The organism is Daejeonella sp. (assembly GCF_044348475.1).
Taxonomy (GTDB): Bacteria; Bacteroidota; Bacteroidia; order Sphingobacteriales; family Sphingobacteriaceae; genus Daejeonella.
Genome location: NZ_JBIKSU010000006.1, coordinates 1 through 57,671, shown reverse-complemented (window position 1 = coordinate 57,671; position 57,671 = coordinate 1). Strand labels below are relative to the sequence as shown.

Genomic DNA, 57,671 nt, shown 5'->3' with positions numbered 1-57,671 from the left:
CTTGAATTCGCTTATAAATTGGCTGAATTTTGATTCGTTTTCCATTTCCACAAAAATGGATCTAAAAATTGAGAATAGGAAATGGATAGTTATCAGTTGTCAGTTGTCAGATATCCGTTATCTGTTGTCTGTTGTCTGTTGTCAGACATCTGTTATCAGTTGTCTGTTATCAGTTATCTGTTGTCTGTTGTCTGAGATATGAAGTCTGAGGTATGAAAAAAGCAGAAAATTTCAATTAGCACTAAACAGTCTTTGTTCCTGGTTCCATTTTCAGTTGTCAGTTATCTGTTGTCTGTTATCTGTTATCTGAGGTCAGAAGTAATGCCACTAATAAGCCAAATCGGCTTAGGGATAGTAGCGAAAATCCTTTTGCAAAGCAAAAGATTGTAGCGCATAGCCCAGCCAGGCTGCCGCCTGGCAAGCCCCAAAACAAAAAAATCAACAGATATTCACACTAATGATTAAAAAATACCCAATACTAAATGAATTAAAAAATATCCAATACTAAATTCACCCTTTGAAATTTCCTAATAAACTTCTATCTTTGCAAACAATTGTTTAATTATTAACCGCTTTAATATTATTCACGTAATGTATTTAAGTACAGAGTACAAGGCAGAAATTTTTGCCAAGCACGGAAAAGGTGCAACAGACACCGGTTCTGCAGAAGGACAGGTAGCATTATTTACCGCACGAATTGCTCATTTAACAGGGCATTTGAAAAAAAACAAGAAGGATTTTTCTACACAATTATCTCTTCAGAAACTTGTAGGTAAACGCCGCGCCTTATTAGCTTATCTTTTCAAAAAAGATATTAACAGGTATCGTGCTATTATCAAAGCATTAGAGTTAAGAGATATTATAAAATAATCTTAGCAAAACTTTGCGAAGCCATCCTCACTATGCGGGATGGCTTTTTTAATTAAAAAAATAAAAATCAACATAAAAGAAGATGTGCTCTAAAGAGGAAAAGTACATCGCAAACAAAACAAATGAGTTATAACGCAATTAAAAAAACATTTGATCTGGGCGATGGCCGTATGATCGAGATCGAAACTGGAAAATTAGCCAAGCAGGCTGATGGTTCAGTTGTAGTTAAAATGGGAGACACCATGCTTCTTGCCACTGTGGTATCAAGTATTGGTGCAAAACCAGGAACTGATTTTTTACCATTATCAGTTGATTATCAGGAAAAATATGCAGCTACCGGGCGTATCCCTGGTGGATTTCTACGCCGCGAAGCAAGGCTTTCTGATTATGAAGTATTAATCTCTCGTTTAGTTGACCGTGCTTTACGCCCAATGTTTCCAGAAGATTATCACGCAGATGTACAGGTTATGATTTCTTTGATATCAGCCGATAAAAACATTATGCCTGATTGTTTGGCAGGTTTAGCTGCATCAGCTGCGATTGCAGTTTCAGACATACCTTTTAATGGTCCAATTTCTGAAGTTCGCGTTGCTAAAATTGATGGTAAATTAATCATAAACCCTTACTTGAGTGATCTGGCAAGAGCTACTATGGATTTACTGGTTGCCGGAACAGAGAACGATATCGTAATGGTTGAGGGTGAGGGTGATGAAATTTCTGAAGAAGAAATGGTTGAAGCAATTGAGTTTGCACACAAAGCAATCATTATTCAGGTTCAGGCTCAAAAAGAATTGGCTCTGTTAGTTGGTAAAACTGAAAAGCGTGTTTATAGCCATGAAACACATGATACTGATCTTAAAGCTAAAGTTTTTACGGCTACTTACGATAAAGTTTATGCAATTGCTAAGTCAAAATCTGCAAAACATGATCGCTCAGACAAGTTTGCTGAAGTACTTTCAGAATTCATTGCTGAACTAGGTGAAGGTGTTGATGATACAACTACCTACTTATCTAAGAAATATTTCCATGATGTTCAGTATGATGCAATCCGTAACTTAATTCTAGATGAAGGAATTCGTCTTGATGGTCGTGATTCACGTACAGTTCGTCCTATCTGGTCTGAAATAGGCTATCTTCCAACAGCACACGGTTCGGCTATTTTCACACGTGGTGAAACCCAATCATTAACAACTGTTACCTTAGGTGCTAAATCTGATGAACAGTTAATTGACGGTGCTTTCTTCAATGGATACCAGAAATTCTTACTTCATTACAATTTTCCACCATTTTCAACAGGTGAGGCTCGCCCAAATCGTGGTACTGGTCGTCGTGAAATTGGTCATGGTAATTTAGCTATGCGTTCATTAAGAAAGGTTTTACCTGGTGATGAAAATCCATATACAATTCGTGTTGTTTCTGATATTCTTGAATCAAATGGTTCTTCTTCAATGGCAACCGTTTGTGCTGGAACACTTGCATTAATGGATGCTGGTATCAAATTAAAAGCTCCTGTTTCAGGGATTGCCATGGGATTGATATCTGATGAAAAAACCGGTAAATATGCTATTTTAAGTGATATTCTTGGTGATGAAGATCATTTAGGCGATATGGACTTTAAAGTTACTGGAACAGAAAAAGGTATTGTTGCCTGCCAGATGGACTTAAAAATTAATGGTTTAAAGTGGGAAGTGTTAACTGCAGCTTTAAAGCAGGCTAACGAAGCCCGCCTTCATATATTAAATGAAATGAAGAAAACCATTGCCGAACCTCGCGAAGACTACAAACCACATGCACCTAGAATTGTTACACTTAAAATCGATAAAGAATTTATTGGTGCAGTTATAGGCCCTGGTGGAAAGATCATCCAGGAAATGCAACGTGAAACAGGTGCAACAATAGCCATCGAAGAAAAAGATAATTTAGGTATTATTCAAATCTTTGCAGACAATAAAGAAGCTATTGATAAAGCTGTAAGTCGTATTAAAGCAATTGCTTCAAAACCAGAAGTTGGTGAAGTTTACGAAGGAAAAGTTAAAACAATTATGCCTTTTGGTGCTTTTGTTGAGATTATGCCTGGTAAAGACGGATTACTTCATATTTCAGAAATTGACTGGCAGCGTTATGAGTCTATGGATGGAGTGTTAAATGTAGGAGATATCGTAAAAGTGAAACTACTAGAAGTGGATAAGCAAGGTAAATTAAAACTATCTCGTAAAGCTTTATTACCACGTCCTCCAAGGCCTGAAGACACAAAAACAGCAGAAGAATAGTACAAAACACTTCATATTTTAACCTGTCTGTTACTAACAGACAGGTTTTCTTTTTTTATAGCCAATGCTACAATCCATCCTTTGACTGATTCTAAGAATCATTTGATTAAAAACAGGATAATACAATCAAAATTGTAATTTTACAAAATGAAACATCTTATTGCACCATCCGTTTTGTCTGCTGATTTTGCTAATCTGCAGAAAGATATAGAAATGATCAATCGCAGTGATGCAGACTGGTTTCATATCGATATAATGGATGGCGTATTTGTACCCAATATTTCTTTTGGATTTCCTGTGTTGAAAGCAATTCAAAAATATGCTAAAAAACCACTAGATGTACACCTGATGATTGTTGATCCTGATCGTTATCTACAGGATTTTAAGCTTGCTGGAGCAGAAAATATTACTGTGCATATCGAAGCTTGTACTCATCTTAACAGAACAATGCATGCAATAAAAGATCTTGGCTGTAAAGCTGGGGTTGCAGTTAATCCTCATACCCCAATAAGTTTAATGGAAGATAGTATCGAAGATATTGATATAGTTTGTTTGATGTCTGTAAATCCAGGTTTTGGTGGTCAGAAATTCATTGATAACACCTACAAAAAGATAAAAGAACTTAGGCTGATGGCCTCAGGAAGGAATAACGATCTATTAATTGAAATAGATGGAGGTGTATCCCATCAGAATGCATTAAAATTATTACAGGCAGGTGCAAATGTGCTTGTTGCAGGTAATTCAGTGTTTTCGGCTATTGATCCTGTTATGGAAATAGCTGCATTAAAAAATATAAACCCAGATTTAATAGGGGGCTAACACTATTTTAATGTGAATCAAAAACAAAGATTAATCGCAGGTTTTCACTCCATGAAGGCGAATATTGGGCGATTAGTCAATGTACCTCACTTTTTCATTATTCTGTTTTTAGTTTTATGTTCAACTAATCTTTACTCACAAGAACTTACTGTATTAAAAGGAGTAATTACTTCTGACAAAGGCGAGCTATTGAGTGGCGTTACTGTACAGGTCAAAAACACTCAATTAATTACTCAAACTAACAAAGAAGGTGAGTATTTATTAAGCAAAGTTCCAGTCAATATTAGTTTACTTTTTAGCAGATTAGGATATAGGGATCTAATCCTAGATTTAAAGCTTATTTCGGATAAAGAAAACACTCAAAATATTATATTAATTACTGATATACAGTCACTTGATGAAGTTAATATAACTGAAAAGTTTAATTCTAGCCATTTAATTAACTTGGAGTCTGCTAAGTTCTCAGCCTTCCCACAAACCTCAGGAAGCTTCGAAAGTTACATAAAGAATATGCCTGGAGTTTCTGGAAATAACGAGCTTAGTTCACAGTATTCAGTCAGGGGTGGTAATTTTGATGAAAATCTAGTTTATTTAAATGATGTAGAAATATACAGACCAATGCTGATTAGATCTGGTCAGCAGGAGGGACTTGGTTTTATCAATCCTGATCTAGCAAGCAGTGCCTTATTTTCTGCAGGTGGTTTTGAAGCAAGATATGGCGATAAATTATCATCTATTCTAGATATTCGCTATGGTAAACCAGATAGTTTATCACTTGAATTGCAAGCAGGTTTTATTTATACTTCTGCAGCTTTGAAATTGCCGTTAAAAAATGGTTTTTTTTTAGCAGGTATAAGAAACAAAAAAAATCAAAGCTATTTAGGGCGTCAAAATTTAATTGGTAATTATCAATCTGGATTTTCAGACTATCAATTCCTTTATAGGCAAAATCTAAGCTCAAAACTCAATTTATCTTTTTTTGGATTATATAATGCTGGAGGAATTAAAATAAATCCAGATAAGAGAATAACTGAATTTGGCACCTCTGATGATGTATTAAGGTTATTTGTTAATTATGATGGCGAAGAGAGTAGCCATTATAAAGCCTTAAATAGTGCATTGACACTTTCCTATAATGTTAATAATACCTTGAACTTTAAATGGATAAATTCAGTGGCTTCTATCAATGAGGACGAACAGGCAAACTTACTGGGTTGGTATTCTTTTAATGAAAAGCAGGGTGGAGGTTTGAGTATCAAAAACGGTGGAAGTTTGCTAGGAATGGGCTCCAATCAAACTTTTTTTAATAATTATTTAAAATCGTTGATTTACAACACTGAATTACGAATGCATAAGCAAGTAAAAAGCTCTTTTATAGAAATGGGTATGCGCTTTCAATCAGATCAAATTAATGATCGTTTAGATGAATATACAGCATTAGATACCAGTGGGTACTCATTTCCTGCTCAGGGAAATTGGACATATTCAGGTCTTATTAATCAACAAAATTTGGTTAATATTCAGCGATTTAGCGGTTTTATTCAAAATACATTCAATTTATTGCCCAACTTAATGATGGCCGCAGGGGCACGATTTAATTATAACACGTATTCTCAAGAAAACATGATCAGTCCGAGGGTATCTTGGATGTTTAAACCAGGATACAGCGAACAATTACTCTTGCGATTTTCTGCAGGTACTTACAATCAAGCTCCATTTTATAGAGAAATCAAAAATTACAATGGAATCCTAAATGCTGCTGCAAGAGCGCAAAAATCAGTTCATTTTATTACTGGCACTGATTATAAATTTAAGGGTCTAGGTACCAGTTTAAAATTCAGTTCTGAAATTTATTATAAAGTATTAAGTAGAATTACACCTTATAAAATTGAAGACCTAAAAATCAGATATCTTTCAGACAAAATTGCTAAGGGTTATGCTGCTGGTGCAGATTTAAGTATTAGCGGTAATTTTGCAAGGGATCTAGAATCTACTTTCCGTATTTCGATTATGAAAACTGAAGAAGATATTCAGGATGACTTTTATTTTGCAAAGAATTTATCAGGAAATCAAATTATAGTTAAACCGGGATATTTAAAAAGACCAACAGATCAATTATTCAATGTGGGAATGATGTTCCAGGATCGATTAATACAAAATCCAACCTATAAAGTACACTTAAACTTAATTTACTCTTCCGCATTACCTATTGGTCCACCTGGACCTGCCCGCCATACCGATGTGTTTAAAATTCCAGCTTATAAACGCGCTGACATAGGTTTCTCAAAAGATTTGGCTGATCCTGAAGCAAAAAAATCATCGATTTTTATTAAAAAATATTTTCAGACCTTAAGCATCCATGCAGAACTTTTTAATTTGCTAAATTTCAAAAATACCGTCTCATATTTATGGTTAAATGATAAAATGTCGCACCAATATGCGGTACCAAACTATCTCACTTCAAGGATGTTTAACTTTCGGGTAATCGCAAAGTTAAAAAGCAGGTAATTTATTTGTCATCTAATCTCAATAAGCACTAAAAACCTATCAGGTGTGAAATTATTCTGTTATTTTTGCTTCATAAATTTAAGAATATGACACACAATTTTGGTGCAGGCCCCTGCATTTTGCCTCAAGAAGTTTTCAAGCAAGCCTCACAGGCTGTTCTTGAATTTAATGGTACAGGTTTATCTATTCTTGAGATATCACACCGTACTCCTGAATTTGAAGCTGTAGTAGATGAAACAATTCTTTTGGTAAAGGAATTATTAAATGTTCCTGAAGGATATTCAGTAGTTTTATTACAGGGAGGAGCAAGTTTGCAATTTTCTATGGCTCCAATGAATTTATTAGCTGATGAACAAACAGCCGCTTATCTTAATACAGGAGTTTGGGCAACTAAAGCTTTAAAAGAAGCCAAAATATTTGGAAATGTAAATGTTGTTGCCTCGTCAAAAGATGATAATTTTTCATTCATTCCTAAAAATTTTGATATACCAGCTGATTCTGCATATTTTCATTACACCTCAAATAATACTATTTATGGAACTGAATTAATGACTGTTCCTTCAACTTCAGTTCCTGTTGTTTGTGATATGTCTTCAGATATATTCAGTAGGGTTATTGATATTTCCCAATTTGGTTTAATATATGCTGGTGCTCAAAAAAATATGGGTCCAGCTGGCTTAACTCTTGTTATTGTAAAAGATGAAATATTAGGTAAGATTGATCGAAAAATTCCGTCAATGCTAGATTATCGAGTTCAGATTGAAGGTGGATCAATGTATAATACACCTCCAGTATTTTCCATTTATGTTTCAATGTTAAATCTTCGTTGGTTAAAATCCAAAGGAGGTGTATCCGAAATTGAAAAAGAAAATATAGCTAAATCTGAAGCACTTTATAAAGAAATTGATCGTAACCCTTTGTTTAAAGGTACTTGTAGCATCGAAGACCGTTCCAGAATGAATATTTGTTTCATTATGGAGAATCCTGAATTGGAAAAGCCATTTTTAAAGTTTGCTGAGGATAGGGATATAATTGGAATCAAAGGGCATAGAAGTGTAGGTGGTTTCAGAGCATCTATGTATAATGCTTTACCAATAACTAGCGTACATGCCCTAATCGATGCAATGCAAGAATTTGCAGAAAAGTATCGTTAAAAATTGATTGATCTTATGCTGATGGGCAGTATAATTCATTTCTGTTGATTTAAAAATATTAATAATTATAGCATCAATAAATTCAATAATTTATGTTTCGTATACTCGCCAACGATGGTATTGATCCAATCGGCAAAGATTTACTAGAGAAAGCAGGTTTTCAGGTTGATACTAATCATATCCCTCAAGCAGAACTTACAGAAGGTTTAAAAAACTATGATGCCATTACAGTGCGTAGTGCAACTAAAGTTAGAAAAGAACTGATAGATGCATGTCCGAATATAAAATTGATCGGTCGTGGTGGTGTAGGTATGGACAATATTGATGTGGATTATGCCCGAGAAAATGGCTTGGCGGTTGTAAATACTCCAGCTGCATCCTCTCTTTCAGTTGCCGAATTAGTTTTTGCACATCTCTTTACCGGTATCCGCTTTTTGCAAGACTCTAACCGCAAAATGCCTGTTGAAGGCAATACCAAATTTAATGACCTAAAGAAAGCATATGCTAAAGGTATAGAGCTTCGTGGTAAGAAAATGGGTATAATAGGTTTCGGTCGTATTGGACGCGAAACAGCAAAAGTTGCCCTTGGCCTCGGAATGGATGTTCTTGCTTATGATCTTTTTCAAATTCCTTCTGAACTTGAACTGGTTCTAAGCGGTAATACTCGTGTTAATTGCCCTATAAACGCAGTTAGTTTAGATCAATTAATCAAAGAGTCTGACTTTATCAGTCTTCATGTTCCATTTTCAGAAAAACCTGTTCTTGGAAAAGATGAGTTTTCAATAATGAAAGATGGGGTTGGAGTAGTTAACTGTTCAAGAGGTGGAACAATTGATGAAGATGCTCTTTTAGAAGCCTTAAAGTCTGGCAAAGTAGGTTTTGCAGGTCTTGATGTTTTTGATAATGAGCCAACTCCACGTCAAGATCTGTTAGCTCATCCCAATGTTTCATTAACTCCGCATATTGGAGCCTCCACAAATGAAGCTCAAGAAAGAATAGGTACCGAGTTAGCCAATTTGATTATCGACTTTTTTAAAAACAGCAAGGCCTAACTCTGAATAATTAGGCAGCTTTGGTACTTGTATAATTAAAATAAATTAAATGCCAAAGATCAAACCTTTTAGAGGAATTCATCCTAGTCAGTTTAAGGCTGTTGAGGTTGTAACTAATCTAGAGAATTTAAGTATAGCTGATGCAAAGGTTATCCGACAAGGAAATCCATATTCATTTGTGAATATGCTGGTTCCTAAATTGGATAACCTTTTTTTAATGGGCTCAAAAAATGAACTTGCCTTTAAAAAAATTAACGAAAATTTCGAAGATTTCTTAGAAAAGGGCATATTTATCAGAGATTCCGAACCATCCATATATGTATATCAGGTAAAGCGCTCTGGGCTTACTCAAACTGGGATATGGACCATCACATCAATTGATGATTACCTAAATAATGTAGTTAAAAAACATGAACTAACCAGTACTGATCGCGAACAATCTTTGATTGATTACCTACAACAAACAGGTATCGATGCAAATCCAGTATTAATCACGTATACAGCTGTAGATCGTATTGATGAGATTATTCATCAAACTACCCTTAAACCGACTGAAATTAATTTTAAAAAAGAAGGTACCGAACATAGCTTATGGAAAATTGATGATGAGCCCACAATAAATAGTTTGATGAATGAGTTTTCAAAACTTTCATCTACCTACATAGCAGATGGGCATCATCGAGCTGCGGCAGCTTCTTTATTAGGAATACAGCGCCGTAAGATTAATTTAAAACATAAAGGTAACGAAGAATACAATTTCTTTACTTCTGTTTACATGAGCACTAATCAGCTCAGAATCTATGGATTTAACAGGTTAATAAAAGATTTGAACGGTTTAACTTCAGTTGAAGTTTTAAAATCTCTTAGAAAAAACTTTCAGATAATTGAATCAGCGCAAGCTGTAAATCCAGAAAAAATACATGATTTTGGCATGTATCTTAATGGCAAATGGTATCTTATAAAGGCTAAAGCTAAAATTTTTGAGCTCAACAATCCACTTGCTAAATTAGATGTTACTATTCTGCAAGATTATATATTATCTGCTATATTTAATATTTCTGATCCCCGTAATGATTCGAAAATCAGTTATAGAGGAGGAAAATTACCTCTTACTGAATTAGTGAGCGAAGTTAATTCTGGTAAATTTGCTGTTGCTTTTATTCTATATCCAACTGCAATTGAACAACTCTTTGAAGTTGCCGATGAGGGTGAAGTAATGCCACCCAAATCTACCTGGTTTGAACCTAAATTTGATGTAGGATTATTAATTCATCAAATAAACTAATATTAATCAAGTTGATAGCTGAGCCCTTTCTTGGCAATTTCAACTTGATAATTTTCTTCAATTAAAGAATTACCGAGGCTTTCCATTGAATTTAGTTCTCCATGAACTAGAAATACCTTTTTTAATTTTGTTGGATGCTGCTGCTTAACAAAATTCACCAGATCATTATGATCGCCATGTCCACTAAACAGATCCGTTTGCTTAATTGTTGCAAAAACCGACAACTCCCTATGTCTTAAATTAATAACAGGATCTCCACGAAGTAAGCGATGTCCTAAAGTTCCTTTTGCACAATATCCAATAAATAGAATGGTACAATAGTAATTTGAAATATTGTAATACAGATGATCTTGTATCCGCCCTCCTTCAAGCATTCCAGCAGACGAAATAATGATGCAAGGTTCATAATAGTTAGAAATAGCCTTACTTGCATTCATATCCTGAATATAATCAAGATTATCAAACTCAAACTCATCACCTGAACTCCTGTAAAAATCCTGAGCTTCCTGATTGACTAAATGATGGTGTTTTCTAAAGATATCAGTAGCATAGCTAGCCATAGGACTATCTACAAATACTTTAATTTTAGGCAGTAATCCTTGACTAAATATCTTATTAAGTGAATAAACTAATGCTTGGGTACGACCTACGCTGAATGCTGGAATGATCAATCTACCTGGAGATTTCACACAGGTCTCATTCACAGTTTCAGTTAATAATTCCTCAACGCTTTGTATTGATTTATGCATTCTGCCGCCATAAGTAGACTCACAAACAAGATAATCAACTTCAGGAAGTGGTTCAGGATCTTGTAAGACAGGATAATTTTTTCTGCCAATATCCCCACTAAATGCTATTTTTTTCTTTACACCATGCTCTTCAATAGTCAAAACCACAGCTGCAGCACCTAAAAGATGACCTACTGGAATAAATGTCAGGCTGATCTGTCCATTAATTCGAAATTCCTTATTAAAAGAAATTGCAACAAAACGATCAACGGTTTCCATTACATGCTTTTGAAGATATAAAGGTTTAGGCCCCGTTGAAAATCCTTTTTTCCCTTTACGAGTTTTTCTTTGTCTATTAAGAAAAATATTCACAGAATCAAGAAGAAGTAACTCTGTTAGGTCAGCAGTAGGAGCGGTACACAAAATCTGCCCTTCAAAACCTAAACGAACTAGGGTTGGTAAATTTCCGGAATGATCAATATGGGCATGTGTAAGAATTACCAGATCGATCTCAGCCGGTGAAAATGGAAATTGCTCATTCTCTTCAACCCATGTATCTTTCTCATAATCCAGGCCACAATCAATTAATATACTATAGTTCTCAGTTTCTAGTAAATGCATACTGCCAGTAACTTGTCTGGCAGCGCCCCAAATGGTTAACTTCATAGATTATTCTTTTAGGACAACTAATTATTTAAAAATAGATGTTCCTTATTCAGACTTAATTTCTTGGCTTTCAAGTTGTAACTGACTAAGATAACGGTATAAGCCTTCTTTGTTTTTCATTAAGTCTGAATGATTGCCACTTTCAACTACTTTACCTTGTTCCAAAACAATGATTTTATCAGCTTCACGAATGGTTGAAAGCCGGTGCGCAATAATAATTGATGTTCTGTTTTTCATGAGTTCTTCTAGTGCCTCTTGTACTAAACGCTCTGATTCTGAATCAAGCGACGAGGTTGCTTCATCTAAAATCAACAAAACAGGATCCTTTAAAAGAGCCCTTGCTATAGCAATTCGTTGTCGTTGTCCACCAGAAAGTTTAACCCCTCTTTCACCAACTAAAGTATCATAAGCTTCAGGAAAACCAGCAATAAAATCATGCGCATTGGCTCGTTTAGCAGCAATAACTATATCTTCTTCACTAGCATTTAATCGACCATAGGCTATATTTTCACGAATTGTACCTCCAAATAATAAAACATCCTGTGGAACAATAGCTACCTGATTCCTTATATCAGTTAATGAAAAATCAGTAGATGGCTTTCCGTCAAATAATAATTGTCCACCTTGTGTTTCATAAAACCGAAGTATTAAACTGGCAATAGTTGATTTTCCGGCACCACTGGGTCCAATTATGGCAACCTTTTCACCTTTTTTGGCTTCAAAGGAAACACCATTCAGAACAGTTATTTCCTTTCTAGAAGGATAAGCGAAAACTACATCTTTGAATTCTAGATTACCATGAATATGATTAACAATACTGTTCTTTTCAATATCCATAGAAATGGGTTCATTCTCTTCAGCAAGAATTTCTAAAACCCTTTCACTAGCTCCAACTGCTTTTTGCATAGTTGCATAAAGTTCAGGAAAGCTACCCATTGCTGCACCTACAAACGTAGAAAGTAGGATAAAAGTAAACATACTGGCTATGCTTATCTCGCCAGCCTGAACCAAATGAGAACCATACCAAACAACAGAAACAATGGTACCAAATAAACAAAAAACAATAAATGATGCAAACACACCACGAAACTTTGCACCTCGCATAGCGATCTTTACAACTTCCCGAATACTTTTATTATAACGACCAACTTCAAAAGCTTCATTCACAAATGCTTTTACATTAGAGATACCTTGTAGTGTTTCTTCAACAATCGTATTTGATACCGCAAGTTGATCCTGAGCCTGTCTACTTATTTTCCTGATGAAACGTCCAAAAACCACCGCTACAGCTACTAAAATAGGTAGAACTGCGAGCAACATTAATGTTAATTTTCCAGAAACTAATACTAGAAAAATAATTCCTCCTGTAAATATGATAACCTGCCTGATCATTTCGGCTAGGGTAGTGGTAATAGCATCTTGAATCTGAGAAAGATCTGCAGATAGCCTGCTATTTAATTCTCCAACTCTTCGTTGAGAGAAAAAATTCATCGGAAGAGTGATTAATTTATGATAAGTATCTCTTCTGATATCTGCAAGACCTTTTTCTGCAACTTCTACAAACCAATTAATTCTATAAAAAGAAAAAATTGCCTGAATAAATAAAACCCCAAGCAAAGTAAGAGCAACCGTATTTAGGTCAGTTGGAAAAATATCAAGGATTTCATTAGGTACCATTTTTCCACCTTGCGAAGCCTGAGCTCCAGTTCCAATCAAGCGGCCCATAAGCAATGGAAACAAAAAGGAACTAGCACTTGAAAAAATAAGACATGCAAGACCAAGAAAAAACTTGGTACGATAAGGTTTTAAGTACAGCAACAATCTCATTACTTGCTTTAAACTTTCCTTATTTATTTTTGCTTTAGGAAGTTCTTCCGCTTGAGCATTACCACTATTTAATCTTGAACGTGCCATTTATATTTTGAGAAATTTATTGCTAAACTATTATTCTGAGCAAAGAGTTAAGCTACTGTTACAAGGAAAATTTAATTAATTGATACTAATAATTTATGCTCATGCTAATTTAAATGATCTGTGCGTAAGCTCCATGCAAGTGCTCTTTCAGAGAACAATGGTTTTACCTTTGACCAAGTAACTTTAAAAAGATTGGAATCTCTGTAAGAATTGAGTTGATCTTCACTTTGCCAATAACTAATAGTGAAAAAAGTACACTCGTTATTTACATCTTTCATAAGTTCTAAGCGAATACAACCATCAAATGCACTGATTAGTTTTTGATTGTCATAAAATATCTCTTTGAAACAATCAATATTCTGATGCATAAATGTCATTTTAACGATTCTAGTAATCATGATTTAAACTCAATTCTTACAATATCACCTAAATGAAGTCCAAGTAATCCACTGGCATTACCTTTATTAATAGCTATTTCAAGATGATTACTTATTCCAAATAGACAAAGTTTTTCGCCCTCAGGTACTTCATTATAGTGCCAGCTTAAAAGAGAAATAGACTCATTTCTCTTAAAAAAGAGAGTGAAATCACGGTTCTTTTGAACAGTTGTAAATATTTCTTTGGTGATGTTGGTGATAATGTTCTGAAATGAATCAATATAAATAACACTTCCTCTAATGATATCACGTTCAATTACTGGCTGAATGGTCATTTTTTCTTCAATTCCAGAAACTGATAATCCAATATCAGTCAGTTTTCCGCCTTTTGCTAGGTGAGTTACTGCTTTTGGAAATATATCTGATAATGGAAAGTGTAGATATTTCAAATCCTGCATAATATTTAGCTCCACGATCTCAGTAGGTTTCTCGTCAAAAAGAAGTGAAAAAATACCATTATCTGAGCCCACAAAATAATGACCTCTGTAACTTAAACCTAAGTACCGTGTCTTTTCATTGAATACAGAATCAATTCCAATTAAATGTACTGTGCCCTTAGGGAAATAATAAAACGCGTTCTTTAAGATAAATGCTGCCTGAGGAATATTAAATGCAGAAACATCATGACTAATATCCACAATATTGGCATTAGGTAGCTGGCTCAAGATACTTCCTTTCAGAGCAGCCTGATAAAAATCTTTATGTCCAAGATCAGTCGTTAAAGTTATTATTGACATTTAAAATGTGAATATTTATTGTTATTCTTGTTATAAATATTGTTGTTGCAAATATTCAATTTTAATCTCAAATAAATAGCTCTCCACTAAAAATAAGCACAACTTGAACGAACTTATTATAACGATCGAAAATGTAAACCCGGTAGTACTATGGGGTTCAAATAATGAATATTTTGAGATAATAAAACGAAATTTTCCTAAAATTAAAGTTGTAGCCCGAGGCAATAATGTAAAAATACTGGGGGATGAGGCAGAAATCAATTTTTTTAAACTCAAATTCGATGAATTAATCAAACATATTGAAAAATTCCAATCACTCAATAACAATGATTTAGAACAAATTTTAGGTACAACTATTCCTGAAAATACTAACCTAGAAAGTCAATCTTCAAATACTGGCGGTACTGAACCTATAGTTTTCGGACCTAATGGCCTTGTAATAAAGGCAAGAACTTCCAATCAACGAAAAATGGTGGATAGTATCATTAAAAATGATATAATTTTTGCCATTGGTCCTGCTGGTACAGGTAAAACGTATACCGCTGTGGCTTTAGCAGTTAGAGCGTTGAAAAACAAGGAGATAAAACGAATTATATTAACTAGACCTGCAGTTGAAGCTGGCGAAAATTTGGGTTTTTTACCTGGTGATTTAAAAGAAAAAATAGATCCATATCTCAGGCCTTTATACGATGCCTTGGATGATATGATACCTGCAGATAAACTAAAAATTTTTCTTGAAAATAGAACAATTGAGATTGCTCCCTTAGCATTTATGAGAGGCAGAACTCTTGATAATTGTTTTGTAATTCTTGATGAAGCCCAAAATGCAACTGATCTTCAATTAAAAATGTTTTTAACCAGAATGGGGCCTACTGCAAAATTCATTGTTACTGGTGATGTTACACAGATTGATTTACCAAGAAAACAACAATCAGGCTTAAATACCGCTCTAAAGATACTTGGAGAAATTAAGGGTATTGATATCATTTATTTAAATGGAGATGATGTAGTTAGGCATAAACTGGTTAAGAACATCCTAAGAGCATATGGTGATATTCAGTAATTAATTTCACTTGTAACTATTTTTTACTGAATTTTATAGTCAAACTCCAAAAAGCAATTTAAATGACTGCAATTAAAGAAACACACTTCAATTTACCAGGGCAAAGTAACTTTTATAAAGGCAAAGTTCGTGATGTATACACGATAGGAAATACGTTCCTTGTTATGGTAGTAACGGATAGAATATCTGCATTTGATGTAGTTTTACCTGAACCCATCCCATATAAAGGGCAAGTTTTAAATCAAATAGCCGCCAAATTTCTTCAGGCAACACTTGATATTGTTCCTAATTGGGTAATTGATATTCCTGATCCCAATGTTACTATTGGGAAGATATGTGAGCCGTTTAAGGTTGAAATGGTTATTAGAGGATACCTTGCAGGGCATGCATGGCGTGAATATCAAGCCGGAAAGCGTTCAGTATGCGGAGTAGCTTTACCTGAAGGTTTAAAAGAAAATGATAAATTACCTGAACCCATCATAACACCAACTACAAAAGCATCTGTTGGCCACGATGAAGATATCTCTCGAGAAGAAATCATCAGTAGGAATATTGTTGCTGAAAAAGATTATCTCTTACTAGAAAAGTACACCAAAGCCTTATATCAACGCGGTACTGAAATGGTTGCTGATCTGGGATTAATACTGGTAGACACCAAATATGAGTTTGGAATGGCTGATGGACGTATTCATCTTATTGATGAAATTCATACACCTGATTCTTCACGTTATTTCTATAAAGATGGATATGAAGAACGTCAAAATAATAATGAACAACAAAGACAGCTATCAAAAGAATTTGTGCGTAAATGGCTAATTGATAATGGATTTCAAGGTAAAGAAGATCAAATAATTCCAGAGATGACTCCAGAATTTGTAAATTCCATTTCCGAAAGATATATTGAATTATATGAACATATAACAGGTGATAAGTTCATGAAAAATAATCATTCAGATGCAGTAAAGAGGGTAGAACACCATATTAATGAAGCTTTGGTTAGGCTTGTCTAATTTGTTTATTTAATTAAGATTTGTTTAATTATATTAGATATCATGAAATTTACAGTAGATAAACACGAGAAATATGTCTTGATTAAACTAAATGAAAGTAAGTTAAATAGCTTAATTTCACCACAGTTAAAATCTGAACTCATCCTTTTTAATTCAGAGGGACAAAGAAATATTATACTTGATCTTTCTAATGTAAACTATTCCGATTCATCAGGATTAAGTAGCTTACTTGTTGGGCATCGGATTTGTAAAAAAGCCGAAGGAACATTTATTGTGACAAGAATCAATGAAAATATTGCAAGATTAATCGCTATTTCTCAGTTGGATAACATTCTCAACATGGTAGGAACCGTAGATGAAGCTATTGATCTTATTTTCATGGAAGAAATAGAAAAAGAATTAAGAAGAGAATTGGAATAAATTTATACTTATAAACTGCACATGAAATTTGAGGTTACTATTTTAGGTAGCAGTTCTTCAACCCCTATATTCAACAGAAATCCATCCGCTCAGCTTCTAAACGTGAATGAGAAGTATATGCTCATTGATTGTGGTGAAGCTACTCAAAATCAATTGTTACATTTTGGCCTTAAGGCGAATAGGATAGACCAGATATTTATCAGTCATTTGCATGGCGATCATTATCTAGGGCTCGTAGGTCTTCTTTCATCCTTACATTTAACAGGTCGTACAAAACCGATAGATATTTTCGGTCCTGCCGATTTATTAGAAATTATAGATCTTCAATTCAAACTTTCTCAAACAGTTCTTAAGTATCCAATAAATTTTCAGGCCACCAATTCTGAGAAACATGAAATGATTTTTGAAAGTTGGGATGTACATGTTGAAACATTTCCTCTTGATCACAGAATTCCATGCACAGGCTTTAAGTTTACTGAAAAACAACGATTAAGAAAAATTAACAAGGATAAGATCGTTGAATTATCTATACCTACTGAGATGTTGCCTCTTATTAAAAAGGGACAGAGTTATACTGATAAAAATGGGATAGTTTACTCTGCCGAAGAATTAACAACAGAAGCGGATAAGCCAAAAATATATGTTTATTGCTCAGATACTGTATGCAGCTGGAAATATATTGACCATATTTCTAATGCTGATTTACTTTACCATGAGGCAACCTTCATGAATGATATGATTAATAGGGCAGAAGAAACTTTTCATACCACGGCATTACAAGCAGGTCAGATCGCATTAAAAGCTAAAGCAAAGAAATTGTTAATCGGACACTTTTCTGCTCGATACAGAGACCTGGAACCTCTTCTAGAAGAATCAAGAAGCATATTTCCTGAAACATCTTTGGCTATTGAAGGGAAAACTTTTTTTATCTAATGATTTCAACTATTTCTAGCATAATTCAAGTTCAAATTTCTTGAAAAACTTTAAGATCAATTAAATCCAAGCTCATTATTTATTTTTTCCTCCAAAAACAGAGAAATTAACATATCGTTTAGGATTAACTTTAAGATCGATCATTAATTTATCAAGGTTTTCAGCAGCATTATTCAAATTGTTGTACATTTTTTCATCATTTATTAGTTGACTTAAAGTACCGTTTCCAGAATTAACCTTGTTTAAAATGGCCTGAAGATCAGCCACTGCTTTATTTGCTTCTGTAATAGTTTGAGCAAAATTAGCTTTTGCCACATCATCCGAAACCTTTTCAAAATTATTAATGATGTTATTGATCTTACTATTATTATTCTTAAAATTAGATGAAATTGACTCAAGATTGGTCATTATATCAGCTATTTTAGAACTTTGAATAGTTACAACTCCATCAACTGTTTTAGTCGTTTTTTCAAGAGTTTCAAGGGTCCTGGCTATGCTTGCAAAACTTCGATCAAAGTTTCTTTGAAACTCGGGGCTGAGTGTATTATTTACTGAAGTAAGTACAGAATCCAATCGAGCAATTATTTGTTCTGCTTTTTTCTGTACGGGCTCAACTTGATCCAATAAATCTAATTGTCTATTTGCGTTCAACGTATCCCCATCTTCAGCAAAATCGCTACCGCTTCCTAATTCAAAAACTATAGCTTTTCCACCTAACAAATCTGTACTTTCTAAACGTGCAATTGTATTCTTTGGAATTGCGTACTCTGGATCTATTTTAAATTGAGCTAAAATTTGTCCACTAGGTAATAAGGTAAGTTTAGATACTCGACCTATTTGATAACCATTTACCATTACAGGTTTTGAAATAGCTAAACCATCAACCCGGTCATATTTAGCATAAAATTCATTCTCATTTGAAAATACATCATTACCCTTTAAAAAACTATACCCAATTATCAGGATTGCAATGGCTACAGCGGCTAATACACCAACTTTGGTTTCATTTGTAATTTTCATCACTATTATTAAATTTTATTGTTTTGATCTAAGATTATATTGTTTAATTCAGTATTTAAAAATAGAAATACTGAATTTTATTCCATCTCAGCCTGTTTTTTATAAGTCTGTATTGCTTTTAACAAATTTGCAACAATCTCGTTTTGACCTAGTTCAGAGTTCATGTATTCTTCTTCCTCCGGATTAGATACAAATCCAATTTCAGTTAATACAGCAGGCATACCTGCTTTAGCCAAAACTGCTAAACTTTGCTCCTTCACACCGCGGTCAATTCTGCCACTCTGAATATATTCTTCTTGTATAAAGGATGCCAGTTTAATACTCTGCTCTCTAAATGCATTTTTCATTAAAGAAAGAAGTATGATACTTTCAGGATCTTTTGGATCATACCCTTCATAATTGTCCTTGTAATCTTTTTCTAAAAGAATGGATTCATTTTCACGCATCACTACATCCTGTTCATCCAATCTGCCAAAACCTGACACAAAGGTCTCTGTTCCACGAGTAGATGTGCTTTGAACAGTTTTATAAATTGGAATTTTTCGACCTCTACTATCCTTACGGTATCCGTTTACAATTTTCTTAAAAGGCATCGAATTGCAGTGAATAGAAATAAAAATATCTGCTTTTGCTCGATTAGCGATTCCAATTCGCTCATACAATGGAATAAAAACATCAGTTGTTCTGGTATAAACAACTTTTACATCTTTCAAATTTTCTTCAATTGCTTTTCCTAAACGTAAAGCAACCTGAAGAGCTATGTCCTTTTCTCGTGAAAATACCCCCTTTGTTGCGCCGTCTGTTCCTCCATGACCGGCATCTACCACAATTGTTTTTATCTTATACGGTGTATTATCAAGATTATTTGCATGGGTAAATACAGATATAAAAAGTAAGAAAGTTAGTAATACGTATTTGTATCTGTTCAATGGTATATTTTTCATTAATTTTGAGGACATATTATTATCTATTATTACAAAAATAGTATTCATCAGCGAATTTGAAATTTATTAGATCCATTTTTATTGTTATTTCTTTAGTTACTTTGATAACTATCGCCATAGATGGTTCTGTGCATGCTCAACAACCTGTTTTAAGACCTAATAACGCAGTAAGAACATCATCATTGTTAGCAGATACTATAAAACTAGATACTGTAACAAAAAAAACAACTGCATCAGGTACTTTTACATCAAAAGTAACGTACTCGGCCGAGGATTCAATAAAAGCAGATATTACTAACAATATAGTGTTTTTGTATGGAAAGGCTCGTGTTAAGTATGAAGATTTTGAATTAGAAGCAGATTATATCAGGCTTGACCAAAAGAATAATAGCTTATTTGCCAGTGGAATTATAAATCCAAAAACAAAACTTTATACAGGTAAACCTTTGGTTACACAAGGAGCTGAACCTCCACTCTCTACAGATTCTCTTTTCTTTAATTATAAAACTAAAAAGGGTAAATCATATGGTGTCTTTACCGATGTAGAAGGTGGTTTCCTGCAAGCAGCACAATTTAAGAAGAATCAATATGATGAAGGTTTCTTTAAAAGAGGTATTTATAGTACCTGTAATTTACCACATCCGCATTTTGGAATTCATATAACTAGGGGTATTGCCACTGATAAACAGATTATCACCGGACCTGCCTTTCTGGTAATTGAAGATATACCCTTACCCTTAGGTTTGCCTTTTGGGTTTTTCCCTAAGCCCAACCGCCGATCTGGCGGATTACTCTTTCCAACTTTTGGCGAAGATACACGAGGTTTCTTTATGCGGGATCTTGGATATTACCTCGGTTTGAATGATTATTGGGATCTTTCAACCCGTGGAACTTTATATTCAAAAGGATCTTATGAAATAGGTACAGCAGCACGATACCGAAAGAATTATAAATATGATGGAGGCTTGAATTTCAGGTTTGCATCAACAAAGAATGGGGTAGAAGGTACTCCAACTTATAAAACACCAAATAAGGATTTCAACCTTACCTGGACTCATTCACAAAGTCCTTTGGCTAATCCTGGAACTACCTTTAGCGCTTCAGTGAATGCCGGAACCGGTTCATATTTTTCTAATACAGGAGCTGCAGGATCTTATAATCCAACAGAAATGGCTAGAAATACGCTTTCATCTAGTATCAGTTATGGAAAGGTATTTGCTAATGGTCTGTTTAATTTTTCATCGAGTCTTTCACATAGTCAGGATATTGAACAACAAACCGTGTTCCTCGATTTGCCTCGTTTTAGTTTAAACATGACCACAATTAACCCTTTTGATTCAAAAGATCGTGCTGGGGAACAAAAATGGTATCAGAGACTTAGTTTAGGTTATAGTATGCAAGGAAGTAATTCTATAAATACCAAAGAATATGACCTTTTTAAAAAAGAATCGCTAAAAGATTTCAGAAATGGAATTCAGCATGATATTCCAATTAGTCTTTCACTTAACCTTTTAAAATATTTTCAATTCAATTCTGGAATGCAATACAGTGAAAAATGGTATCTACAAACTATTCGCAAACGATTAGATCCTGTAGCTTCAGGTTTTAAACAAGTTACAGACACAGTACAGGGTTTTAGTAGGGTATACGATTATAGTTTAAATACCGGTCTTTCCACCAAATTGTATGGTAAATTCAGTTTTAAGAAAGGAAATTTAATGGCATTGAGACACATTATGACCCCTTCTGTCAATTTTAATTATCGTCCTGATTTTGGAACAAGCAGTTTTGGCTATTTTCAAAATATTCAGGGCGATACTTCTAAAATTAATGCCCGTTATTCCATTTATGAAAATGCAGTTTTTGGTTCACCATCTGCAGGCAGAGTAGCTGGAATTGGTTTTAGTATGGATAATAATATCGAGGCTAAAGTTCGATCAGATGCTGATTCTACAAAAAATTCAATAAATATTCCTATTCTTCAAAGTCTTTCCTTTTCAGGTAATTACAATTTCGCAGCAGAGAATTTTAAACTTTCAACTATTGGGTTTTCAGGACGCACGGCATTTTTCAAGGAAAAAATTGGAATAAACTTCTTTGGAACATTAGATCCTTATAAATTAGATGACCTTGGTAACCGTATCGATAAATATACCATTGAATCAGGAAAACTTGCCAGGTTAACTAATATTGGCTTTTCTACTGATTTTAGTTTTAATTCAAAGGCAGCTAAGAGTAGGAATGAGAATCTAACTGAGATTGATAAGGCTAAACAAAATTTAACACAGCAGCAGCAAGAAGAATTAAATGCAATTAGTCGTGACCCAAACGCTTTTGTTGACTTTAATGTGCCATGGAACGTAAGTGCAGCCTATAGTTTTAACTATTCAAAGAGCGGTCTTCAATCTAATATTTCAAATACATTGAATATTTTTGGAGATTTTAATGTAACACCTAAATGGAAGGTTCAATATACTTCAGGATATGATTTTCAGGCTAATAGACTTAGCTTGACCCAATTTTCCATTTACCGCGACCTTCATTGCTGGGACCTTTCATTCAGATGGTCGCCAGTAGGAACCTATAAATTTTACAGTGTTGATTTAAGAGTTAAGGCCTCGATACTACAAGACCTTAAACTTAGCAAACGCCGTGATGCATACAATAACTTCTAATATGATAGCTGAAATTATAACTATTGGTGATGAAATACTAATCGGTCAAATCGTAGATACGAACTCTGCCTGGATGGCTCAAAAACTAAATCTTGCTGGTATCAGAGTTAAACAAATAACGTCAGTATCTGATGATCGTCAGCATATTCTGGATACTTTATACCAAGCTTCTGAACGGGCCGACTTGATATTAATTACCGGTGGTTTAGGTCCTACAAAAGATGACATCACCAAAAAGACCTTAGCAGATTACTTTCAAACAGGATTTAGAATTGATCGTGATGCTTTGAAAAATGTAGAACGAATTTTTGCCCGGTATCATGTTCCGGTATCTGATATTAACAAAAAACAGGCTGAAGTTCTTGAAAATTGTACTACGCTACTGAATTTAAACGGAACAGCTCCAGGAATGTGGATTGAAAATAATAATAAGATTTATATTTCAATGCCCGGAGTTCCTTTTGAGATGATGTATATGATGGAAGAGTTGGTGATTCCAAAAATAAAGGAAACATTTAAGCTTCCTAATATTTTCCATTATACTATTCTAACAGCAGGTATTGGTGAATCTATTCTTGCAGAAAAGATATCAGCTGTAGAAGATTCATTACCTGAGCATATTAAATTAGCCTATCTACCTAAATTAGGTATGGTTAGATTACGTTTAAGTGGAAGCGGTTCGGATGCTGAAAAATTAAAGTTAGAAATACGTTCATTTTCAACAAAAATTAGTGACTTGATCGGTGAATATATTGTCGTAGAAAGTGATATAGCTCTTGAAAAAGTAATTCTTGATTTGATGGAACATAAAGGATTAAAGTTAGCTACAGCAGAAAGTTGTACAGGTGGCTATATTTCTCATCTTATCACACAACAATCTGGAAGTAGTAAGGTATTTGTTGGAGGAGCTGTTTGTTATTCTAATGAATTGAAAATGGATATGCTTGGTGTTTCTGAACAAACACTTAGTGATTTTGGAGCTGTAAGTGAACAAACTGTAATAGAAATGGCTAATGGTGCCAAACGTGAATATAGATCTGATTATGCAATATCAGTGAGTGGAATAGCCGGACCTGATGGAGGTAGTGTAGAAAAACCAGTAGGGACAGTCTGGATTGCAGTATCCGGAAAAACAAAAACAATTAGCAAAAAATTCAGTTTTGGAAATAAAAGGATCCAAAATATTGAAAGATCTGCTATCAGTGCCCTGACTCTACTTTTTAAATTACTAAAAGAGGAGCAGGCTTAAGTTTAATTTTTAATTTTGCGCTGAGTTTACCAATTCTTAAAATAATCGACAATGGCTTTATATGAATTAGTACTTCCAAAAATGGGTGAAAGTGTTGCTGAGGCTACCATTATAAAATGGGTAAAGCAAGCTGGCGATCTGATCGAGATTGATGAATCTGTTTTGGAAATAGCTACAGATAAGGTTGATTCAGAAGTACCCTCGCCAGTAGCAGGAAAGCTTATCAAACTTCTTTATAAAGAAGAAGATGTAGTTCAAGTTGGTGCTGTTATTGCAGTAATTGAAACTCAAATTGATACTGAGGCACAAGTTGAAATTTCTATACAAGAACCTGATCAAATAATGGTTGAGGAAATTATTCCAGTTGAAATATCAATAGAAAACATCAATATTCATGAAGTAAAAGATGAAATTAACCTAGAAAAAACTAAACCCATCGAATTTAATACTACTGATCGTTTTTATTCGCCATTGGTAAAAAGTATGGCTGCTGAAGAGGGTATATCGCTTTCAGAATTAAATTCCATTAATGGAACTGGCTCTGAAGGTCGCGTAACAAAACAGGATATCTTAAGTTATATCAACATAAATAAAACACAAGATGATTATATACTTCCGGTTCAAAAAAGTATATCAGAGCCAGTAGAACCTATACTATCCAAACTTTCAACCTCCGTTTCTGGAGCAGATGAAATCATAGAGATGGATCGCATGCGTAAAATGATTGCAGATCACATGCTGATGAGCATTCAAACATCTGCACATGTTTCATCATTTGTTGAAGCTGATGTGACCAATATGGTAAAATGGAGGGAACGTGTTAAGAGTGGATTTGAAAAGAGAGAAGGTGAAAAAATTACTTTCACCCCAATTTTTATTGAAGCAGTTGCAAAAGCCATCAAAGATTATCCAATGATCAATATTTCAGTTAATGGAACTCAGATTATAAAAAAACAGGATATTAATATTGGTATGGCAGCAGCTCTTCCAAGTGGAAACTTGATTGTGCCAGTAATTAAGAATGCAGATCAATTGAATCTACTTGGATTAACAAAAACAGTAAATGATCTTGCCAGTCGATCTCGTCAGTCAAAATTGAAACCTGATGAAACTCAGGGCGGAACATTCACTCTGACCAATATTGGAACTTTTGGTAATGTTATGGGAACTCCAATTATCAATCAACCGCAAGTAGCTATACTAGCTATAGGAGCTATAAAAAAGAAACCAGCAGTAATTGAAACTGAATATGGTGATGTTATTGCCATCAGGCATATGATGTTCCTATCTCTTTCTTATGACCATCGCGTAGTTGACGGTTCTTTAGGTGGGTTATTCGTTCGCAAAGTTGCTGATTACCTTGAAGCTTGGGATATTAATAGAGAAATATAATTCAACACTTTCCTTATAACTAATTTATAAATGAAAAGGATATATGTATTAATGCTGGTTTTATTTTTGGTGCCGGTGTTTAACAACATGGTATTAGCCCAAACCAATCCTCCTTTTTTCAATGATATAAAGGCTTTTAAGAAGATGGATCAAAGTAATCCTCCAGAAAAGGGTGCAATTTTATTCGTTGGCAGTTCTTCATTTACCATGTGGAAAGACCTGCAAAATTACTTCCCTGAATATGCTATTATTAATCGTGGATTTGGTGGTTCAAGTTTGCCAGATGTAATCTATTATGCTTCAGATATAATCTATCCTTATAAACCCTCTCAAGTTGTTATTTATTGTGGAGAAAATGATTTTGCAGCGTCATCAAATACCAATGCAGATACTGTCCTAAATCGTTTCAGTAAACTTTTCGGTATGATCAGAAAAGAAATACCAACTGCTCATATTTTATTTATCTCCATAAAACCAAGTCCGAGTCGCGCTAAGTATATGCCTGAAATGGTAAGAGCAAATGAATTAATAAAAAGATATCTTAAAAGAAGGCCAAGAACCGGTTTTGTGGATGTTTACAATAAAATGCTATTGGATGATGGTAGCCCAATGCCTGAAATTTTTTTAAGTGATAAACTTCACATGAATAAAAATGGCTACCTAATATGGCAAAAAGCGATCTATCCATATTTAAGAAAGAAAGGATAATTACCACAAGATTTAAAATAATTTGGTAATTACCCTTTTTAAGTTTTTAATTGGAATAAATTTAGTCAAACCTTATAACCTAAGCTCTTTGAGTTCTTAAAATTTTTCGGTCAGTGCACCAGCTTGGGCTAAAAAAGCACCATCATTTAATATATTTTGTTTCTTTAAAATCAATTCACTGATCTTAATTCCTCCAAGAATATAGTTTAAATCTATACTTTTATGCTGTTCAGCTATAAATTCAAAGTGAATAGTGTTAATTAGATCTTCATTATTGTACCGGATGTATACAGGAATAACATGATCATTTTGAAGCTTCAATTTTGAATCATGATTAAATTTCTTGTATTCATAACGATAATCATAACGTAATGCTGCCACATCCGAAAGCACAGCAGAACCAGTAGGATGGCCTCCGGCACCTTTTCCATAAAATAATTGTTGATCTGCAAAAGCTGCCTTCACAGACACTGCATTGTATTCATTCTCAACATTATAAAGAAAATCACTTTTCGGGACAAGTTTAGGAATAACATACATGGCTAGCTCCTTATCATTCAGTTTTTTAGCTGTAGGAACGAGCTTTATTTTCAGTTGATGTTCTTGTGCAAACTTTAGATCTGCAGTTGAAAAATTCTGAATACCGATATTTAAAACGTCTGCAGGATTTACAAAAACACCATATGCATGCGCTGCGGCAATAATCAGTTTATACTTGGGGTCATAGCCTCCTACATCTAGAATTGGATCCTTTTCTGCAAATCCCAAATCCTGAGCTTGCTTTAAGGCTTCTGCATATTCTAAACCTTCATTTGCGATCTTGGACAGAATAAAATTTGATGAACCATTAAATATTCCACTAATAGAGTGCAGCAGTTCGTTATCATAATATTCTTCCAGATTTCTGATAATTGGAATACTACCGCAAACCGATCCTTCGTACAATAAGGAAGAACCATACTTCTGTTGTAATTCAACTAATTCATCTAAATGTTCAGCGATCATTTTTTTATTAGCAGAAACTACATTCTTGCCACTTTTTAGAGCCCTGGTAACAATTTCATAAGCTGCATCAGCATCATTAATGAGTTCTATAATGGTATTTATCTGTGGGTCATTTAATATGACATTGCCATCAGTTGTAAATAATGTTTCAGGTAGGCTACGTACTTTGTCAGGATTCTTTATGGCAATCTTTCTGATCTCTATGTTAAGATCTTTAGTGCTAATAATATCATGTAAACCTTGGCCCACAACACCAAAGCCAAATAAACCGATGGTTAATCTCTTACTCATTCTATGCTATTTTATGCAGACTGATCACTGTATTATCAGAATCTGCGCTTTTTATAAAATTTCCAATCTCTTGTGTTAATATCTCTGTATCGATCAAAAAACCGTCATGACCATAAAAGGATTTAAGTTCTTTAAAATGGGCTTTAGGTATATTTTTAGCTAAAAATTGTTGTTCTTCTATTGGAAAAAGAACGTCATTAGTAATTCCGATCACCAAAGTTTTAGCCTGAATTTGTTTTAAAGCATCTTCAACTGATGGTCTTTTTCTACCCACATGATGGCTGTCCATTGCTTTAGTCAGAAACCAATAACTGTATGCATTGAAGCGATTTACCAGTTTCTCACCCTGATAATTCTGGTAAGAAGCAGCCTTAAAGTTATTTACCTTATCGTTATTTACCTCTAGCTGCGTTGCAGCATAGGTTTCATAGGTTCTGTAAGACAACAATGCAATACTTCTGGCAACCTTTAATCCTTTACTACCTCCAGACGGTGTCTGAGCATAAAATGTACGGTCAGCAGTGATTGCAAGTCGCTGACTTTCATTAAATGCTATTCCCCAGGCTGAATGCTGTGCATTTGTAGCTATAAGAACCATTTTTTTAATTCTTTTAGGCTCCAAAATAGCCCATTCCATAGCCTGCTGTCCTCCTAATGATCCACCAATCACTAATCCAATTTGAGTCAAACCTAAATGATCTGCTAGTATTTGATGTGATTTTGCAAGATCGCGAACAGTAAATTCAGGAAAGGAAAGAAAATAGGGTAGGCCTGTAGCTTTATTTACACTTAAAGGATTGGTAGTTCCATAATTAGAACCTAATATATTGGCACAAACAATAAAATGTTCTTTAGGATTAAACAGGCAATTATCTCCAAAAAGACCTTTCCACCAATCGAATACATCCGAATTTGCTGTAAGGGCATGACAAACCCATACAACATTATCTTTTTTTGAGTTTAAGGTACCATAAGTGTGATAAGTTATCTCAAAATCTGCAATCTTTTTACCATTCTCCAGGCAAAAAGGCTTTTTATGCTTATATATAGTTACAGTATTCATGGTATATATAAATCCTTCTGGAATAGATATTCCAGAAGGATAAATCGATAAATTAATTATTTTACAGAAGCAAATGCTTGTTCAAGATCTGCCTTAATATCATCAATATGCTCTATACCAACCGATACTCTTAAAGATGATGGATTAACACCTGCTGCAATTTGTTCTGCATCACTTAATTGCTGATGAGTAGTAGCACTTGGCTGAATAATTAATGTTTTAGTATCGCCAACGTTTGCCAAGTGACTGATAAGTTTCAAATTATCAACAAACTTAATTGCTGCCTCTTTCCCGCCTTTAATTTCAAAAGATAGTACAGCTCCAAAGCCATTTTTCAAATATTTCTTGGCCAAAGCATGATTAGGACTACTGCTTAATCCTGGATACACAACCTTATCAACCTGAGGATGACTTTCAAGCCACTTTGCAAGTTCTAAAGCATTATCCACATGACGCTGAACTCGAAGCGATAAGGTTTCTATTCCTTGTAACAAAAGGAATGAATTGAATGGCGACTGAGAAGGTCCAAAATCACGTAATCCTTCAACGCGTGCACGAATGATGAACTGAATATTTCCAAAAGGACCACCAATTCCAAAGACACTATTGAAAACCAATCCATGATAACCTTCAGATGGCTCGGTAAATTGAGAAAACTTACCATTCCCCCAATTATAATTTCCACCATCAACAATCACACCACCAATACTAGTTCCATGTCCACCAATCCACTTTGTAGCAGATTGAACTACAACATTTGCACCATGTTCTAAAGGACGGAACAGATAACCTGCCGCACCAAAGGTATTATCAACAATCAGAGGCAAGTCATGCTTTTTGGCAACTTCTGAGATTTTCTCAAAATCTGGAATACTAAAGCTTGGGTTACCAATTGTTTCAACATATATGGCTTTCGTTTTTTCATTGATCAATGACTCTATACTTTGCGAATCGTCACCTTTTGCAAAACGAGCCTCAATACCAAGGCGCTTAAATGCTACTTTGAATTGATTGTATGAACCTCCATACAAATAAGATGAAGTCACAAAATTATCACCAGCCTGCAAAATATTATTTAAAGCAATAAATTGAGCAGCCTGTCCTGATGAAACCGCCAAAGCAGCAACACCTCCTTCAAGAGCAGCTATACGTTTTTCAAATACATCTGTTGTTGGATTCATTAAACGTGTGTAAATATTACCGAACTCTTTCAGAGCAAAAAGGTTAGCTCCATGCTCAGAACTTTTAAATACGTACGAGGTGGTTTGATAAATAGGTACGGCTCTAGAACCTGTTGTAGGATCTACTTCTTGTCCGGCATGTAATTGTAATGTTTCAAATTTTAAGTTTTGTGTTGACATAATAATACGTTGTTAGATATTTTTAGTAATAATGTTTAAAAGAATAGAAATTGAGAGCAAGTCATCAGGGCATTGTTTAAAATGGATTCAAGAATTATCTTGAATTAACATTTTAACAACAATAACAACAAGGCATACACATACAATTGAATGTAGATGATGACCAAGAAAGATTTTGGGATTTGATTTTTATTTCCGCTTGCGGAAATACAGAAACTGCAGATTTTTGTTTTTTCATTTCAATATGTATTTATAGTTTCCCTTTTGGGACAGGAATTGGCACCTTCCCCGAAACCGATCGGGGGGTTGTCAGTGGGTCATAGAGCCTGATCTCTCGCCACTTCTGTATAAATCAATAAAGCAATTTTATTGAAGACAGATTGGTATTGCTACCAAATATTATTTCAAATATATAGGGACATTAGCAATGAAACCAAATTAAATTTTTATTGAAAATGTAATCTACTGATTTACAGCTAATTAAATTTTATTTATTTTAATAATGCCTGATTTAAATCATCAATAAGATCCTCCGAATTCTCTAAACCAACAGAAACCCGAATTAAATTTTGAGGTGTTTTAGTATCTGGTCCTTCAACAGAGGCTCTATGCTCAATTAAACTTTCAACGCCACCTAAACTTGTTGCCTGAATAAATACTTTAACAGAGTTAACCACTTTACGGGCTTCATCAGATCCACCCTTTACCAGAAAAGATAACATCGCACCAAATGCCTTCATTTGTTTTTTTGCAATCTCATGACCAGGGTGATTCATTAATCCAGGATAGTATACCTTTTCAACCAGCTCATGTGATTCAAGAAAATTTGCCAAAATAACAGCATTCTCATTATGAGCTTTCATTCTATAAGGCAAGGTTTTAATTCCTCTAACAGTCATATAGCAATCAAATGGAGCAGGAACAGCGCCTGAAAGAACCTGTACACTTTTAATCTTTTTCCAGAAATCATTGTTTTCTTTCGTGGCTAAAGCACCACCGATCACGTCGCTATGACCACCAAGATATTTAGTCGTAGAATGCATTACTAAATCACACCCTAATTCCAGAGGTCGTTGAATCATTGGAGTACTAAAGGTATTATCGCAAACCACCATAATACCCTGATGTTTTGCAAGGCCAGTAATCGCTTCAATATCACAAATCTTTAACAAAGGGTTTGAAGGTGTTTCAATCCAGATTAACTTGGTTTTAGGTTTAATTGCATTTTTTATTGCTGTTAAATTTGATAGATCAACAAAATCTACATCAATAATTCCAGAAAATACCTGCAATAGTTGATTACGAAGTCCGTGATACATATCATCAGGAGCAATTATATGCACATCAGGTCCTAAAGCCTGAAATACAGCACAACCTGCAGCGTTTCCAGATGAAAAAGCTGCAGCTTCATCAGCGCCTTCTAATTTTGCAATTACATTTTCCAGAGATTTTCTATTGGGATTATCAGCTCTTGAGTAAACAAATCCTCCGGGATATCCACCATCCTCACCACGTTCAAAAGTAGTTGACAAAGTAATAGGCTGGATTGCAGCTTTGTTATGCTCATCTTTTGTATTACCAGCGTGTATAGCGATAGTCTCAATCTTCATAATCAATCAATTTTAAAAGAATTTTCTCTTTGATGGTACCAAGTTAAATAAAGAATAAAAAAGGTATGCTCATTTTATCAATATATTACAAATGAATGTATCTCTTGTATAAAATATGTTTAAAAATATGCTTTTACAAGCAAATGATATTGAATGATCTACAATATTGTACTTTTGTATAAATATTATAATGAAAGCTGAGACAAACCTAGACCTGCTAATACAGGATTCAAATCTTTCTGCAGAACTCAAAAATATTGCAGAAAAGGTTAGATCAAATCAACGTATTTCTTTTGATGAAGGCATCATACTTTATGAAAATGCCGAATTAGGCTATTTGGGCGTACTCGCAAATTTTATTCGGGAAAAGCGACACGGCGACATTACTTATTTTAATAGAAATTTTCATATTGAGCCTACCAATTTATGTATCTACGATTGTAAATTTTGCTCGTATTCTGTCCTTATTAAGGAAAAATCTCAAGGCTGGGAGTACACAATGGAGGAAATGCTTGAGATCGTTAAAAAATACGACGGGCAGCCTGTAACAGAGGTACACCTTGTGGGGGGAGTGTTACCTCAGTATGATTTGAAATTTTACTCAGAACTCTTCACTGCTATTCATCAACACAGACCTGAACTTCATGTAAAAGCCTTAACACCTGTTGAATATCATTATATATTTAAAAAAGCTAAAATTGATTATGCAACAGGAATGAAATTGATGAAAGAAGCAGGTCTGAACTCTATACCTGGTGGTGGAGCCGAGATATTTGCTCCTGAAATTAGAGAAATTATTGCAAAAGATAAATGTACTGGAGAGCAATGGCTTCAAATACATGAAGAATGGCATAAATTAGGTATGCGATCAAATGCTACTATGCTATATGGACATATTGAAGAATTTAAACATCGCGTTGATCATCTAGATCAATTAAGGACACTACAAGATAGAACAGGTGGTTTTCAAACATTTATTCCCCTAAAATTCAGAAACCAAGACAATCAAATGTCACATATACCTGAAGTTTCTGTAATCGAAGATTTGAGGAATTATGCAATTTCTAGAATATACCTAGATAATTTTGACCATATCAAAGCCTATTGGGCAATGATTAGTCGAAGCACAGCACAATTATCACTAAATTTTGGGGTTGATGACATTGATGGCACATTAGATGATACTACAAAGATCTATTCAATGGCTGGAGCTGAAGAACAACATCCTGCAATGAGTACTCAGGAATTAGTGGAACTAATTAAACAAATTGGCAGACATCCGGTTGAGCGCGACACAATGTATACTACAATTACTGATTACAATGATTATCAATTTCCAGAAGTGGAAAAGCCTAAATATTATCAATTACCCGTGATCAATTGAAGAAAATAATCTATATAATCAGGCATGGTGAAACAGAACTGAACAAGCTCGGCATTGTTCAGGGTCGTGGAGTTGATTCTGAGTTAAATGATAAAGGTAGAGATCAGGCCGATGCATTTTACAGAAGCTACAAACATATTCCATTCGATCAAATCTATACTTCTAGTTTAAAAAGAACACATCAAACAGTTCAAAAATTTATTGAAAGCACTATTCCATGGACCCAATATCCTGGTTTAGATGAATTAGGGTGGGGTATACATGAAGGTCAAGAAAGTACTGAGCAAATTAGATCAGATTTCGAAAATATCACACTCAACTGGAGAGCTGGTCAACTTCATCACAAATTTGAGCATGGCGAAAGCCCCTTAGAGGTTAAAGAACGTATATTGATCGTTCTTGAGAAATTAACTGAAGAAAACAATGACAAAAATATATTGATCTGTATGCATGGTCGTGCTTTGCGTTTATTTCTTTGTCTATTGACCAATCAGCCACTCACCGAAATGGATACTTTTCCTCACTCAAACACAACACTTTATAAAATTGGATTTGATGGAAAAGAATTTCATATCCTTGATTTTAACAATACTAACCATTTAGAATACCCATTAGATCAGTTTTGAATAAGATAAAAGTATCTGCCGTTTCCTATACCAATTCCAAGCCATTTGTTTATGGATTAATGCATTCTGGTATTCTGGATCAAATTGAATTAAGCTTAGATATTCCTTCAGATTGTGCCATTAAACTAATTGAAAATAAAGTAGATATAGGTCTTGTTCCTGTTGCCGCATTGCTGCATGTTAAAGATTATCAAATTATTTCTAATTATTGTATAGGAGCAAATGGCGCTGTAGATTCTGTTTTTATTTTCAGTAATAAACCAATTAGAGAGATTAAAACACTTCAATTGGATCCACAATCGCGAACCTCTAATAATCTTGCTCAAGTACTGCTCAAGAATTTTTGGAAAATTAATCCTGAATTAGTAAATCATGATCAAGCTGATGCATTCGTGCAAATTGGCGACAGAACATTTGGAAAAAAAGAACAATTTCCATATTCGTATGATCTTGCCCAAGAATGGTTCAATTTTACTGGATTACCTTTTGCATTTGCAGTTTGGGCATCTAATAAACCTATCTCCGAAACCTTTAAAATATCATTTAATGAGGCTTTAAAACTAGGTCTTGATCATAAAGAAGAGGTTTTAAAAAATCTAGATAAAGTAGAAAATTTTGATCTAGATAATTATCTGATGAAAAAAGTTGATTTTATTCTGGATGCTGAAAAATTAAAAGCTATCGATAAATTTCATCAGTTGATCAAAGCGTTATAAAAACTAGTTTTTATAACCTAGATAATACCAATTGAATTGCTTGGTCAATTACTTTAGCTGGATTAGAAGAAAATTCATACTTAACTCTACTTGCTAATATCGCATTAATAGATATCGCTTTATGACCTAAAGCTTTTGATAAAGCATATATTCCGGCAGTTTCCATCTCCAAATTTGTAATTCTTTGTTCTTTAAAAGAGAATGAACGAAAAAGCTTTAATAGATCAGGAAATGAAGTTTTTGCACGTACTTCTCTACCTTGAGGTGAATAAAATCCTGGAGCTGTAAGGGTAATACCCCTTATAAGATCTTTACCAATTGTTTTTAATAAACCAGGATCAGCTGATGAAATATAGGGCGAAACACCTTTTAAACCATGGAAATGAGCACTTACAGCATTCTGCAATAAACATTCATCACTAGAAAGCTCATGAATATAATATTGCATCAAGGAATCTAGTCCTAAACCATATTCAGACACTAGAATACTATCTATTGGTAGATCTTCTTGAACAGCACCTGAAGTACCAATACGTATAATATCCAAGCTTTTTAACTCATTATTAAGCTTTCTAGTGTTAAAATCAATATTAACAAGTGCATCAAGTTCATTCAGTACGATATCAATATTATCTGTTCCAATGCCTGTTGAAAGCACAGTTAATCGTTTTAATCCAAGGTAACCCGTATGTGTAATGAATTCACGTTTACCCTTTTTAAGTTCAATACGATCAAAATACTGACTTATTTCAGATACACGATCAGGATCTCCAACGAGTATTACTGTATCAGCAATATCTTCTGGCAATAAATTAAGATGATAAATACTAGCATCTTGATTTAAAATTAAATCGGTATTCGATATCTGATTCATCCGTTATGGAATTGATTTATTTCAAATTTAGCGTTATAGTAGTTCTAGCAAAGCAGATTAAAAATAGCCTAAGCTTTCCATTTTAATCCATCAATTTTTTCAAGTCTATTGATAACATTATTGACTTGAGATTGCCTTATTTCGAGGCTAAAAGTACAACTGAGATCAAAACATTGATTAAAAATTTTTATATTTTCTTCCTTGACCACTTTCATAACTTCATTCATTACTGAATGGCTGAACTCAATTTTAAATACTAAATCTACAGTTTTTACAATAACCTCAGAGGCTTGAATAGCTTCAATAGTTGCTGTTTTATAGGCATTTATCAATCCTGGAATTCCTAATAAAGTACCTCCAAAATACCTAACTACTACCGCAAGAACATTGGTAAGGTCAAATGATAATAAGGTATTCAAAATTGGCCTTCCTGCTGTTCCAGAAGGTTCACCATCGTCATTAAGGCGGAATATTGAACGATCTAGACTTAAGCGTATGGCCCAGCAATGATGGCTTGCCTTAGGATGAATGGACTTTAATTCGGCAATAATATCTTTGATCTCAGCTTCTGATTGAATTGGATACAAATAGGCAAAAAATCGACTTCCTTTATCTTTGAACATTCCTTCAGATGGCTTGGAAATCGTTTTAAAGGTATCATCAAACAACATAATTTTTATTGAGCATAATACAAGAATAAGATAGCGATCAAAGCCAATAAAATTCCGAAATAATTCAGGCGATTAAGTTTCTCACGAAATATAAAAACTCCAACAGCTGATCCTAAGAGAATAACACCAATATTCATTGTAGAAAATACCAGGGATGGTTGTTTGGCCAAATCCTGATGTGCTTTCATGTAAAAAAGGATATTTCCAAAATTGGCGATTCCCAATATCCATCCACAGACCATATTAATTAAAGTAAACTTCATTTTCTTGAATAGATACAGGTAGAGCAAATAAGAAAATGATAATACAAACGCAATAATGAAAACAACCAACAGCGAAGAGGTAAATGGAATAGTCGTTATTTTAGCTATTTGCTTGAATAAAGTGTCAATTATTCCCATCCCAATAAAAACAAGAACTGGATAAATCCAAAAGCTTTTTTTAGCATTAGTCTCTTTTTTCCAAGTGATTGAAAAAATAATAGCCAGAAATGCTATGGCAATACCAATAATCTTTCGTGTTGACTGTTCTTCGTCAAATAGTACAAACGAAGCAATAACCGGAATAAATAGTGATAACCTTTGTGCAATATCTGTTTTAACTATTCCAGTATATCTAATTGACAAAGCAAGAATTACAAAAAGTGAGGGTAGTAAAAATCCCAAAATAAAATAGATAGGAAAGATAGGTTCACTCATTGAAGGCATTTCTGGTCTGTAGATCAACCAGGTTAGCAATCCTGCAATGCTGTAATTCCAGGCAATTGCCTGTCTATTATCTATATCGTATCGCTTAGCTAATTTTAGCAACACAGAAACAAAAACACTAAAACAAACACTTATAAGTATAAATATCATTTCAGGGTGTGTTATGCCAAATTTTTAAAATATCAGGACCTACTTTTTGTACTTCATCCGGATTTGCCTTCAATTCAGGAGCAAAGATACCATTATCCCAGTTTTCAGGAGATATAAACACTCTGGCTTCATCCCATAAACCTGATTCTAAGAATAAATTGAGTGTTTTGCATCCGCCTTCAACTATAATTGATTGAATATCCATCAAATACAATTGATACGCGATAAGTTGAGGAAGTAAATTATCGAAATTTTCAAGCTCCAAGTATTTAACTCGACCATCAATTTCTGTTTTAATAGAATTAAAAATGATGGTATCCTGAGTTTGGTCGAAAATATTCAGGGTTTTAGATAATTCGAGTGTACGATCAATAACAATTCTTACAGGATCTTTGCCAAACCATTCGCGAACATTCAAAATCGGATCATCTGCAAGAGCTGTATTTTTTCCAACCAACACAGCATCTTCTTCAGATCTCATACGATGAACCATTTGTTTAGCCTCATTAGAGCTGATCCATTTTTTAGATCCATCTAGAGGAGCAAAGTATCCATTGCTTGTTTGTGCCCATTTTAAGATAATGTATGGTCTTTGCTTTTGTATTCGCGTAAAAAAGCGTTTATTCAATTCAATACACTTATCTGTTAAAATATGTTCTATGATTTCAATTCCTGCGTTCTTTAACTTTTCAATTCCCTTTCCGTTTATTTGATCAAAGGGATCACGACAACCGATAACAACTGTTGGAATTTCATTTGAAATTATCAGATCGGCACAGGGAGGTGTTTTTCCGAAATGTGAACAAGGCTCTAAATTTACATAGATGGTTGATCGTTTGAGAAGTTCCTTGGCATTGGTATTATTTTCAAATACATTCTTAATGGCGTTAACCTCAGCATGTGCATGCCCATAAGCCATATGGTATCCTTCACCAATAATCCGATCATCACAAACTATCACAGCACCTACCATCGGATTAGGACTCACTGAGCCTGCACCCAGTCTGGCCAATTCAATACATCGATCTAAATAAAGTTGGTGTTGAACCATACAACAAAAATAGCTATCAATAGTTCAAATATGTCTTGCTTTTCAATTATTTATTCAATGAATAGAAATTTTTAAACTTAAGGTATTTTCAAGCTAATTGGTTTACTTTGCCTGATGACTTTCATTGAAGCAGAAAGAAAATTTATTGATGGTTTATCCACTATTTATGGAGCTGAAGAGGCAAGAAGCCTTACCTGGCTAAGCATCAGCTTTGTATGCAAGCTAGATAGAGCAAAATATTTAAGTATAAGACAAGAAGAGATCAACCCTGATGATACCGAACACTTGTTTAAAATCCATGAACAATTGATTCAAAGTATACCACTTCAATATATTCTGGGTGAAACGGAATTTTACGACTTGACATTTAAAGTGAATCCAAGTGTCCTAATTCCAAGACCTGAGACAGAAGAATTGGTGGACTGGGCCTTAATCACAAGCAGGATTATAAATGGTGAAACAGAAATTTTAAAACTACTTGATATTGGTACGGGTAGTGGCTGCATTCCAATAGCTATAAAAAAGTATATTCCATTGGCTGATATTACGGCAATAGATATCTCTGAAACAGCCTTAAACACAGCCAGGCAAAATGCAGATTTAAATCAGGTAGTGATAAATTTTATACATGACGATATTTTTAACCCGTCAAATCTTGATTTAATCAACACAAAATATGATTTAATTTTAAGTAACCCGCCCTATGTGACCGAATCTGAGAAAGAGCGAATGCTGGATAATGTGCTTAATCATGAACCTCATAATGCCTTGTTTGTTTCTGATAATGATCCGCTTGTATTTTATCGTGCTATTGCTGATTTTGCCTTAGCTCATTTAAAAATAAACGGCTTTTTATTTCTTGAACTAAATGAAAAATTTGGCCAAAAAACATTAAATCTGTTAAAAGAAAAAGGTTTTAAAGCAATTGAGCTGCGCCAAGATATGGGAGGGAAAGATAGAATGATCAAGGCAGTTTTATCATGATATTCAACAAAATTTAAAATCTAAAAAATTCAATTGCAGTTTAATTATGGTTACATATTTTGAAGCCACCTTAGAACAGGTTTCAGTTCACAGAGTTGGGAACAAAGCCTTAAATGAGTTTTATAATTTATCAGAAAATACCCTTCATATTGAAGATGAAACCTTAAGGCGATTGTTAATGCAGTATTTTTTATCGCCTTTTGAAAAAGCCTATGAAGTATTTCGATTCACACATTCTAGTGATGACCGGAGCTTAAACGAACTATTTCATTTCAGTTCCATGATATTTGATGATCAGTCTGCTTTTCATAGCTTAAGCGGACAAATAACCAAGCACTTGTTTACTATATCCAATCATCCTAAAATTAAGTCTGGGGAGCTTTATATTGCTACATTCAGAGATATACAGCTAGAAGGAGAATTAGTTGATGCCATTGGAATATTTAAATCAGAAACCAAGGAAAGTTATTTAAAGGTAAATCTGGAGGATGGAGGCTTTGCTCTTACCTATGAGGAGGATGCAATTAATATCACTAAGCTTGATAAAGGCTGCCTGATCTTTAATACGGAGAAAGATGAAGGTTATAAAGTGATCGTTATTGATCAAACAAACCGCAACGATGCTGCCTATTGGAAAGATGAATTTCTTCAATTAAAGATCAGAAATGACAATTTTAATAAAACAAGCACTACACTTGGAGTTTGTAAAGATTTTATAACCAACAAAATAGATGAAGACTTTGAAATATCCAAAGCCGATAAAATCGATCTCTTGAATAAATCGCTTAAATATTTCAAAGAAAAGGAAAGTTTTGACTTGAATGAATTTTCGGAAGAAGTTATTGGAAATCCAAAGGCAATAGAATCCTTTAAAAAATTTAGCCGCCAATATAATAATGAGTTCGATGCAGAGCTTGATCAACCCTTTGACATTTCAGGTGCAGCTGTAAAAAAACAGGCCAAGGTTTTTAAAAGCATTTTAAAACTTGATAAAAACTTCCATATCTACATCCACGGCAATAAAGATTTGATAGAAAAGGGATTCGATGAGGGCAAATCAATGAATTACTATAAAGTTTTTTTCAGGGAAGAACAATAAATTAACTTCTGGGATGAAACTGGATAATGGTTTCTCTTAAATAATCACGGTCTAAATGAGTATAAATCTCAGTAGTAGTGATACTTTCATGACCTAGCATTTCCTGAACAGCCCTCAAATCGGCACCGCCTTCAATTAAATGAGTAGCAAATGAATGCCTAAAGGTATGTGGACTAATATTCTTTTTGATCCCAGCCTTTGCTGCTAGATCTTTTATGATTAGAAAAACCATCACTCTAGAAATTGGATTACCTCTTTTATTTAGAAATACAAAATCTTCTTTACCAGGCTTCATTGCTATATGAATCCGAATTTCATTCATGAATAAACGCAGGAATTTAATTGCATCAGAACCAATAGGCACTAAGCGCTCCTTATTCCCCTTTCCCAAAATCTTTATGAAATCTATGTCTAAATAAAGATTAGAAATTTTTAATCCGGTAAGTTCAGAAACCCTTAACCCACATCCATACAAGATTTCAAGCATGGCTTTATTACGAATTCCTTCTGGCCTTGAAAGATCTATTGCATCGATCATGCTGTTTATCTCCAAAATATTCAAGGTGTCGGGTAATTTTCTACTTGTTTTAGGACTTTCAAGAAGTGCTGAGGGATCAATAGGAATCAAATTTTCAAGAACTAAATACTTAAAAAATGCCTTTAATCCCGATAAAACTCTGGCCTGAGTGGGAGGGAGCATACCTAATTCATTTACCCAAACCAAGAAATCTTTTAAATCATTACTTGTAATAGTTTTTAGTTCCTTTTTTTCAGACCTATTAATAAAAAACTGATGAAGCTTTTCAACATCATGCATATATGCCTCCACAGTATTTGCAGATAATGATCGCTCCAATCTTAAATATGATTTAAAGCCAGTAAGTCCTGATTGCCAATCCAAAATATTTTTTAAGTTTGATTAATCTTTAAGAATAACGATCCATGAAAATACAGATAATAAACGGTCCAAATTTAAACTTACTTGGCGTAAGAGAAAAATCCATTTACGGGGATAGTAGTTTCGAAACATATTTTGAAGAACTAAAATCAAAATATAGCATCATTGAGCTCGAATATTTCCAGAGTAATGTAGAAGGAGAGATCATAAATAAGTTACATGAAGTTGGCTTTTCTTTTGATGGTATAATTTTAAATGCAGGAGCTTATACACATACTTCGGTTGCAATATCAGATGCAATTGCGGGTATTAAAACACCTGTGGTTGAAGTACATATATCTAATATTTACGCCAGAGAAGAATACAGACATGTATCACTTACAGGAAAAAATTGTAAAGGGGTATTAACAGGCTTCGGGCTTAATGGCTATCAACTAGCACTAGAAAGTTTTCTTTAAACTAGTAAAGGTTTTCTTATTGCTGACAAAGTAATCCCAAACTATACTACCAGAATATAATCCATTTTTATTAGTGGTATGTTTAGGAATCAGTCTTGATTTTGCACTATTTCTGACTAGATTTTGAATAAAATAAACATGAGCCTTACTGATTGCCAAAGCATTTTTAGGCTTTCCATCCAATAAATATTTGAACACAGAAATAAGATCTAGCCAAAATCTTAAAAAAATAATCACAATTGCCCTCGCAGTAGGAAGGTTCTTCTGAAGTAATACCAGATTGTTTCTAAAATTGAGATACGTTTTAAATGGGCTTTCGGCAGGGAGCGTTCCACCACCTACATGAAAAACTGTTGATTCAGCGCAATACATGATCTTATAATTAGTATTCTTTAATCGCCAGCAAAGATCAATTTCTTCCATATGCGCAAAGAAATCTTCATCTAATCCATTCATTTCTAGCCATTTCGACCTTTTTATAAAAAAAGCCGCACCCGAAGCCCAAAATATTTCTGAACTCGTATCATATTGCCCATTATCAACTTCAACCGAATCAAATATTCTACCTCTACAGAATGGGTAACCAAAAATATCCAGAAAGCCTCCGGTCGCCCCAGCATATTCAAATAGCTTCTTATTTGAATGAGATAATATTTTTGGCTGCGCCGCTGCAATTGAAATATCTTTCTCCATCAATTGAATTACCGGTTCAATCCAACCCGGCTGTACTTCAACATCAGAATTAAGCAAAACATAATAATCATGATCCAGTTCACTCAGTACTCTATTATAGCCCGCAGCAAATCCATAATTCTGATCATTGATGCAAATTTTGATCTGCGGATAATTCTCACGAATAAAGGACACAGAATTATCATTTGAGGCATTATCACCAACAATAATATCTAAATTAGAATAAGTACTAGCGCATACAGATGGCAAAAATCTTCTTAAAAAATCTAGTCCATTCCAATTTAAGATTACTACAGCTACTCTAGGAAGTTCAGTCATGATGAGCTTTTAAATTATCCGGACTAAATTTCCATCTTTTATGTGACCATAACCAATATTCTGGATTTTTTCGAATAATATTTTCAAGTTCTTGGGCATGAATATTCGTTATTTCAAATTCTTTTGTTTGATTAGGAAATTCAACTAAAGGTTTAATTAAACATTCATAATATCCTCTTTTAGTTTTATTTATACTAAAATAAATAACAGGTTTATTTGTTCTAACTGCAATTTTTTCTACTCCAAGAAAAATTGCAGTGGGCTGATTAAGGAAGTTTACAAAATACTGAGATTCTTCTCGAGTTGGAGTTTGATCACCTACAAGAACTAATACGTGAGCTTGTGCATTATATTCTATTATTTTACGGAGAGTATGTTTCATTGGGACCAATATGGCTCCAAACCGGCTTCTCATTTTATTAATTAGATTCTCAAAACGCTTATCGCTTAATGGTTTATAAACAACAAGTACCTTTTCCTTAAGTTCATAAGCTGCAGCTAAAGGGCCCCATTCCCAATTTCCATAGTGTCCAGAAACTGCAATTACTGATTTTCCTTGCTCAAAATACGTTGTTAGCTCGTTTAAATTAGAGAATACAAAACGTTTCTTTAGCGATTCAGGACTAATTGATATGGTCTTAATTGATTCAAATATCAGGTCAGAAAGATGTTTGTAAAACCGTTTTTCAATATCTAATCGCTCAGCCACAGATTTTTCAGGAAATGAATTCTTAAGATTTAGTTCTACAACTTTTCTCCTGTATTTAACTATGTGAAATAATAAAAAATACAAAATGTCTGAAAACAGATAAAGTATCCAGAACGGCAACAATGAAATGAAGTAAAATAAAACTGAAATGATCTTGAAGAAAACTAGATTCATCTGATAATTAAGCTAAATGATTTAACAGGAAAATTTACCAAGAACATTTTTGCTTCATGTGTGTTAAATACTAAATTTCTGCATCTTTACACAAACTTAACTTATACGATGGAAAAAGGCGCAGTATTCCCTTTATTTTATCTTCCACCAATCGAATATTTTAGCAAAATATTGGTTCATAAAGAAAATGTTCTTTTTGAAAATGCTGAAAACTTTCAAAAGCAAAGCTATCGAAACCGTGCAACAATTCATTCTCCAAATGGAAAATTGGATCTGACTGTACCCGTGATAAAAGGTTCTAAATCACATACTAAAGTGAAAGATGTTAGAATAAGTTATGATTTTCAATGGCAGCGTATGCACATAATGAGTTTACAAACATCGTATAGAAGTTCTGCATATTTTGAGTTTTATGAAAATGATTTTACTTTATTTTATGAAAAAAAATGGAATTTTCTGTTTGATTATAATGAAGAACTGACCAGACTATTATTAAAATTACTTAAGATTAATAGTCAAATAAATTATACAGATAGTTTTGAAAAAGACTATCTGAATCTTACAGATTATAGAGATTCTATACATCCTAAGCATAATTCACCAGAACAATTCAAAACTTATTTTCAAGTTTTTGAAGAACGAAATGGCTTTTTTCCTAATTTGAGTATTGTTGATCTACTATTTAATCAAGGGCCTCAAAGTTTAAAATATCTATAGAATGGCTAAAATTAGACGCAACAGGTTAAAAACAAAGAAATACATTCCTGTTTTAGGTACTAGTCCTGGTTCAATTCAATTGTATGAAGATGCCTTAAAGCCTCAGATAACGGTTTATTCTTATAATTCAGATGAATTTTATTCTGAAAAAATAAATGGTCTTGATGAATTGGAAATTGAAATTGATAAGCATAAAGAACATTATAAGTGGATAGAGATTAAGGGTATTGGTGATGTTAGGCTCTTAACCTAACTTGAAAAAAATTTTAATATAAATAAACTCGTAATTGAAGACATTGCCGATTGCAGGCAACGACCTAAATTAGATGAATATGAAGATTATTTATTTACCGTCAGTAGAATGCTCTACGTCGATAAACAGCTTGAAATAGAAAATGAACAAGTTTCATTTATACTTTTTCAAAACACATTAATCAGCTTTCAGGAAACCTATACTGAAAATTTTTTATCGGTTATAAACAGGCTTAGCGGTGGAAAAGGAAATATTAGGAGTGCTGGTTCTTCTTATTTATTGTATGCGCTTACTGACCTTGTTCTGGATAATTATTTCGCACTCATTTATAAACTTGGAGATGAACTAGAAACCATTGAAGAGTTGCTATATCGTAGAGCAAATAAATCACTAATGTTTCAGACTCAGAATATTAAAAGAGAAATGATCAGTATCCGCAGAGCAGCATGGCCAGAACGTGATAAGATCAATGATATCATTAGGAGTGAATCTAAACTCATTAATAATACCTCTAGAACCTATTTCAAAGACACTTATGATCATACCATGCAGATCATTGATCTTATTGAAAACTATAAAGATCTTACCACCAGTCTTATTGACATGAATTTATCGCTAATTAGTCAGCGAATGAATGAAATCATGAAAGTACTTACCATTATTTCTTCCATTTTTATTCCACTTACATTTATTGCTGGAGTTTATGGGATGAATTTCGCCAATAAAGATCCGTTGACAGGTGAAGTATTAAAAAATAATATGCCCGAACTTTATTATGAAAATGGATATCTGTATACAATAGGAGGTATGGTCATTATTGCTATTCTCCAAATGATCTACTTTTGGCGTAAAGGATGGCTTTATAAAAACTGACATTCAATCATTTTTCATAAAACATTTTAGTACAATTAAATAAACAGCAGAAGACAAAAATCAATCATTTCTCATCTCAATTTGCTATTTTTGCCTTATGCAGTCTTTTGAGCTAGATAAATCAGATCTATTAAAGATCAAACGTGCCCTTGAAGAGGATGATTCTACTTTAAAAGCACTTATTTCTGAATATCACCCATCAGAAATTGCAATTCTGTTTGAAAGTTTATCACAAGAATCAAGAGAAAGAATAATCAGCATTTTACCTGCTGAACAGGCATCTGAGGTTATTGCAGAGATGGATTCCGAATTCCATCCAGAGAAGCTACTTGAAAATCTCCTTCCTGAAAGACGCTCTGAAATAGTTGAAGAACTTGATTACGACGATGCTACTGATATAATAAGCCAGTTACCGGAAGAACAACAACAGGAAATTTTAGAGGAACTGGATGAGGAAGATGCTTCCAATATTCGTACACTCTTAAAATACGAGGAAGATAGTGCGGGTGGATTGATGAATACTCAGGTAATTAAAATCAATGAGTATTTAATTAAAAAAGAAGCTTTAGAAGAAATTATCCATCAATCTGAAGAGATGGAGGAATTTTATACCATTAATGTAATTAATGATCAGAATATTCTATTGGGCATAGTATCATTAAAAGATATTATTAAAGCCCGTAATAATGTCAGAATCAAAGAATTAATCAAATCTGATTTTGTTTATGTTAAGGCAGATACTGACCAAGAAGAAGTAGCTAAATTAATTTCCCAATATAATCTTACCAGCATACCAGTAGTTGATGATGAGATGCACTTATTAGGACGAATAACATTTGATGATGTGATCGATGTTATGGAGGAAGAAAATACCGAAGATATATTAAAAATATCAGGTGTATCAGAAGATGAAGAACTAGCTGGAAACTGGAAGGAAGCTGTTAAAAGTCGTTTACCATGGCTAGTTTTAAACCTTGGAACTGCGTTTTTAGCAGCATCTATAATTCGTAATTTTGACAGTACAATTGCAAGTATGGGAGTACTTGCAGGTTATATGGTTATGATTGCCGGTATGGGAGGAAATGCAGCTACACAAGCACTTGCTGTAACAGTAAGGCGTATTTCATTGAACGACCTTTCTGATAATCAAGCATATAGAACAGTATTGAAAGAATTTACAGTAGGATTGATTAATGGTGCAACAATTGGCTGTATCGTATTTTTATTTGCCTTATTTTATGATCAGAACCCAATGCTTGGACTAGTTATTTTTATAGCTATGACCGGCAATCTGATCATTGCAGGGATTGCTGGTTCAGCTATTCCATTGGTTCTAAAAAGGATAGGAATTGACCCTGCAATAGCTTCTTCAATAATTATAACCACGTTTACCGACGTATTTGGATTTTTATTGTTATTAGGTTTAGCAAGTAATCTTATCTTATAATTTATTGAATCTTGATTTTCAGCCTAACTATTTTATTTTAAATTTGCTAATCGTTTTAAATAACGGAATAATTCTATGACCGAAATCAGAAATAACTGGACCAAAGAAGAAATAGCAGAAATATATCATAGTCCATTATTGGATTTGGTTTATCGCGCAGCGACAATCCACAGAGAAAACAAAGATTACTCTGAAGTGCAAATTAGCAGTCTCCTTTCCATAAAAACAGGTGGTTGCCCAGAAGATTGTTCATATTGCCCTCAAGCAGCAAGATATCATACTGATCTAGAAGTTCAGGCTTTAATGTCTGTTGAACAAGTAACCGATGCAGCAAAAAAAGCTAAAAATGCAGGGGCTTCTCGCTTATGTATGGGAGCTGCGTGGCGTGAAGTAAGAGATAACAGAGATTTTGACAAAGTAATTGAAATGGTTAGTTCGGTGAATGCACTTGAAATGGAGGTATGTTGTACCCTTGGCATGCTTACAGAATCGCAGGCACAACGATTAGCTGATGCAGGTCTTTATGCCTATAATCATAATTTAGATACTTCAGAAGAAGATTATAAACGAATAATTACTACGCGGACTTATGATGACCGTTTAAATACTATTGATAACGTACGTAAAGCAAAGCTTACAGTTTGTAGTGGTGGAATTATAGGGTTAGGAGAATCAGTCGAAGATAGAATCTCTATGCTTAAAACATTATCAACGATGTCAAAGCACCCAGAATCCGTTCCTGTTAATGCGCTTGTTCCAGTGAAAGGTACTCCTTTGGCTGATCAACCCAGAGTGTCTGTTTGGGAAATGGTTAGAATGATTGCTACAGCAAGAATTATAATGCCAAAAACTGTGGTGCGTTTATCTGCAGGAAGAACTGAAATGAGCATGACTGATCAGGCCTTTTGTTTTATGGCAGGCGCAAATTCTATATTTGCAGGCGACAAACTACTTACAACGCCCAATCCTTCTTTTAATGAAGATATGCAAATGTTTGAATTACTAGGATTAAAACCCCGTGAAGCATTTAAAAATGGTCGGCCAAACAAAGAGTCAATAGCGGTTTAATGCTATTGTCTAACATGAATAATCTGCTCAAAATTACTTATTAGTACTGTTTTAAAGAATTAAATATATCTATAATTTAATTCTGACTTAATTTTTGAATATCCAAAATTAGCTTGTGAATGAGTTCCAATTGCTCATACAATAAACTAGCCTCATTGGATTGGCTCATTTCTTTTTTAACATCAGCAATCGCAAATTCCAGTTCATTAAAATTAGGTGAATTCATCTTTTTAATTACATCAGATAAAATGTATAAAGACTTACGAATCAATTTAATATGATTAAAATCAATGTCAATAGAATTTGCCTGTTGGAGCGTAGTCATTAATGTGGCAATATAAGATGATAGCATATGGTTTATAACCACAAACTTGTGATATTCCTTTATATTTTGCTGCTTACTTTTAGGTTCAGTCAACATTCGTTGAAATGCACTACCAAGGTTTGCTGAACTTACATACACATTTTTTCGGGCCAGCTTATAAGAAATCACATCAGATTTTTTTCCAGATAGTTCTTCAGCAACATTGTGTAGGTAATGGTAATTCGCTATCAATACCTCGCGCATAAAATTCTTAAACTGAAAATATTCCCAATTTGGCAACACAACATAACTTGAAAAGAAAGCAATAATGGATCCAATTAATGTATCTACCATACGTTCTTTTGCAATATTTAAGTTGTTGGCACCTAAAAAACTAAATAAAATCAAAATATAAGGGGTCATAAAAAGAACGCTTACTGTATAATTTAAGCGTTGAGAACTGTAGGTTCCTACCATAAAAATCAGTAGAAAGACAAACAAAACCGATTGATCTTTCACATAAATTAAAATCAAGGCCCCTGCAATACCTCCTATAAAGGTTCCAACAAGGCGTTCTACATTTCGTTGCCTGGTAAGACTATAGGCAGGTTTTAAGATAACCAGAATGGTTAAAAGTATCCAGTAACTGTGATGTCCAATTGGAAGTAGTTTTGAAACTAAAAATCCAACTAATAACATCAATGAAACCCGTACTGAATGTCTAAAAATAGATGATTTAGGACTTAAGTTTTCTTTAATTTTTTGAAAATCAAAGTCTTCATGAGAAACAAATTTGCTATAATCCACATCATTCTGACCTGAAAGCTGTTTTTGATTGAAATAACTATAAATTTTTTCAACCCGGCTGATCATATTTCTTACATTGATCAGAATTTTTTTAAGTACAAGTGAATTAATTCCAAGATCTTCAACCTGATCAATACTTGATTTTAGATTTTCAAGCTGTGGTTTAAAATCGTGAAGTTTGATAGGTTTTTCATTACTAATAATGTAATAACTAAGATTTTGAAGTTCTTCAGCAAGGTTTATGATTATTTTATTAAACTCTTTAAGAGCTTCAGTTTTTCCGAATGTATTGCGAATAACCTGATAATCATAATGCGTGGCCATGGTTTGCTCAAACAGGTCAACAATATCTACAAAAACAAGGATTAGAAGTCTGCCTTCTTGTGTCGACTCCTTGACCATTAATCTCTTTTTAAAAAGAAGTTCTCTTAAAGAATCTTGATGTTCATGACTTAGTACCTGCTGAGAAATAAGCAATTTATAATTTTGATCAAAATCACTTTCAGTATTATAAAATTCAGCCTTTAGCTTAACATATACAGATACATCCCTGATACATTCACCTAATGCTTGTTGAGTTAGCCGGTAAGGCCATATTTGAGATAAGGAAATACTTAAAAGCATATACCATATTCCACCTGTAAGAATAAATAATGCATGGCCAATGGCACCATTATAGCTAATTACATCTTTATCAATGGTAAGTATCATGATCAACAAAGCAGCAGTACCTATTGATGAAACTCTATTTCCATACACTGAAAACATGGAATAGAAAAAGGATAAAATAAGTATTTCAACTCCAATAAGAATAGGGTAATTATTAATCAGGCCCGTTAGTAGAACGGTCATAAAGACGAAAAGGGTGCAAAAGAGCATTCCATTTCGTTTATGGTTAATTGGCCCCTGGTTATCTGCTATACTTGTGCAAACTGCACCTAATGAAATGGTTAAACCAATTGATAATAGGTCTAGATGATAAAAAATCAAAGAGGGGAGAAGCACCCCAAAAGTGATTCTAAGGCCGTCAGAAAAGTATTGACTGAAAAAAAAGGTCTTTATTTCTCTGGATTGTTTCATTTTACCTTGAATAATATAGATATCCCTTGTAAAAATACTTATTCTGAAATTATGCTGTGTTAAACAAGACTAATTTTAGAATATAAAAACAATAATTAAGGTATACGATGGATTTTTTAGCTGTAAATATTCACAAATAAACTCCAATAACTCTTCAAAAAAGAGAGTACAGTTAAATGGTCAAAAAAATCTGCTCAATGATTATTGTTTAAAGATGAATTGTTTTTAAATAAGAAAAGCATACCATTACGATATGCTTTTCAATAAAGAATGATTTATGTTGATTTATCCAACAACTTTCACATTAACGGCGTTTAGACCTTTTTTACCATTCTCTACTTCGTATTCAACACTGTCGTTCTCACGAATTCGGTCAATTAGACCTGATGAATGAACGAAAATCTCTGAATCACCATTTGAAGGGACGATAAATCCAAACCCTTTTGTTTCGTTAAAAAATTTTACTGTACCTGATTGCATTGCTTTGTTTTTTAATTGTATAATATTTGAAGATACTCAAATAGATTGAATAAGAATATTTTTTTAATTATTATAGATATAGCTATAAACAAGAAAAGCATATCTCACGACATGCTTTTCTTGTTCAATGATTTATGTTGATTTAGTAAACAACTTTCACATTAACAGCGTTAAGGCCTTTTTTGCCACGCTCAACTTCATACTCAACCTTATCGTTTTCACGAATTTGATCAATTAAACCAGATGAATGAACGAATACATCTTCACTACCATCTGCAGGAACGATGAATCCGAACCCTTTAGTTTCATTAAAAAATTTTACTGTACCTTCTGACATTGTTTTATTTTTAAATATATAATTCGCAAATGTACATAATTTGATTGAAAACAAAAATAATTATAATTAATCAATAAAATAGTAACCCAAACATTAAAATGAGCTTGTTATTAACAATAACGTAGTATTTATTACTTTTTCGATAAACTACCATCCATATGTTTCTATCTTTTATATTGTATTATATGAGTTTATTAATTAATAATGCAGGGATAGATCCATGTATTCATATTCTTTCATATATAACAACAGCAATAATGTTGTCTTATAATTAATATTATGTTAAATAGATAATTATAGCTTATACTATCTTAACTAATCTAATCATAATAAAAAAGGCTAAACAGGTATACCCCATTTAGCCTTTCAATACATAAAAGATAATGACTATTGTAATGCTGCAATCTTAGCAGTTAACTCATCTACCTTAGCCTGATTCTTTTTAATTATATAATAGGTTTTTAAATTATCAAGAGCAATACGCGATTTTGGATCTAAAACTGATGCTTTTTCTAAGTAAGGTAATGCTTTCTCAAACTCAACACCAGCACTCTTAATCATAAGATCATATTCTTTTTGTTGATTTTGAGGCAATTTATTTGCATTATTAAATAGATTAATGCCTTTATTCAACATTACTCCACCCACATTGACATAAGCATCTCCAAAGTTAGGATCTACCTGAATAGCTTGAAGGTATGATTCTTCGGCTTTAATATTTTCTCCTAGAGTACTATATGCTATACCCAAATAATAAGGATAAAGTTTATTTGTAGGATTCTTTTTAGCCTGATCGGTAATTTTAGAAATCACTTCTTTTTGTTTACCTGACATTAAACTAAGTTCAATTTCTTGGGTAGCTAATTGGCTGTCATTGTATTTGGAGGCACCTTCAGCAGCAATACTAATTGCTTTAGCCGTATCACCTTCCATTGTATATAACCTGGATAGATCAAGATAAATTTGAATGTTTGCAGAAAAATTAGTCTTGATTAAACTTTCATACTGTTGAATCCCTCCTTTATAGTTTTTAGCATTTATAGCAGATAAACCAGCATAATAGGTAATAGTAGTATCACCTGGACGGAAGGCTAAAGCATTACTAAATGAAGAAAAAGCATCTGCAAAATTGTTAGTCTGATACGCCTTTACACCTTGATTCAATTCATACTGGCTAAATAGTGTACCATTCGCATTATCAAGATTAGCTTTGTTCTCACCTGCTTTATCTAATTCTATAGCCTTTTTATGAGCAACCTTAGCTTCTTCAATCAATGGCCTTGAAGTAGCTGGAATGGAATCCAATAATGCCATTTCACCATAAATCAGAGCTTTATAAGTCCATGCTCCGGGATCTTCCATAGTTTTTGCATGTACTACTGCTTTATCTATAGAGGTTTTTGCCAATTTCAGATTAGGTATTGCTAACAATAATGAATTTGCATCCTTTAATCCAAGAAATTTGTCATAATTGTTTTTAGCGCTTGTCACTTCTCCCTTTTGTGCAAAAGTTATTAATGAAGATGCTGAAAACACAGCTGCTAAAATGAAAGATTTAATTTTCATGTTATTCTAATTTAATTTGAGTTGGTTTATTCTATTATTTATTTTTTGTAATTCTGTTATCTCTCCGGTATGCTTATAAAGTATAGATAAAGAAGTTAATGATTTTAATTCATATGGATCAATTTCATTTGCTTTGGTTAAGTAATATTTTGCAACATACCTAATCCCACTTTGCTTCTTATCTTTCAAATATGAATTTAGATAAAGTAATCCTAACGCATAATTAGCTTCATAATTATTCGGGTTAATATTAATTATGAATTTATAATATTCTTCTGCTTTAATAATATTACCTGACATATCATGAGAAAACCCTGCCAGATAATTCAAATTAATATTATTTTCATCTAATTTAAGTGCTTGACTTGTAAATTTTACAATTTCAGCATATTCACTCCTATTCAACAAAATATTTAAAAGTTTAAATAATATATCTCTATTGCTTGGAAATGCCTTGCTACCAGCACTTAAAATTCGAACTGTATTAGTTTCATCGCTTAATGACTCGTACAAGTTTGCTGCAACCATAAAATATTCTGGCCTTGGTCTGCTTACAATTAATTTTTCATAATAACCTACAGATCTTTGAAAATAACCTAGTTCCTGGCATAGAAGAGCAAGATTGTGCGTTATAGAAATACTTGTCTTATCAATTGAATCTAGAATACTGAAGTACTTTAAGGCATCGGTATATTTTCTGTTTTTGAATGAATTATTGGCTCGATATAAATACGTTTGTGTTAGCTGAGCTTCAATATAGGTAATGCGATCACGTGCTTCCTTTTCAAATTTAGTCCCGTATACATATTTCATTGAATGTAAAACCTCTTCAAGCGGATCTTTCTTATAGGTATATTTAAGTGCAGAATCTACTCGTGCAAGTGTAGAATAAACAAGACTTCTAATCAGATTATTTCTGAATGCTATTGAATCTGCCTTGGTTTTATAGCCATTGTCAATTAGCTTTCTGGCATTTTCAAGCTTTTTTATATCCTTGCTTGATGAATATTGAGCAAAACTATTCATGGCCTCTTTAGTAATAAGAGTCTGAGCCCCTGCCGTAGCAAGGGTCAGAAAAAAACCACAAAAGAGTAATATGAATACCTTATTCATAAAAAATTATTCAGTTTCAGGAGTCTGATCTTCAGTTTCAGTACCTTCTACAGCGCCATCTTCAGTTATTTCCTCATCTTCATCTTCGTGTTCAACTTTAGCGATAGAAGCGATAGAATCATCTCCTTTTAAAGTAATTAACCTTACACCCTGGGTTGCTCTTCCCATAACTCGAAGATCACTCACTCCTATTCTAATCACAATGCCTGATTTATTAATGATCATAAGATCATCATTATCAGTAACATCTTTAATAGCAACAAGTTCACCGGTTTTTTCAGTTACATTAATAGTTTTTACGCCTTTACCACCCCTATTAGTTACACGATAATCTTCGATATCAGTACGCTTACCATAACCATTTTCTGAGACAACCAAAACGGTCACATCCGGATTATTGATAGCGATCATTCCAACTACTTCGTCCTTATCATTAGCTAAGGTTACACCACGAACACCGGTTGCTGTACGTCCCATTGGCCTTACTGTAGACTCATTAAAGCGAATAGCTCTACCAGAGCGTAAAGCCATAACTATTTCACTCTGGCCATTGGTCATACAAGCTTCTAAAAGCTGATCACCTTCATTGATATTAATTGCGTTGATACCATTAGCTCTTGGACGAGAATAAGCCTCTAATGAAGTCTTTTTAATAGTACCTTTTTTGGTACACATAATAATAAAGTTATTCTCAAGGTATTCCTGATCTTTCAGGTTAACTACTTTAATATATGCTTTGATGTTTTCCTCTTTAGGGATATTGATCACGTTTTGTATTGCACGCCCCTTGCTGGTTCTGGTTCCTTCAGGAATTTCAAACACTCTTAACCAGAAACATTTACCTGTTTCAGTGAAGAAAAGCATATAATTATGGTTAGTGGCAATAAGCATATGCTCAATAAAGTCCTTGTCTCTAGACTGCGAACCCATTGAACCTTTTCCACCTCTGCCCTGCTTACGGTATTCTGTCAGTGCGGTACGTTTGATATATCCTTCATGAGAAATAGTAATTACAACCTCTTCATCAACAATAAAATCTTCCATACGCATATCTTCTGCAGAATGCGTAATAGATGTGCGACGTTCATCACCAAATTTGTCTCTTATTTCTATGAGTTCATCCTTTATAATCTGCATACGAAGCACTTCGTCTGCAAGGATTAAATTCAAATAATCGATGGTCTTCATTAATTCAGCATATTCTTCTTTGATCTTATCGCGTTCAAGTCCTGTTAAACGGCGTAATGTCATGTCCAAAATTGCTCTAGCCTGTATATCAGAAAGGCTGAAACTATCCATTAATCCAACACGTGCATCTTCTGGACTATTAGATGCTCGAATTAATTTAATAACCTCGTCTAGGTGATCTAAAGCAATTAATAAACCTTCTAGAATGTGTGCTCTTTTTTCTGCTTCGGCAAGATCAAACTTTGTTCTTCGTATAACCACTTCATGGCGATGATCAACAAAGTGTCTGATAAGATCTTTTAGATTTAACATCATCGGGCGACCATTCACCAGGGCGATATTATTTACGCTGAATGAGGTTTGAAGTGCAGTATATTTAAATAGATTGTTTAAGACTACTGAGGCATTCGCATCACGTTTAATTTCGTAAACAATACGCATACCATCCCGATCTGACTCGTCCCTTATCTCACTAATTCCTTCAATTTTTTTATCATTAACAAGACCGGCTGTTTGTTCGATCATATTAGCCTTATTAACCTGATACGGAATTTCATTTACAATAATCCGTTCACGTTCACCTTTATATAATTCGATCTCAGCTTTAGCACGCATAACAATTCTGCCTCTACCTGTTTCAAATGCTTCCTGTACTCCAGTATAACCATAAATAATACCGCCAGTTGGAAAATCTGGTGCTTTTACATGGTGCATCAAATCAGCGACCGTTACCTCATTATTCTCAATGTAAGCAATGGTTGCATTTACCACTTCAGTCAAATTATGAGGTGGCATATTAGTGGCCATACCTACTGCAATACCGGAAGCTCCATTTACTAGTAAATTTGGAATTCTAGAGGGCAATACGGTTGGTTCTTCTAGAGTATCGTCAAAATTTAATTGAAAATCAACTGTTTCTTTGTTGATATCAGCAAGCATTTCTTCAGCAATTTTTTTCAAACGAGCCTCCGTGTAACGCATTGCTGCCGGTGAATCACCATCAATAGAACCAAAGTTTCCCTGCCCATCAACCATTGGATATCTTAAACTCCAATCCTGAGCCATACGAACCATGGCAAAATAAACTGAGGAATCACCATGTGGATGGTATTTACCTAATACATCACCAACAATACGAGCAGATTTTTTATGAGGTTTGGTACTGGTTACGCCAAGATCTAGCATACCATACAATACTCTCCTGTGTACAGGTTTAAGCCCATCGCGCACATCAGGTAAAGCCCGGGAAACAATTACAGACATCGAATAATCGATGTATGCAGATTTCATTTCCTCTTCAATATTTATTGGAATTATCCTATCGTTCTGTGGTACTAAATTATCGTTTTCTGTATCTTCAGCCATGTTACACTTCAGTTCTGATTAATAATTTAAATTTTTTAACAAGTCAATTACTTGAAAAAATTTAATGGAATTCATTGATTGCGAAGTTAATAATTTTCACGGTTTAAATGGGTTTTTTGGAAAAATAATCGAACCTTAAAAATGGATTAAAACCTAGTGTTATTTTTCAAAAAAAAACTATCCGAAGAAACGCTTTAAACACATTTCGGTTATTCATTAACGGCTTTTTTGTAAACTTCAAGAGCTCTTTTTCTACCAAATTCATGTTCAACTACAGGAAGCAAATAATCAACTCTGAAATCTGTAATCCAAGTTTTGATATAGTTTAATTTAGGGTCAAATTTGAGGGTTTGAGCAGTTGGATTAAAAATTCTAAAATAAGGAGCTGAATCACAACCGCTTCCGGCAGCCCATTGCCAGTTTCCATTGTTCGATGAAAGTTCATAATCTAATAATTTTTGGGCAAAATAGGCTTCACCCCAGCGCCAGTCAATTAAAAGATGCTTGCATAAAAATCCTGCAGTAATCATTCGTACGCGATTATGCATTAGTCCTGTTTCATTTAATTGACGCATACCAGCATCAACTATAGGATAACCAGTTTCGCCCTTACACCAAGCCTCAAATTCCTTTTCATTATTTCTCCACTGTATTTTATCGTACTTCTTTTTAAAACTTTCAGATACCACATTTGGAAATTGAAACAAGATCATCATGAAAAACTCACGCCAAATCAATTCATTTAACCACTGCTCATTCCATTTTAAAGCTAGTTTAACAAGATGCCGTACACTTACAGTTCCAAACCGTAATTGAACGCTAATTTGCGAGGTTCCGTCTACGGATGGAAGGTTTCGGGTTTCCTGATAATTTCTAATTCTTTCTTCTGTTATAATAGGTTCAGGTAAATCTAAGCTTGTATCTTCAAAGCCTATTTCATTTAATGAGGGAATTGCAAATTCATTGTTTTTATAAAATGATGAAAAATGCAATTCAGATGGAAAATTGTTTAGAGTTTGCTGATAAAACTTCTCTTTCCATTTTCTTGAGTAAGGCGTAAAAATAGTATAAGGCGTACCATCAGATTTCATTACTTCCGATTTCTCAAATATCACTTGATCCTTGAATGTCTTAAAAGCAATATTTTTAGCCTCTAATAGCGCTTTAATTGTCAAATCGCGATTAATGGCATACGGTTCATAATCATGATTTACATAAACCTCTTTTACTGAATACTCTTCAGTGAGTTTATCAAAGGCCTTTGTAACCATTTCATGAAGTACATAAATTGATGAACCCGTTGGTTTTAGAATATTATTTAATTGTTCTAAAGTTTGACGTATGAATTCAACTCTTTTGTCTTTTTTATCGGAAAGTTTATCGAGAATATCAGGGTCAAATATGAAGATTGGAAGAACCGGGTATTTACTAGTTAATGCATTAAATAAGGCATTATTATCAAATAATCTTAAATCACGTCTAAACCAAAATATGCTAACTTCTTTTTTCATTAAATATCAAGATAAGAGTAAAATTAATGTGAATAGATCTCTTTTAAAGCTTCATCTAATCCAGCATACCTGAATTTAAAGCCAGAATTAATTAGCTTTTGCGATGTGGTATGATTGCTTATTAAGATCACTTCACTCATTTCTCCTAATACTGCCTTCAATATAAATTCAGGAACTTTTATAGGCCAAACAGGACGAAAAAGAGTTTTTGCTAAAATCTTTGTGAATTCAAGATTAGTTACTGGAATGGGGCTGCAGGCATTATAAGTACCAACCAAGTTTGAATTTTCGATAGCTTTTTCAAATAAAGCAAGAAGGTCTGTAACATGAATCCATGGCATCCATTGTTTTCCAGAGCCCAAAGGTGCTCCTAAAAACAAACTTATTGGAGTTTCAAGTTTAGCTAATGCACCACCTTGCTTTGAAAGAACTAATCCAATTCTAAATTTTACCAATCTTACTCCAAAAGTAAGCCCCTGATCAACGGCCTGCTCCCACTGCTGACAGCATTCAGCTAGAAAACCAGTACCATTTGTACTATTTTCATTTAATATTTCATCTGCTCTATCTCCATAAAACCCTACTGCTGAAGCCGATATAATTGTCTTAATTGGAGCTTTTGTGTCTTCAATTGCCCTATACAATAATCTTGTTGATAAAACTCTACTATCAATTATTAGCTGCTTTCGACTTTTAGTCCATCTTTCATCTGCAATTCCTGCGCCTGCTAAATGAATAATTGTATCCACATCTTTTAATGCTTCATTATCAATGGTTTGCTCTTCCACATTCCATTTAAATGACTTTACCCCCTTTAATTTTTCAGGATTTCTAGAAAGAACAGAAACAAAATATCCTTTATCTTG

General features: G+C 33.8%; 51 protein-coding genes, 1 pseudogene and 1 riboswitch (1 of these 53 running past the window's edge). Of the genes and pseudogenes, 26 read left to right on the top strand and 26 right to left on the bottom strand.

Annotation, left to right across the window (positions count from 1 at the left end):
* Positions 1–45, bottom strand: the 5' end (the start) of a protein-coding gene (locus tag ACIQZ6_RS03285; protein ID WP_395808171.1) for an acyl-CoA thioesterase. It extends 378 nt beyond the left edge of the window; the window shows 45 of its 423 coding nt (coding positions 1–45); the start codon lies at positions 43–45; its stop codon lies beyond the left edge, outside the window.
* Positions 46–591: 546 nt separating this feature from the next.
* On the opposite strand from ACIQZ6_RS03285, the gene rpsO reads away from it, so the two are divergent.
* The 7 genes from rpsO to ACIQZ6_RS03250 all read left to right on the top strand — a co-directional run bounded on the left by rpsO (position 592) and on the right by ACIQZ6_RS03250 (position 9,958).
* Complete coding sequence (rpsO, locus tag ACIQZ6_RS03280; RefSeq protein ID WP_395808169.1) at positions 592–870, top strand: 30S ribosomal protein S15; 279 nt, start codon at positions 592–594, stop codon at positions 868–870.
* A 122-nt stretch (positions 871–992) separates the two neighbouring features.
* Positions 993–3,140, top strand: a complete 2,148-nt coding sequence (gene pnp / locus ACIQZ6_RS03275) for a polyribonucleotide nucleotidyltransferase (RefSeq protein WP_395808167.1) — start codon at positions 993–995, stop codon at positions 3,138–3,140.
* Between the two features lie 147 nt (positions 3,141–3,287).
* Complete coding sequence (gene rpe / locus ACIQZ6_RS03270) at positions 3,288–3,959, top strand: ribulose-phosphate 3-epimerase (RefSeq protein WP_395808165.1); 672 nt, start codon at positions 3,288–3,290, stop codon at positions 3,957–3,959.
* A 51-nt stretch (positions 3,960–4,010) separates the two neighbouring features.
* Positions 4,011–6,467 carry a carboxypeptidase-like regulatory domain-containing protein gene (locus ACIQZ6_RS03265; RefSeq protein WP_395808164.1) on the top strand — a complete coding sequence of 819 codons (2,457 nt, stop codon included), beginning with the start codon at positions 4,011–4,013 and terminating at the stop codon, positions 6,465–6,467.
* An 86-nt stretch (positions 6,468–6,553) separates the two neighbouring features.
* Entirely contained in the window at positions 6,554–7,621 is a 1,068-nt protein-coding gene (gene serC, locus ACIQZ6_RS03260; RefSeq protein WP_395808162.1) for a 3-phosphoserine/phosphohydroxythreonine transaminase, read from the top strand.
* Positions 7,622–7,713: 92 nt separating this feature from the next.
* Entirely contained in the window at positions 7,714–8,673 is a 960-nt protein-coding gene (locus tag ACIQZ6_RS03255) for a D-2-hydroxyacid dehydrogenase (RefSeq protein ID WP_395808160.1), read from the top strand.
* Positions 8,674–8,722: 49 nt separating this feature from the next.
* Positions 8,723–9,958 (top strand): DUF1015 domain-containing protein, encoded by a 1,236-nt coding sequence (locus ACIQZ6_RS03250; RefSeq protein WP_395808158.1) that lies wholly within the window; start codon positions 8,723–8,725, stop codon positions 9,956–9,958.
* Between the two features lie 2 nt (positions 9,959–9,960).
* Here ACIQZ6_RS03250 and ACIQZ6_RS03245 read toward each other — a convergent pair whose 3' ends face one another.
* The 4 genes from ACIQZ6_RS03245 to ACIQZ6_RS03230 form a co-directional block, all read right to left on the bottom strand.
* Positions 9,961–11,352: an MBL fold metallo-hydrolase gene (locus tag ACIQZ6_RS03245; protein WP_395808156.1), complete on the bottom strand. Its 1,392-nt coding sequence runs from the start codon at positions 11,350–11,352 to the stop codon at positions 9,961–9,963.
* Between the two features lie 45 nt (positions 11,353–11,397).
* Positions 11,398–13,266, bottom strand: coding sequence for an ABC transporter ATP-binding protein (locus tag ACIQZ6_RS03240; RefSeq protein WP_395808154.1), 1,869 nt, complete (start codon positions 13,264–13,266; stop codon positions 11,398–11,400).
* Between the two features lie 104 nt (positions 13,267–13,370).
* Positions 13,371–13,664, bottom strand: a complete 294-nt coding sequence (locus ACIQZ6_RS03235; protein ID WP_395808152.1) for a putative quinol monooxygenase — start codon at positions 13,662–13,664, stop codon at positions 13,371–13,373.
* Complete coding sequence (locus ACIQZ6_RS03230) at positions 13,661–14,440, bottom strand: S-adenosyl-l-methionine hydroxide adenosyltransferase family protein (RefSeq protein ID WP_395808150.1); 780 nt, start codon at positions 14,438–14,440, stop codon at positions 13,661–13,663. Before ACIQZ6_RS03230 ends, ACIQZ6_RS03235 begins: the two co-directional genes overlap by 4 nt.
* A gap of 103 nt (positions 14,441–14,543) precedes the next feature.
* Here ACIQZ6_RS03230 and ACIQZ6_RS03225 point away from each other — a divergent pair, with 103 nt between their 5' ends.
* The 4 genes from ACIQZ6_RS03225 (at position 14,544) to ACIQZ6_RS03210 (ending at position 17,866) form a co-directional block, all read left to right on the top strand.
* Entirely contained in the window at positions 14,544–15,503 is a 960-nt protein-coding gene (locus ACIQZ6_RS03225) for a PhoH family protein (RefSeq protein ID WP_395808148.1), read from the top strand.
* Positions 15,504–15,565: 62 nt separating this feature from the next.
* Positions 15,566–16,513, top strand: a complete 948-nt coding sequence (locus ACIQZ6_RS03220) for a phosphoribosylaminoimidazolesuccinocarboxamide synthase (protein WP_395808147.1) — start codon at positions 15,566–15,568, stop codon at positions 16,511–16,513.
* A gap of 42 nt (positions 16,514–16,555) precedes the next feature.
* Positions 16,556–16,933, top strand: a complete 378-nt coding sequence (locus ACIQZ6_RS03215) for an STAS domain-containing protein (protein ID WP_395808145.1) — start codon at positions 16,556–16,558, stop codon at positions 16,931–16,933.
* A 21-nt stretch (positions 16,934–16,954) separates the two neighbouring features.
* Positions 16,955–17,866 (top strand): ribonuclease Z, encoded by a 912-nt coding sequence (locus tag ACIQZ6_RS03210; RefSeq protein ID WP_395808143.1) that lies wholly within the window; start codon positions 16,955–16,957, stop codon positions 17,864–17,866.
* 75 nt (positions 17,867–17,941) lie between these two features.
* Here the strand turns inward: ACIQZ6_RS03210 and ACIQZ6_RS03205 are convergent, their stop codons facing one another.
* A complete protein-coding gene (locus ACIQZ6_RS03205) occupies positions 17,942–18,886 on the bottom strand; it encodes an MlaD family protein (RefSeq protein WP_395808141.1) in 945 nt (314 codons plus the stop codon).
* Positions 18,887–18,963: 77 nt separating this feature from the next.
* Complete coding sequence (locus tag ACIQZ6_RS03200) at positions 18,964–19,830, bottom strand: N-acetylmuramoyl-L-alanine amidase (protein WP_395808139.1); 867 nt, start codon at positions 19,828–19,830, stop codon at positions 18,964–18,966.
* 56 nt (positions 19,831–19,886) lie between these two features.
* Here ACIQZ6_RS03200 and ACIQZ6_RS03195 point away from each other — a divergent pair, with 56 nt between their 5' ends.
* The 4 genes from ACIQZ6_RS03195 to ACIQZ6_RS03180 are packed head-to-tail and all read left to right on the top strand — an operon-like array spanning position 19,887 to position 25,854.
* The gene (locus ACIQZ6_RS03195; RefSeq protein WP_395808137.1) at positions 19,887–22,505 is read left to right on the top strand and encodes a putative LPS assembly protein LptD; all 2,619 of its coding nucleotides are present in this window, start codon (positions 19,887–19,889) and stop codon (positions 22,503–22,505) included.
* Between the two features lies 1 nt (position 22,506).
* Entirely contained in the window at positions 22,507–23,754 is a 1,248-nt protein-coding gene (locus ACIQZ6_RS03190) for a competence/damage-inducible protein A (protein ID WP_395808135.1), read from the top strand.
* Positions 23,755–23,805: 51 nt separating this feature from the next.
* Positions 23,806–25,146, top strand: coding sequence for a dihydrolipoamide acetyltransferase family protein (locus ACIQZ6_RS03185; protein ID WP_395808133.1), 1,341 nt, complete (start codon positions 23,806–23,808; stop codon positions 25,144–25,146).
* Positions 25,147–25,176: 30 nt separating this feature from the next.
* Positions 25,177–25,854 (top strand): GDSL-type esterase/lipase family protein, encoded by a 678-nt coding sequence (locus tag ACIQZ6_RS03180; RefSeq protein ID WP_395808131.1) that lies wholly within the window; start codon positions 25,177–25,179, stop codon positions 25,852–25,854.
* Between the two features lie 96 nt (positions 25,855–25,950).
* On the opposite strand, the gene ACIQZ6_RS03175 is transcribed toward ACIQZ6_RS03180, so the two are convergent.
* The 4 genes from ACIQZ6_RS03175 to ACIQZ6_RS03160 form a co-directional block, all read right to left on the bottom strand.
* A complete protein-coding gene (locus tag ACIQZ6_RS03175; RefSeq protein WP_395808129.1) occupies positions 25,951–27,150 on the bottom strand; it encodes a homoserine dehydrogenase in 1,200 nt (399 codons plus the stop codon).
* A 1-nt stretch (position 27,151) separates the two neighbouring features.
* The gene (metX, locus tag ACIQZ6_RS03170; RefSeq protein ID WP_395808127.1) at positions 27,152–28,213 is read right to left on the bottom strand and encodes a homoserine O-acetyltransferase; all 1,062 of its coding nucleotides are present in this window, start codon (positions 28,211–28,213) and stop codon (positions 27,152–27,154) included.
* Between the two features lie 56 nt (positions 28,214–28,269).
* A complete protein-coding gene (locus ACIQZ6_RS03165; RefSeq protein WP_395808125.1) occupies positions 28,270–29,574 on the bottom strand; it encodes an O-acetylhomoserine aminocarboxypropyltransferase/cysteine synthase family protein in 1,305 nt (434 codons plus the stop codon).
* Positions 29,575–29,821: 247 nt separating this feature from the next.
* A riboswitch (SAM riboswitch) is annotated at positions 29,822–29,928 on the bottom strand.
* Between the two features lie 137 nt (positions 29,929–30,065).
* A complete protein-coding gene (locus tag ACIQZ6_RS03160) occupies positions 30,066–31,184 on the bottom strand; it encodes a trans-sulfuration enzyme family protein (RefSeq protein WP_395808123.1) in 1,119 nt (372 codons plus the stop codon).
* Positions 31,185–31,374: 190 nt separating this feature from the next.
* Here ACIQZ6_RS03160 and mqnE point away from each other — a divergent pair, with 190 nt between their 5' ends.
* The 3 genes from mqnE to ACIQZ6_RS03145 are packed head-to-tail and all read left to right on the top strand — an operon-like array spanning position 31,375 to position 33,910.
* A complete protein-coding gene (gene mqnE, locus ACIQZ6_RS03155) occupies positions 31,375–32,568 on the top strand; it encodes an aminofutalosine synthase MqnE (RefSeq protein WP_395808121.1) in 1,194 nt (397 codons plus the stop codon).
* A complete protein-coding gene (locus ACIQZ6_RS03150) occupies positions 32,565–33,194 on the top strand; it encodes a histidine phosphatase family protein (RefSeq protein ID WP_395808119.1) in 630 nt (209 codons plus the stop codon). Before mqnE ends, ACIQZ6_RS03150 begins: the two co-directional genes overlap by 4 nt.
* Complete coding sequence (locus tag ACIQZ6_RS03145; RefSeq protein ID WP_395808117.1) at positions 33,191–33,910, top strand: menaquinone biosynthetic enzyme MqnA/MqnD family protein; 720 nt, start codon at positions 33,191–33,193, stop codon at positions 33,908–33,910. The genes ACIQZ6_RS03150 and ACIQZ6_RS03145 overlap by 4 nt, the downstream gene beginning before the upstream one ends.
* A 10-nt stretch (positions 33,911–33,920) precedes the next feature.
* On the opposite strand, the gene ACIQZ6_RS03140 is transcribed toward ACIQZ6_RS03145, so the two are convergent.
* From ACIQZ6_RS03140 to ribD, 4 genes are all read right to left on the bottom strand, one after another.
* The gene (locus ACIQZ6_RS03140; RefSeq protein ID WP_395808115.1) at positions 33,921–34,784 is read right to left on the bottom strand and encodes a nucleoside phosphorylase; all 864 of its coding nucleotides are present in this window, start codon (positions 34,782–34,784) and stop codon (positions 33,921–33,923) included.
* Between the two features lie 68 nt (positions 34,785–34,852).
* Positions 34,853–35,455, bottom strand: coding sequence for an IMPACT family protein (locus tag ACIQZ6_RS03135; RefSeq protein ID WP_395808113.1), 603 nt, complete (start codon positions 35,453–35,455; stop codon positions 34,853–34,855).
* A gap of 5 nt (positions 35,456–35,460) precedes the next feature.
* Positions 35,461–36,312 carry an EamA/RhaT family transporter gene (locus ACIQZ6_RS03130; RefSeq protein WP_395808111.1) on the bottom strand — a complete coding sequence of 284 codons (852 nt, stop codon included), beginning with the start codon at positions 36,310–36,312 and terminating at the stop codon, positions 35,461–35,463.
* Position 36,313: 1 nt separating this feature from the next.
* Positions 36,314–37,363 (bottom strand): bifunctional diaminohydroxyphosphoribosylaminopyrimidine deaminase/5-amino-6-(5-phosphoribosylamino)uracil reductase RibD, encoded by a 1,050-nt coding sequence (ribD, locus tag ACIQZ6_RS03125; RefSeq protein WP_395808109.1) that lies wholly within the window; start codon positions 37,361–37,363, stop codon positions 36,314–36,316.
* Between the two features lie 114 nt (positions 37,364–37,477).
* On the opposite strand from ribD, the gene prmC reads away from it, so the two are divergent.
* Together prmC and ACIQZ6_RS03115 are read left to right on the top strand one after the other, a co-directional pair.
* Positions 37,478–38,347 (top strand): peptide chain release factor N(5)-glutamine methyltransferase, encoded by an 870-nt coding sequence (gene prmC, locus ACIQZ6_RS03120; protein ID WP_395808107.1) that lies wholly within the window; start codon positions 37,478–37,480, stop codon positions 38,345–38,347.
* Positions 38,348–38,393: 46 nt separating this feature from the next.
* The gene (locus ACIQZ6_RS03115) at positions 38,394–39,446 is read left to right on the top strand and encodes a nucleoid-associated protein (protein WP_395808105.1); all 1,053 of its coding nucleotides are present in this window, start codon (positions 38,394–38,396) and stop codon (positions 39,444–39,446) included.
* A 1-nt stretch (position 39,447) separates the two neighbouring features.
* Here ACIQZ6_RS03115 and xerD read toward each other — a convergent pair whose 3' ends face one another.
* Positions 39,448–40,347: a site-specific tyrosine recombinase XerD gene (gene xerD, locus ACIQZ6_RS03110; RefSeq protein ID WP_395808103.1), complete on the bottom strand. Its 900-nt coding sequence runs from the start codon at positions 40,345–40,347 to the stop codon at positions 39,448–39,450.
* Between the two features lie 41 nt (positions 40,348–40,388).
* Here xerD and aroQ point away from each other — a divergent pair, with 41 nt between their 5' ends.
* Positions 40,389–40,802: a type II 3-dehydroquinate dehydratase gene (aroQ, locus tag ACIQZ6_RS03105; protein ID WP_395808101.1), complete on the top strand. Its 414-nt coding sequence runs from the start codon at positions 40,389–40,391 to the stop codon at positions 40,800–40,802.
* On the opposite strand, the gene ACIQZ6_RS03100 is transcribed toward aroQ, so the two are convergent.
* Entirely contained in the window at positions 40,785–41,813 is a 1,029-nt protein-coding gene (locus ACIQZ6_RS03100) for a glycosyltransferase family 2 protein (protein WP_395808099.1), read from the bottom strand. The genes aroQ and ACIQZ6_RS03100 overlap by 18 nt on opposite strands.
* Complete coding sequence (locus ACIQZ6_RS03095; protein WP_395808097.1) at positions 41,806–42,696, bottom strand: lysophospholipid acyltransferase family protein; 891 nt, start codon at positions 42,694–42,696, stop codon at positions 41,806–41,808. The genes ACIQZ6_RS03100 and ACIQZ6_RS03095 overlap by 8 nt, the downstream gene beginning before the upstream one ends.
* 108 nt (positions 42,697–42,804) lie before the next feature.
* Here ACIQZ6_RS03095 and ACIQZ6_RS03090 point away from each other — a divergent pair, with 108 nt between their 5' ends.
* The 5 genes and pseudogenes from ACIQZ6_RS03090 (at position 42,805) to bioB (ending at position 47,054) form a co-directional block, all read left to right on the top strand.
* Positions 42,805–43,413 (top strand): WbqC family protein, encoded by a 609-nt coding sequence (locus ACIQZ6_RS03090; RefSeq protein ID WP_395808095.1) that lies wholly within the window; start codon positions 42,805–42,807, stop codon positions 43,411–43,413.
* 1 nt (position 43,414) lies between these two features.
* Complete coding sequence (locus ACIQZ6_RS03085; RefSeq protein WP_395808093.1) at positions 43,415–43,666, top strand: hypothetical protein; 252 nt, start codon at positions 43,415–43,417, stop codon at positions 43,664–43,666.
* A 12-nt stretch (positions 43,667–43,678) separates the two neighbouring features.
* A pseudogene (gene corA, locus ACIQZ6_RS03080) lies at positions 43,679–44,539 on the top strand (magnesium/cobalt transporter CorA); the annotation flags it as partial.
* Between the two features lie 97 nt (positions 44,540–44,636).
* Positions 44,637–45,986, top strand: a complete 1,350-nt coding sequence (gene mgtE, locus ACIQZ6_RS03075) for a magnesium transporter (protein ID WP_395808091.1) — start codon at positions 44,637–44,639, stop codon at positions 45,984–45,986.
* A 75-nt stretch (positions 45,987–46,061) separates the two neighbouring features.
* Complete coding sequence (gene bioB / locus ACIQZ6_RS03070) at positions 46,062–47,054, top strand: biotin synthase BioB (protein ID WP_395808089.1); 993 nt, start codon at positions 46,062–46,064, stop codon at positions 47,052–47,054.
* Between the two features lie 76 nt (positions 47,055–47,130).
* On the opposite strand, the gene ACIQZ6_RS03065 is transcribed toward bioB, so the two are convergent.
* The 8 genes from ACIQZ6_RS03065 to ACIQZ6_RS03030 form a co-directional block, all read right to left on the bottom strand.
* On the bottom strand, positions 47,131–49,245 hold the full coding sequence (locus tag ACIQZ6_RS03065) for an FUSC family membrane protein (protein WP_395808087.1): 2,115 nt from the start codon (positions 49,243–49,245) through the stop codon (positions 47,131–47,133).
* Positions 49,246–49,530: 285 nt separating this feature from the next.
* A complete protein-coding gene (locus ACIQZ6_RS03060; RefSeq protein WP_306550921.1) occupies positions 49,531–49,725 on the bottom strand; it encodes a cold-shock protein in 195 nt (64 codons plus the stop codon).
* Positions 49,726–49,867: 142 nt separating this feature from the next.
* On the bottom strand, positions 49,868–50,062 hold the full coding sequence (locus tag ACIQZ6_RS03055; protein WP_090705936.1) for a cold-shock protein: 195 nt from the start codon (positions 50,060–50,062) through the stop codon (positions 49,868–49,870).
* Positions 50,063–50,449: 387 nt separating this feature from the next.
* The gene (locus ACIQZ6_RS03050; RefSeq protein ID WP_395808085.1) at positions 50,450–51,628 is read right to left on the bottom strand and encodes a tetratricopeptide repeat protein; all 1,179 of its coding nucleotides are present in this window, start codon (positions 51,626–51,628) and stop codon (positions 50,450–50,452) included.
* 6 nt (positions 51,629–51,634) lie between these two features.
* Complete coding sequence (locus ACIQZ6_RS03045) at positions 51,635–52,741, bottom strand: tetratricopeptide repeat protein (RefSeq protein WP_395808083.1); 1,107 nt, start codon at positions 52,739–52,741, stop codon at positions 51,635–51,637.
* A 6-nt stretch (positions 52,742–52,747) separates the two neighbouring features.
* Positions 52,748–55,294, bottom strand: a complete 2,547-nt coding sequence (gene gyrA, locus ACIQZ6_RS03040; RefSeq protein ID WP_395808082.1) for a DNA gyrase subunit A — start codon at positions 55,292–55,294, stop codon at positions 52,748–52,750.
* A gap of 209 nt (positions 55,295–55,503) precedes the next feature.
* Positions 55,504–56,805: a cryptochrome/photolyase family protein gene (locus tag ACIQZ6_RS03035; protein WP_395808080.1), complete on the bottom strand. Its 1,302-nt coding sequence runs from the start codon at positions 56,803–56,805 to the stop codon at positions 55,504–55,506.
* 23 nt (positions 56,806–56,828) lie between these two features.
* On the bottom strand, positions 56,829–57,671 hold an 843-nt coding region (locus tag ACIQZ6_RS03030; protein ID WP_395808078.1), incomplete at its 5' end, for a TIGR01777 family oxidoreductase.

Excerpts from the sequence above, each read along its gene's own strand:
- mgtE (WP_395808091.1), top strand. The coding sequence starts at position 44,637 with ATGCAGTCTTTTGAGCTAGATAAATCAGATCTATTAAAGATCAAACGT.
- ACIQZ6_RS03180 (WP_395808131.1), top strand. The coding sequence starts at position 25,177 with ATGAAAAGGATATATGTATTAATGCTGGTTTTATTTTTGGTGCCGGTG.
- ACIQZ6_RS03255 (WP_395808160.1), top strand. The coding sequence starts at position 7,714 with ATGTTTCGTATACTCGCCAACGATGGTATTGATCCAATCGGCAAAGAT.
- ACIQZ6_RS03240 (WP_395808154.1), bottom strand. The coding sequence starts at position 13,266 with ATGGCACGTTCAAGATTAAATAGTGGTAATGCTCAAGCGGAAGAACTT.
- ACIQZ6_RS03210 (WP_395808143.1), top strand. The coding sequence starts at position 16,955 with ATGAAATTTGAGGTTACTATTTTAGGTAGCAGTTCTTCAACCCCTATA.
- ACIQZ6_RS03055 (WP_090705936.1), bottom strand. The coding sequence starts at position 50,062 with ATGTCAGAAGGTACAGTAAAATTTTTTAATGAAACTAAAGGGTTCGGA.
- ACIQZ6_RS03140 (WP_395808115.1), bottom strand. The coding sequence starts at position 34,784 with ATGAATCAGATATCGAATACCGATTTAATTTTAAATCAAGATGCTAGT.
- mqnE (WP_395808121.1), top strand. The coding sequence starts at position 31,375 with ATGAAAGCTGAGACAAACCTAGACCTGCTAATACAGGATTCAAATCTT.
- ACIQZ6_RS03220 (WP_395808147.1), top strand. The coding sequence starts at position 15,566 with ATGACTGCAATTAAAGAAACACACTTCAATTTACCAGGGCAAAGTAAC.
- ACIQZ6_RS03160 (WP_395808123.1), bottom strand. The coding sequence starts at position 31,184 with ATGAAGATTGAGACTATCGCTATACACGCTGGTAATACAAAAGATGAG.
- ACIQZ6_RS03100 (WP_395808099.1), bottom strand. The coding sequence starts at position 41,813 with ATGACTGAACTTCCTAGAGTAGCTGTAGTAATCTTAAATTGGAATGGA.
- aroQ (WP_395808101.1), top strand. The coding sequence starts at position 40,389 with ATGAAAATACAGATAATAAACGGTCCAAATTTAAACTTACTTGGCGTA.
- ACIQZ6_RS03245 (WP_395808156.1), bottom strand. The coding sequence starts at position 11,352 with ATGAAGTTAACCATTTGGGGCGCTGCCAGACAAGTTACTGGCAGTATG.
- bioB (WP_395808089.1), top strand. The coding sequence starts at position 46,062 with ATGACCGAAATCAGAAATAACTGGACCAAAGAAGAAATAGCAGAAATA.
- ACIQZ6_RS03190 (WP_395808135.1), top strand. The coding sequence starts at position 22,507 with ATGATAGCTGAAATTATAACTATTGGTGATGAAATACTAATCGGTCAA.
- ACIQZ6_RS03130 (WP_395808111.1), bottom strand. The coding sequence starts at position 36,312 with ATGATATTTATACTTATAAGTGTTTGTTTTAGTGTTTTTGTTTCTGTG.
- ACIQZ6_RS03085 (WP_395808093.1), top strand. The coding sequence starts at position 43,415 with ATGGCTAAAATTAGACGCAACAGGTTAAAAACAAAGAAATACATTCCT.
- ACIQZ6_RS03215 (WP_395808145.1), top strand. The coding sequence starts at position 16,556 with ATGAAATTTACAGTAGATAAACACGAGAAATATGTCTTGATTAAACTA.
- pnp (WP_395808167.1), top strand. The coding sequence starts at position 993 with ATGAGTTATAACGCAATTAAAAAAACATTTGATCTGGGCGATGGCCGT.
- ACIQZ6_RS03200 (WP_395808139.1), bottom strand. The coding sequence starts at position 19,830 with ATGAAAAATATACCATTGAACAGATACAAATACGTATTACTAACTTTC.
- ACIQZ6_RS03250 (WP_395808158.1), top strand. The coding sequence starts at position 8,723 with ATGCCAAAGATCAAACCTTTTAGAGGAATTCATCCTAGTCAGTTTAAG.
- ACIQZ6_RS03045 (WP_395808083.1), bottom strand. The coding sequence starts at position 52,741 with ATGAATAAGGTATTCATATTACTCTTTTGTGGTTTTTTTCTGACCCTT.
- ACIQZ6_RS03095 (WP_395808097.1), bottom strand. The coding sequence starts at position 42,696 with ATGAATCTAGTTTTCTTCAAGATCATTTCAGTTTTATTTTACTTCATT.
- ACIQZ6_RS03060 (WP_306550921.1), bottom strand. The coding sequence starts at position 49,725 with ATGCAATCAGGTACAGTAAAATTTTTTAACGAAACAAAAGGGTTTGGA.
- prmC (WP_395808107.1), top strand. The coding sequence starts at position 37,478 with ATGACTTTCATTGAAGCAGAAAGAAAATTTATTGATGGTTTATCCACT.
- metX (WP_395808127.1), bottom strand. The coding sequence starts at position 28,213 with ATGAATACTGTAACTATATATAAGCATAAAAAGCCTTTTTGCCTGGAG.
- ACIQZ6_RS03235 (WP_395808152.1), bottom strand. The coding sequence starts at position 13,664 with ATGATTACTAGAATCGTTAAAATGACATTTATGCATCAGAATATTGAT.
- ACIQZ6_RS03135 (WP_395808113.1), bottom strand. The coding sequence starts at position 35,455 with ATGTTGTTTGATGATACCTTTAAAACGATTTCCAAGCCATCTGAAGGA.
- ACIQZ6_RS03265 (WP_395808164.1), top strand. The coding sequence starts at position 4,011 with ATGAAGGCGAATATTGGGCGATTAGTCAATGTACCTCACTTTTTCATT.
- ACIQZ6_RS03115 (WP_395808105.1), top strand. The coding sequence starts at position 38,394 with ATGGTTACATATTTTGAAGCCACCTTAGAACAGGTTTCAGTTCACAGA.
- ACIQZ6_RS03205 (WP_395808141.1), bottom strand. The coding sequence starts at position 18,886 with ATGAAAATTACAAATGAAACCAAAGTTGGTGTATTAGCCGCTGTAGCC.
- ACIQZ6_RS03165 (WP_395808125.1), bottom strand. The coding sequence starts at position 29,574 with ATGTCAACACAAAACTTAAAATTTGAAACATTACAATTACATGCCGGA.
- ACIQZ6_RS03090 (WP_395808095.1), top strand. The coding sequence starts at position 42,805 with ATGGAAAAAGGCGCAGTATTCCCTTTATTTTATCTTCCACCAATCGAA.
- ACIQZ6_RS03065 (WP_395808087.1), bottom strand. The coding sequence starts at position 49,245 with ATGAAACAATCCAGAGAAATAAAGACCTTTTTTTTCAGTCAATACTTT.
- serC (WP_395808162.1), top strand. The coding sequence starts at position 6,554 with ATGACACACAATTTTGGTGCAGGCCCCTGCATTTTGCCTCAAGAAGTT.
- ACIQZ6_RS03230 (WP_395808150.1), bottom strand. The coding sequence starts at position 14,440 with ATGTCAATAATAACTTTAACGACTGATCTTGGACATAAAGATTTTTAT.
- ACIQZ6_RS03035 (WP_395808080.1), bottom strand. The coding sequence starts at position 56,805 with ATGAAAAAAGAAGTTAGCATATTTTGGTTTAGACGTGATTTAAGATTA.
- rpe (WP_395808165.1), top strand. The coding sequence starts at position 3,288 with ATGAAACATCTTATTGCACCATCCGTTTTGTCTGCTGATTTTGCTAAT.
- ACIQZ6_RS03050 (WP_395808085.1), bottom strand. The coding sequence starts at position 51,628 with ATGAAAATTAAATCTTTCATTTTAGCAGCTGTGTTTTCAGCATCTTCA.
- gyrA (WP_395808082.1), bottom strand. The coding sequence starts at position 55,294 with ATGGCTGAAGATACAGAAAACGATAATTTAGTACCACAGAACGATAGG.
- ribD (WP_395808109.1), bottom strand. The coding sequence starts at position 37,363 with ATGGTTCAACACCAACTTTATTTAGATCGATGTATTGAATTGGCCAGA.
- ACIQZ6_RS03175 (WP_395808129.1), bottom strand. The coding sequence starts at position 27,150 with ATGAGTAAGAGATTAACCATCGGTTTATTTGGCTTTGGTGTTGTGGGC.
- ACIQZ6_RS03185 (WP_395808133.1), top strand. The coding sequence starts at position 23,806 with ATGGCTTTATATGAATTAGTACTTCCAAAAATGGGTGAAAGTGTTGCT.
- rpsO (WP_395808169.1), top strand. The coding sequence starts at position 592 with ATGTATTTAAGTACAGAGTACAAGGCAGAAATTTTTGCCAAGCACGGA.